This is a genomic window from Bacteroides sp. AF39-16AC, assembly GCF_003602735.1.
In the GTDB taxonomy this organism is placed as follows: domain Bacteria; phylum Bacteroidota; class Bacteroidia; order Bacteroidales; family Bacteroidaceae; genus Bacteroides; species Bacteroides uniformis.
This window is the reverse complement of the sequence record NZ_QTLN01000002.1, coordinates 173015-230685: the sequence shown is the minus strand read 5'-3', so window position 1 is coordinate 230685 and position 57671 is coordinate 173015. Positions and strand designations below refer to the sequence as shown.

The following is a 57671-nucleotide window of genomic DNA, read 5'->3' as shown; positions in this document are numbered from 1 at the left end:
CGTGCATTCTGGGCTATTTCTTTAAAAGAGCGTCCATGAAAGACGGCATAAATGGCACTGTCCGTCACTTGCACATCGCTGAATCCCATGATACCCGTAGGAATGCCATAACCTTCTGACAATTTGAATTCCGGCTCGCCATGAGGCCCGATGCGTACCACGTGCGTGCTGTCTTTCAAATTAAAGACTTCAAGCACTTCGCCCAGTTGGGTGACCGCCGCCAGCACTCCGTTTCGGGGATTGTAATCGATGAAGCTGCGCCATGCCTGCGCCAATGCAGGACGAGCATGCTTCATGGCATCCTCATTGGAAGAAGGGATTGCCCCCATTTTATACAACAGTCCGCCTTGCCTGTTCACCCAGCAAAAACGGTTGTCTCCCGAATAATCGGGAATAATAAAGGTAGAATCATCCATCATCACAAAGTCCAAAGCACGGAGAATGTCTTTATCCAGGTTCACTGCTTCTTGACGAAACAGTGAATCACCGGATAAATCACAACCAAACCGAGTTAATTCAGACTTGTTGGCATCAAGAGACCACAAAGATTCCCCATACCACCGGATATTTTCGACAGAAATCTGCTCATCGGGAGATTCTCCCCGCTTGCCGAAAGAGGATATGTAGTGAAATTCCGGATAACTAAAAGCATGACAGAAACAGTCTGTCCCATGCAAATCCATCACCACAGCCATATCTCCCTGCACCCGAATACGGAAAGGATAACGGAACAAAGCAGTATCCAGCGGAATAACTGTTCCTTTCAGTTCCCGCGTTTGCGGGAAATCAGCACAAAACATCCCGTTACTGTGTGGAGTAGAGGTACAAGCTACTAAAATAATGAACAAGAACAATATGTTAATAAAGTTCTTCAAGGCTACCTACTCATTACAGCCCAAACCTTAACATGATTAATCGGACAATCCACAGATCCGGTACCACGACAGTAGATATTTGTACCCGTTTCACCGGATGCCAAAGCATCTATATTCTCCAACATTAGACTTCCTAAATCATTTTTTCCTGCATTCAATTGAAAAGAGATTGTAACTACTGCAACCAAAAACAAGCTGATAAATAAAATTTTCTTTTTCATCCTTTTACTATTCTTTATATTAATAGTTTTGTTTCTAAACGATGGTGCGAAGTACCGAAAAAGAAAAGAAACTACCAAATTTCAAGTCTGACAAAGTCTGACAAGCACTTATTTTAGGCTTTGTCAGGCCTTGTCAGATGAAAGATTCCATCATTCATTCAAGGATTTTTCCGATGAAATGGGGCTTTTTAGTTGATAACAAAGATTTTTATTTTCTATCCGCCAATCAGAAACTTCGGACAGGGCTTTTCGTAATCTTGTTATTACAGTATGTACATTTCCCGGTGTTACTGAACCGTCCAGCCACAATAGTTCCATAATTCCATTGACTGACAACCTATAATCTTCCGCATCCAAGAAGGCTTGCAGTAGTCTTGCAAGAGTTGCCGTCAACTTCACCCTATGGTCTACTCTATACAACACACCGGAATCGGCATCAAAAAACAAATCATCTTCCAACCGATAAACAAGCGCCTCACTCCTATCTACTACAATCATTGGTATTTCTTTCTCCACAAATATCGGGACTGGGGTTTCTACCGTCACCTCTTTGACAAAGAAACGACAATAAATCTTTACAATGTATTCTTGCAGAAAAAACAGCAGAAAGCAACAAAGAGCAAGAGCGCACAAAAGAATCTTATCCTTAACTGTAAAAACGTTCAACCAAGAATAATACAAATATCCCGTCACACCAATTTCGCACCTATAGCCCAAATAACAAGACATAAGACTATCCGGTTTTAACATATAAAGGGAATCATCCGAAAAAGTATAAGTTTCACGTTCATCCCAATCAGCCACAGATATACGTACTACCGTTTTACCAAAATAGTTCATTTCTTCCAGTAAGCGATACCATATCCTATTCAACGAATCAGCCTGCAAAGGACTCTTATACAACACATAAGAATATGACGCTCGCATATCTGAAGAGCGTTCTATATTATGGGAATGCTTTTCATAAGGGATAAAAAAGTCTTTTACCCCATATTCACTTTCTATACGTACTTTTATCGGTTCCTTCTTAATATCAATGGAATTATCTGGTAATCTAATATTTCCTGACGAACTGAAATACACGTCAACTTCATTCCTTTTCTGCAACTCTTCTCCCAAAGCCATACGAAAAGCACTCCGTGCCTGCGTTTCCCAGAACTCCATTCGGTTTTGATACAAGAACCATCCAGTAATTACTGCTACAATAACCCCTATAGCAACGTATATCAATAGCATTTGTCGTCTCTCCCTTTTCTCGTCCATGTGGTGTGTCTAATATTAATCCGCCTCAAAGTTAAGCATTTTTTTACAAGGGACACCAATCTTAATCATCTTCTTACCATGCTCGCCTGATAAGAAATGGTAAGATACCATTGCGCAGCAGATAAAATACTTGAAGAAAAACGAGAAAACCATAAAAATATGGCATAAGCATACTTACAAGAGTTTCTAATCAGCTTTAGCTATTTTCCACCCACCAATCGTCCGCGTGGCACTGTCAAAATTCACACCAATCTTGACCACACGCCTGCCGTCCGCCCGGTAAGGGATGGCATACTGCTTGCTGTCAATCTGAGCCAACGCCTCTTCCGGGGTACCGTCGTATTTGAACTCGAAGACATAAACGACATCCTGCAACTGCACCACCACATCCGCACGGCCTACGGAACTCTTCACTTCCGACTCCACATATTGCCCCATCAACCGGAACAGCAAATAGAAAATGGTCTGATAATGCTTTTCGGTCTTGTTCTCCAAATCATTGGGAATGGAGGCAAAGAAGGAACGGGTACGCTCCAGGCAGCTCTCCACATCACCCTTCATCAAGTCGCGAAGGAAAGAGACGACGTAGAAGGTGTTGTTCTGGGCAGGCAAGTGCACGTAAGAGGGAAGCAGGGATTCAATGAACCCTTTACGGACCTCACCGTTGGGATAGGCCAAACGATAGATTTGGAAATTACGGTCATAGCCCTTAATGGTCAGATAACCGCTCTGGTAGAGCACCGGGATGGGACTCGTTATCTGTTCCGTAGGCGCATCAAACTGCTCATCGGTAGCCTCAACACCTTCCAGCGCACGCACATCGAAGTCTGCATGGCGCAGAATATCTATCAGGAAAGTAGGCGTGCCCGTGGAGAACCAATAGTTCTTGTATTCTTTGGAATTGAAAGCATTGAACAGGCTGAACGGGTTGTAAATATCCGCACAAGCCTTACTGAAATGATAACCGTCATATTGCCGCTTCAAATGCAAGCATGCCTCCTCGTAAGTCTCATCATTAGCCTCGGCCATCCGCTCAATATCGGGTTTCAACTGCGTCAGCAGTTCCTCCTCGGTGATGCCGCAGAGGGCACTGAAGTCATCGCGCATACTGATATTTTGCAAATTGTTCAGTTCGCTGAAGATGCTCAGCTGGCTGAACTTGCTGATACCCGTGATAAAAAGAAAACGGAGATATTGCCCCAGCCCCTTGAGAGGACTGAAGAACTTGCGCATCTCGTTGCGAAGCTGTTGTTGCAAAAGGGCATCGGAATTACTGTCAAGCAGAGGAGCATCGTACTCGTCAATCAGCACTACAACCGGCTTTCCGGTCTTGGCGTAGGCACGCAGGATGATGCCTTGCAGACGCTCTGCCGCCCCCTCTTCCTCTTCCTTTTTTCCGTAAATTTCTTCCCAACGAGATAAAAACAAATTCAATTGCCCCGTCAAGTCACGCAGCTCAGTATATTTCGTCAAGCTGAAATCAACGTGCAGCACCGGGCAAACCTCCCATTCCTGCTCCAGACGTTCCATAGCCAGCCCTTCGAAAAGTTCCTTTTTCCCCTGGAAATAGGCCTCCAGCGTAGACACGAGCAAGCTTTTGCCAAACCGACGGGGGCGGCTGAAGAAATAAATTTGGTCTGTATTCACCAATTTGTACACCAGCTCCGTCTTATCCACATACACACAATTCCGCGTACGCAGTTGCTCAAAATTCTGTATCCCTATCGGATAGCGTCTGCCACTCAATTCCATAGCTGCTACTGTTTAAATTACAAGTATGACAAAGATAGCACATATTCCGCAAAAAAGAAAGCACGCCCATGGCTTTTTCATCACAAGCCCTCACTGCAAACCTACTGCACATCTTTTGCAGTAACACTGCAAAGGCGTTGCAGTAGCACTGCAAAACAGTTGCAGTGGCACTGCATCTATGTTGCAGCGGCACTGCAAAAACGATGCACTGGTTTTGCAGTGAGTATTTGGTATCTTTAACATTGGCACCCAAAGCCTTACAGCGGAGCAGAGCCCGTTTTCATCACATAACGCCCTGTCCTGAAAACAGTCAACCAAAATCAGGAGAACAAAAAGGGTGAGGGCAAAATTTGCCCTCACCCTTTTAAATTGCTCTCACTCACCCCTGAAACACCGATGAACAAGCAGATGCAGACAAGCGGTGAGGGTGGTGAGGGTGGAATTGCAAAACTTTTATTAGTTTGCTTATTTCAGCAAGCTTTCCGCATCCAGGTGCTCTGCCTCAATATCCTTGAAGTAGCGGTAAGTACCCACCTTCAATTCTTCGGTGGCCGCATCGTCACAAACGATGATACCCTTTTCGTGCATCTGCAAGGCGCTGATAGTCCACATCTGCATCACGGGACCCTCGACTGCATGATAGAGGGCACGTGCCTTGTTGTGTCCGTTTACGATAATCATTACCTCGCGGGCGCTAAGCACAGTACCGACACCGACGGTCAGGGCAGTCTTGGGCACCTTGTTCACGTCGTTGTCAAAGAAACGGGAGTTGGCAATGATGGTATCGGTAGTCAATGTCTTCTGGCGGGTGCGTGACGAAAGGGAAGAACCCGGCTCGTTGAAAGCGATATGTCCGTCGGGACCGATACCGCCCATGAAGAGGTCGATGCCGCCGTAGGACTTGATTTTTTCTTCATAGCGTGCACACTCGGCATCCAGGTCGGCAGCGTTGCCGTTCAGGATATTGGTGTTCTCCGGCTTGATGTCTATATGGCTGAAGAAGTTGTTCCACATAAAGGAATAGTAGCTTTCGGGATGTTCCTTGGGCAAACCTACATACTCGTCCATATTGAAAGTCACTACGTTCTGGAAAGACACGATGCCTTTCTTGTTCAGGTCGATAAGTTCCTTGTACATGCCCAACGGAGAAGAACCGGTGGGGCATCCCAATACAAACGGTTTTTCAGGTGTCGGATGAGCGGCCTTGATTTTGGCAGCCACATAATGTGCCGCCCACTTTGATACGGATTGATAATCCGGTTGAATGATTAGTCTCATTGTGATTGTTTTATTAGGTTAATAAATTAGGGGTAATTTTCAACTTCAATTCTTAATTTTTTAATTCTTAATTTTCAACTACTTCCTATCCTTCTTCAAACGCTCTGCCATGGCACGTGCCAGGTTTTCGCATTGTTCGTAAGTAATGTCCTTCATGGCCTGCTTCATCTCTACCGGGTCGCCCACAATCTCGAACTTGCTCTTTTCGGCAAACTCGCCCATGCGCTTCACGGCGGCACCCGCCCAGCAGAAGGAGCCGAAGTATCCCAGATAGCGTCCCTTCACTTCGCGTACCAGAATCTTGGAGAGCAAGGATTCTATCTCAGGATAAATCTGGTTGCTGTAGGTGGGGCTGCCGATGATAAGTCCGCGATACTTGAATATGTCGGCAATGATATAAGAAGGATTGCTCTTGCTCACATTGTGCATCACGATGTTCTTGATGCCTTGTGCAGAAAGTTCCGCCGCAATGGCTTCCGCCATCTGCTCCGTGTTGCCGTACATGGAACCATAGGCAATGACCACACCTTCGTCAGCGGCGTAGCGGCTCAACTTGTCGTAGATGCCGATAACCTTGGCTATATTCTCCGTCCACACCGGCCCGTGCGTGGAGCAGATGGTGGAAATGGGCAGACCGCCCAGCTTGGCAAGTGCCTTCTGCACCGGAGAGCCGTACTTGCCCACGATGTTGGAATAGTAACGCACCATCTCGTCCCAGTATCTGTCCAGATTGATGCGCGTATCCAGGAACCCGCCGTCCAACGTACCGAAACAGCCGAAGCCGTCACCGGCGAAAAGGACTCCTTCCGTTTCGTCAAAAGTCATCATCGTCTCGGGCCAGTGCACCATCGGGGTCATATAGAAACGGAGCTTATGATGCCCCAAAGCCAGAAAATCCTCGTCCTTCACCATGTACTGTTCGCCCGTCACGCCATAAAAGCCCTCTATCATGCCGAAAGTCTGCTTGTTGCCCACAATGATGATGTCGGGGTAATGCTGCTTTATCAGGCGGATAGAGCCCGAATGGTCCGGCTCCATATGGTTGATGATGAGATACTGGATGGGGCGCTCGCCGATAATGCTCTTTATCTTGCGCAGATACACCTCGAAGTAGCAGATGTCCACCGTATCGACCAAAGCGACCGTCTCATCATCTATCAGGTAAGAGTTGTAGGAAACCCCATACGGCAACGGCCACATACCTTCAAACAAATGCTTATTGCGGTCATTCACTCCCACGTAGTGGATTTTTCCTTTTATCACTGTTTTTGGGTTCATAATTATTCTTTATTTAGATTGATTCCATATTTAAAGTTGCGGCAAAAATAATTCTTTTTTCTCACATTTCATACTTCTTTCCCTGATATGCACCGAGTTCTTTCATTCTTTTTTGAACCCGATGATTAAATTCATAATTTTTCAGTCCCCAGTCAGGTGCAATGAGCAGTTCCTTAGGAGACTGGGAGACAAAACGCTCCAGCACCAAATCCGGCCGCAGATGCTCGATATAGTCTATCACGAGGCCGATATATTCCTCCACATCAAACAGATGAAAATCTTCAGGATGCTGCCGGTACTCCAGAGCCATGCGGGTACCCCTTATCAGTTGCAACTGGTGCATCTTCAAGGTAGTGAGTGGCAGGCGGGACAATACACCGGCTTGTGCCACGATGCTTTCGTGCGTCTCGCCCGGCAGTCCGAGTATGACATGCCCACCGGTCAGGATTCCGCGTGAAGCGGTTCTTTCCACCGCATCGGCGGCGGCATGAAAAGTATGCCCGCGGTTGATGCGGCAAAGTGTCTTGTCGTCGGTACTCTCTATGCCGTACTCCACTAAGAGGAATGTATGCCGGTTCATCTCCTCCAAATAGTCCAGCAGGCTGTCGGGCATACAGTCAGGACGGGTGCCGATGACCAGGCCCACCACCCCGTCTGCCGACAAGGCTTCCTCGTATTTCCGCTTCAGGTCTTCCAGTTCGCCATACGTATTGGTATAGGCCTGGAAATAGGCGAGATACTTCATCTCCGGATATTTGTGTGCAAAGAACTGCTTGCCCTCTTCCAGCTGGCGGGTAATGGATTTCTCCGTACGGCAATAATCGGGGTTGAAGGTCTGGTTGTTACAATAGGTGCAACCGCCGACTCCTTTGTTTCCATCCCGGTTGGGGCACGTAAAACCGGCATTCAGCGATATTTTCTGTACCTTATAGGAAAAATATCGCTTCAGAAAAAGAGGGAACTCATTATAGAGCGTAGATTTGGTTTCCATACATATTCCTTATGTAAGTGGCAAATATAGGATTTTTCCGTGGGATGAACCTGCAAAAACAAGAATACTTTCCACCCGATTTGTTAACGAACATAAAACAAAGAATTTCCACCTGCACTAAAAAATGTTTCATCCACTGATATATAACTAATTAATTGAGAAAGAGTACATCCAAGCGCAATTACATTAAACACAATTTAGTGATTAGACACTCTTTTTACACACAATTTCCTCAGTTTATACACCTCAAGAATGAAATAAATTCATAGCTTTGCATACAACCTTAATGAATCAACCTATAAATACTATAACACCATGGCAACAATCGCATTGGACATAGGCGGCACAAAAATAGCCAGCGCCATTTTCTTTCCGGACGGAAGCATGATGTTTAACCGCAAACGGCTCCTGAAAGGAAGAACCGGACACGAAGTGGGCAAGCTCGCCGCGGATATCCTCGCCAAACTTCTTACCGTAGCACGCAGAAGCCGTATACACGTCGACGGAATAGGTGTCTGCATCCCCGGTATCGTTTACTCCCAAACCAACCGGGTATGGGCCCCCAACATACCGGGCTGGGACAACTACCCCCTCTATGAGGAGCTGCGCAGTGTAACGCCTCCGGGCATCGAGATATACATCGACAGCGACCGTACCTGCTATATGTATGGAGAGATGTGGCAAGGTGCCGCCAAAGAATGTCACAGTGCCATATTCATTGCCGTGGGAACCGGTATCGGTGCCGGCATCATCATCGACGGGCACGTGTTGCACGGAGCCAACGACATTATCGGCGCCACCGGCTGGATGGCCCTGCAACCTCCCTACCGGGAAGAGTATGACGCATGCGGATGTTTCGAATATTACGCTTCCGGCAATGGTATCGGGGCACGGGTACGCGATGCCGTACGCGCCAACAAGGCATACAAAGGAAAACTGCGCCAGAAACCCATCTGCCGCATATCGGCCTATGATGTGTTCAGTGCCTATAATGAAAAAGACCCTATCGCAATCTCCGTATTGCACAAAGCCGTCGAGATGTGGGGCATGGCTTCCGCAAATCTGGTCAGCCTGCTCAACCCGCAGAAGATAATTTGGGGCGGAGGCGTATTCGGCCCTGCCGGTATCTTTATAGATGACATTTACAAGGAAGCCTGCAAATGGGCGCAGCCGCTCAGCATCAAGCAGGTGGAATTTGTACCTTCTCAGTTGTCCGGTAATGCCGGACTGATAGGAGCAGCGTTTCTTGCCATCAAAAATCACTTGTATGAGTAACAGTTATCACAAGAATCTCGTATTCACGGCAGCGTGCATCGGGATGTGTTTCTTCGGAGTCTCCATGATTACATTGGGAGCAGTGTTGCCATCCCTCATAGCCAAGCTGAATCTGAGCGGGTTGCAGACAACCTCACTGGTCACTTTCCTGCCTCTGGGCATGCTGGCCGGTTCCCTGATTTTCGGTCCCATCGTAGACCGGTTCGGACATAAAGCCCTGCTGGTGCCCAGCTGCATCATCGTACTGCTGGGGATGGAAGGGCTTGCCTTCTTTGAAAGCGTGCCACTGCTGCAAGCTTCCATCGTCGGCATCGGCCTGGGCGGAGGCATCCTCAACGGAGAAACCAATGCATTGGTATCCGACATCTCAGGAGAATCCGAAAAAGGCTCACGCCTCAGTTTTCTGGGCATGTTCTACGGACTGGGCGCATTGGGCATACCGATGTTGTTGGGCTCTCTTTCCAGGCATTATTCATTCGAAACCATCTTGCTGGGAATTGGCGTAGTGATGCTTGCGGGCATTATATTCTGCATCCCCGTACGCTTCCCCGCCCCTAAGCAGGCGCAAGGTTTCCCGGTAAAAGAGGGATTGGGACTGCTGAAAGAAAGCAGCTTACTGCTACTCAGCTTCATTCTTTTTTTCCAAAGCGGCATCGAGGGTGTCTGCAACAACTGGTCCACGAGTTACTTTGGGCAGATGACGGATATTCCGGCCAATCAGGCATTGATTGCACTGACCTGCATGGTAACGGGACTGACCGTAGCACGTATGATGCAAGTTGCGATATTCAAGAAGATAAAACCGGAAACCGTGCTGCCCTACAGCCTTACGCTCACTGCCATAGGATTCTGTTTCCTTATGTTCTCGCCGAGTTTTGCACGCGCGGCAGTCGGCATGGTGCTGGTAGGTATGGGGCTGTCGGCCACGTATCCCGTGATACTCAGCATTCTTGGAAGCCGGTACCCGTCCTTATCGGGAACAGCATTCAGCGTGGCGCTTGCCATAGCCCTCATTGGCCAGACTGCAATGAACGGCCTGATGGGAATGGTTTCCCAATACACCAATGGCATCGGGCTTTATCCTTATCTGATGATTGCCTCACTTGCCGTCATGCTCCTTTTGTATAAACGCTCACTCAAATAAATTTATTAACTTCTTAAAAAACAAAAAAGTTATGTTAGCACTCGAATGGTTAAAGAATGCCCATGGCATTATGGAAAAACTGGAGGCTACCCAGTTGGAAAACATCAAAAAAGCAGCCACTGTTATGGCAGACTCCATCGAAGCCGGTCGTTGGGTCCACACGTTTGGTTGCGGCCACGCAACAATTCCCGTAGAAGAAATGTATCCGCGTATCGGCAGCTTTGTAGGATTCCACCCACTTTGCGAATTGCCTCTGACATTCTTCACACAGATTATCGGCCAGATGGGTATTCATCAGTTCCTCTTCCTGGAACGGGCAGAAGGCTACGGCCAGGAAATCATGAAGAATTATGATTTTGATTCCAAAGACTGTATGTGGATTTTCTCACATACCGGTATCAATGCCGTCAATATAGACATGGCATTGGAAGCCAAGAAGCGCGGCATGAAAGTTATCGTATACGGTTCGGCCAGCGAAACGGGCGACAAGGCCAGCCGCCACTCCAGCGGAAAGAACCTCTTCCAGTTGGCAGATATCGTAGTGGATTCCTGCGTTCCCCTGGTAGACGCCTCCGTACCTTTGAAGAACCACTTCGACAAGGTAGGTCCGTTGTCTACATTGAGTTTCGTCACCATGGTATGGATGACCATCACTACCGTTGCCGAAATCCTTGCCGACCGTGGCGTACACTTGTACATCCATCCGTCGCACAACGTTCCGGGTGACACAACCGCCCACGAACGACTGGATGCAGCCATTGCAGAATATCAAAGAAAAGTCAAGTGCTTGTAACGAAAGATATTCCAATCATCATCTCATCCAATCATCATCTATGAGTGACGGAGGCCCGTTCCTGCTTCGCCCCCAAGAAGCAGGACGGGCTTTTTCTGTTCAAAAAGAATAAAATCGGCCCACTGCTTCGATAAATCTTCCCTTTGTTGTATATTTGTTCCCCAGAAAAAATAGGGAAACAGATAAGCATAAAAGATAGATATGAAACAGATAAGCATCGCACTTCTCCTCTGCCTCTGTACGCTGGCAGGTTTCGCCCAAAGTGGCAAGGCACTCGATTTGAAAGAAATCGTATCGGGCAAGTTCACTCCGAAGAATATTTCCGGCGTTATCCCCATCCCGGGAGACGGGGAACATTATTCGCAGATGAATGCGGACAGGACACAAATCATCAAGTACTCCTTCAAAACGGGAAAACCCGTGGAAGTGCTGTTTGATGCCGCTACCGCACGCGAATGCACGTTCAAGACATTCGACAGCTACAGCTTTGCTCCGGACGGCAGTAAGCTGCTCATTGCCACCGAAACAACTCCCATCTACCGTCATTCCTATACGGCTGTGCATTACATCTACAGCCTAAAGCGCAACCTGGACGGTAAAATCAACAACATTGTGGAAAAGCTTTCGGACGGCGGCCCGCAACAGGTGCCCGTATTTTCACCGGACGGCAACCAGGTGGCCTTCGTACGCGACAACAACATCTTCCTTGTAAAACTGCTCTACGGCAACAGCGAAAGCCAGGTGACGGAAGACGGGAAACAGAACGAGGTGCTGAACGGCATCCCCGACTGGGTTTACGAAGAGGAGTTCTCCTTCAACCGTGCGCTGGAATTCAGTGCCGACAGCCAGATGCTGGCTTTCATCCGCTTCGACGAGAAAGATGTTCCCTCCTACTCTTTCCCTCTTTTTGCCGGACAAGCCCCCCACTTCACCCCTTTCGAGAAGTATCCGGGAGAGTATACTTACAAATATCCTAAAACGGGAGAAGTAAATTCCAAAGTGTCCGTACACACCTTCGACATCAAGTCGAAAGTGACCCGCAAGATAAACGTGCCGGTAGATGCAGACGGCTATATTCCCCGCATCCGCTTTACCCAAGACCCCAACAAGCTTGCCGTCATGACACTGAACCGCCATCAGAACCGGTTCGACCTATACTTTGCCGACCCTCGCAGCACGGTAGCCAAACTGGCTCTGCGTGATGAAAGCGATACCTATATCCGCGAGAATGTATTCGACAACATCGTCTTCTATCCGGAAAATTTCAGTTTTGTCAGCGAAAAGAGCGGATACAACCATCTGTACTGGTATAGCATAGGCGGCAATCTGCTGAAACAAGTGACAGCCGGACAATATGAAGTGCAGGAGTTCCTGGGTTACGACCCCGAAGAAGGAAGCTTCTACTTCAGCAGCAACGAGGAAAGCCCCATGCGCAGTGCCATCTACAAGATTGACCGGAAAGGTAAAAAGACCAGACTATCGTCACAAGCCGGAACAAACAGTGCGCAGTTCAGTGCGAACATGAAGTACTATATGAACCGTTATTCCAATCTGGACACTCCGACCGTCATTACGCTGAACGACAATACCGGCAAGACTCTTGCCACCCTGATGGACAATGCGGCATTGAAGCAGGAAATCAGCGGCTATGACATGCCACGGAAGGAATTCTTCACTTTCCAGACTTCCGACGGAACCACATTGAATGGCTGGATGATGAAACCTGCCGACTTCTCTGCCGGCAAGAAATACCCGGTACTGATGTACCAGTACAGCGGCCCCGGTTCACAGCAAGTGCTTGACAAGTTCAGTGTAAGCTGGGAAACCTACATGGCATCACAAGGCTATATCGTGGTTTGCGTAGACGGGCGTGGCACCGGAGGACGGGGTGCCGAATTCGCCAAATGCACCTATCTGAACCTGGGTATCAAGGAAGCCAAAGACCAGGTGGAAACCGCCCTCTACATGGGCAACCAGCCTTATGTGGACAAAAACCGCATCGGAATCTGGGGATGGAGTTACGGTGGATACATGACCATTATGAGTATGAGTGAAGGAACACCGGTATTCAAGGCCGGAGTAGCCGTAGCTGCCGTTACCGACTGGAACTACTACGACACCGTTTATGGCGAACGCTTTATGCGCACACCGAAAGAAAACGCCGAAGGCTATAAGGCCAGTTCCACCTTTACCCGTGCCGACAAGCTTCACGGCAACCTGCTGCTGGTACACGGCATGGCAGACGACAATGTACACTTCCAGAACTGTGCCGAATATGCCGAACAACTGGTACAACTCGGCAAACAGTTCGATATGCAGGTTTACACCAACCGCAACCACAGTATCTACGGAGGAAATACCCGGTTACACCTATACACGCGGTTGACCAACTTCTTCAACAAAGAATTGAAATAATGCCCGAAAGAGTACGTAAGCCTGAGTGGCTCAAAATAAGCATCGGTGCCAACGAGCGCTATACCGAGACCAAACGCATTGTCGAATCGCATTGCCTACATACCATCTGTAGCAGCGGCCGTTGCCCCAATATGGGGGAATGTTGGGGGAAAGGCACCGCAACCTTCATGATTGGGGGAAATATCTGCACCCGGTGCTGTAAGTTCTGCAACACGGCAAGCGGGAAGCCCTTGCCACTGGATGCCGATGAGCCTACACATGTGGCAGAGTCCATTGCCTTGATGAAACTCTCCCATGCAGTCGTCACCTCCGTAGACCGTGACGACCTGCCCGACTTAGGCGCGTCACACTGGGTACGTACCATCCGGGAAATCAAGCGGCTCAACCCTGACACCACCGTCGAAGTGCTGATTCCCGACTTCCAGGGAAGAAAGGAACTCGTGGCACAAGTCATCGATGCACAACCGGAAATCATTTCGCACAACATGGAGACTGTCCGTCGCATCAGCCCCCTCGTACGCAGTGCCGCCAAGTATGAAACAAGCCTGGAAGTGTTGCGGCAAATTGCAGAAAGCAATACTACCACCAAGTCCGGCATTATGGTGGGATTGGGCGAGACTCCGGAAGAAGTGGAAGAACTGATGGACGACCTCCGCCGGGTGGACTGCCACATACTGACTATAGGCCAATACCTTCAACCCACACACAAGCATTATCCGGTAGCAGCATATATTACTCCCGAACAATTTGCACTCTACAGAGAGAAAGGATTGAAAAAAGGGTTTCAGCAAGTGGAAAGCGCTCCATTGGTACGCTCCTCTTATCATGCGGAAAAACAGATCCATTTTATACAAAAAAGAAGTAAAATAGGAAACATTTAAATTTCCCAGTTGTTATGATGTAAACGACAAAATCATAATACGGATAATGAGCCATCAAAGAATTTTATCATCAAGATTCAATATGTCGCTGGGATTCATCCCCGTTATAATATCCATCATATTATGCGAGTTTATAACGCAGGACATGTCCATCTACATCGGTGCAGGTGTAGGACTCTTGTTTAGCATCTATTCGGTGAGGCATAGAGGAACGCATGTTCCGCAAATCATACTTTACTGTACTACCGGAATGTTACTGCTGTTATCGGTAACAACCCTATTCCTCGTAAACTACTGTCCCCGTTTCATGCTTCCGTTCACGCTGGAAATCAGTGCCATCATTCCCCCATTCGTCATCTACCTCAATAGGAGAAAATTTCTGGACTACCACATGTCTCAGACACAGAAATGCTGCAAGCAGCTTTTTGCACAAGGGGCAGAAGCCGCCATCGTATCCTCACGCGTAATCCTTATCATAAGCCTGCTGCATTTTCTGATTATCTTCTTGGCGGTTCTGGTCAGTTACCCTTTGGGAGACACTACCCGCCACATTCTGTTTTATGTGGCGCCTCCCCTCGTCTTTATATCAGGCATTCTGTTCAATCAGTTCGGCATTTTCTATTTCAATATAGTGATGAACCACACGGTTTTCGTACCGATAGTCAATACCAAAGGAGATGTCATGGGGAAAGCCATCGCCTCAGAAGCCATCAACCGGAAAAACGACTATATCAATCCGGTCATCCGGATTGCCGTTGCCTCACACGGCATGCTGTTTCTCCTCCCCCGCCCCAAATGCAACGTTTTCGAGAAAGATAAAATCGACTTGCTGATGGAGGGTTACCTGATATATGGAGAAACATTGGAACAAGGCGCACACAGAATTTTACGACAAACGCTTCCCACCGCCCCATTAGACCATTTGCACTTCAACTTCATGTATCATTTTGAGAATGAAGCCACCAACCGCCTGGTCTATCTCTTCACACTAGACCTGGACGATGACTCCATCCTATGCAATAAGAATTTCAAGGGGGGAAAGCTATGGACATTCCAGCAAATGGAACACAACCTGGGACGGAACTTCTTCAGCAGTTGCCTGGAATATGAATTCGAGCACCTGGAAGCTATTATTTATACAAGAGAAAAATACAAGGAATCTTAGAAAGGTCGGGAGTCTTGCCCTGCCACTCCCTCACGGTCTTGGTTTTGATATACTCCCCTTCACAAGTAATGTTCGCCGCAATGCAGAGCTTGGTCTGCGGACGGCAGTTATGAAGAATATCCTCTATCATCTTATTATTGCGATAAGGCGTTTCAATGAAAAGCTGAGTCTGATGTTCATTATAGACGCGTTGTTCCAGCATTTTCAGCTTTTTGGCACGCTCTGCCGGTTCAATGGGAAGATAACCATGGAAGGCAAAGCTCTGACCGTTGAAGCCGGAACCCATGACGGAGAGGATAATGGAAGAGGGCCCCACCAAGGGGACCACTCTCAAGTTTTTCCGTTGTGCAATAGCCACTACGTCCGCTCCCGGGTCGGCCACAGCCGGACAACCGGCTTCGGAGATCACGCCCATCGGATGCCCCTCCACCAGCGGCTTCAGATAGCCGGAGATGTCTTCGGGCGACGTATGCTTGTTCAACGTATAGAATGTCAGCGCATCAATATCTATTCCCTTGTCCACCTTTTTCAAAAAACGGCGTGCCGAGCGCACATCCTCCACGATGAAATAGCGGATTCCCAGTATTATCTCCTTATTATAAGGAGGCAACACCGTTTCAATAGGCGTATCGCCCAGCGTGACTGGCAAAAGATAAAGTGCGAGTTCCATTAGCCGTAAATGATATTTCCGTTTTCGTCCTTATACTCATCCAGTCCCTTCTCGTAAGTAGCCATGGCGCGAAGGCTCATACCTACGCTGGAGAAACCTCCATCGTGGAACAAGTTCTGCATAGTGACCTTGCGGGTGAGGTCGGAAAACATCACGATACAGTAGTCCGCACACTCATCGGCAGAAGCATTACCCAGAGGAGACATGCGGTTGGCGAAGTCGAACAGTTTGTCCATACCCTTCACACCGGAACCGGCAGTGGTCATCGTGGGAGACTGGGAAATGGTGTTGACACGTACATGGTGTTCACGTCCGTAGATGTAACCGAAGCTGCGGGCAATGGATTCCAGCAGTGCCTTGGCATCTGCCATATCGTTGTAACCGTAGAACGTACGTTGCGCAGCCACATAACTCAAAGCCAGAATTGAACCGTAGTCGGCAATGGCGTTGAGTTTCTTGGCAGCTTGTATCATCTTGTGGAAAGAGACAGCGGAGATGTCCAGCGTCTTTTCCAACATATCGTAATCCAAATCATCATATGTACGTTTCTTACGCACATTGGGAGACATACCAATGGAGTGCAGCACGAAGTCAACCGGGCCACCCAATACTTCCATAGAGCGTTTGAATACATTTTCCAAATCTTCTACACTTGTAGCATCTGCGGGAATCACCTCGCAGTTCAGTTTCTCCGAAAGAGCGGACACTTCGCCCATACGGACAGCAACCGGTGTATTCGATAAAGTGATGGTTGCACCTTCTTTTACTGCTTTTTCTGCTACTTTCCAGGCAATGGACTGCTCATTCAGAGCACCGAAAATAATGCCTCTTTTTCCTTTCAACAAATTGTAACTCATACCTATTTTTAGTAAAATTCGGCTGCAAAGATAGGAAGTTTTTGCATAAAAAGCCCGAAAGTGTGCAAAGAAAAGGGAAGAACGGCAAAAAATATACCGATCACCCACTGCAAAACTACTGCAACGCTTGTGCAGTACCACTGCAATACAGTTGCAGTATCACTGCAAACATATTTGCAGTAACGCTGCACTCCATCTGCAGTACTACTGCAAAACGCATGCAGCAGGAATGCAGTAATAACGCACTGATTATCAGCCCAGGGCTTCCTATTCTGCAAATACCTGATGAAACCCGAGACAGCATTTGAACATGAGCGCAAAAAGCCCTATATTTGCAGCAAACTAAAAAATAGAGAAGGCAATGAAGAAGTTGATTATATTTGACCTGGACGGAACTTTACTGAATACAATAGCCGATTTGGCACAAAGTACAAACCATGCCCTGCAAGCGCTTGGCTATCCCACTCACCCGGAATCGGCCTATAACTTCATGGTTGGCAACGGAATCAACAAACTGTTCGAGCGCGCCCTCCCGGAAGGGGAAAAGAGCGAAGAAAACGTCCTGCGCGTCCGCAAGGAGTTTGTGCCTTATTATGACGTGCACAATGCTGATAAAAGCCGCCCTTACCCCGGCATCCCCGAACTACTGGAACAGTTGCAGGAGAAAGGGATGATATTGGCAGTGGCTTCCAACAAATATCAATCGGCTACCGTGAAACTGATTTCACATTATTTCCCCAACATACGTTTTACCGCCGTCTTCGGACAACGGGAAGGGGTCAACGTGAAGCCCGACCCAACAGTGGTGCATGACATTCTGGACATCACCCGGATATCCCGTGAAGACGTGCTATATGTGGGAGACTCCGGAGTGGATATGCAGACGGCCGCCAATGCCGGAGTCACTGCCTGCGGAGTCACCTGGGGATTCCGTCCCCGCACAGAACTGGAAGAGTTTCATCCGGCACATATCGTAGACAATGCTACGGACATTGCCGTTATCGCCGCTCTTTGAGAAGGCACTCCCTCCCCCCCAGCTATCCGAGAGTGCATATTTACATTATGATATTTTTTAGGCGCGGATTACGCGAAAAACACGGAGTTTTTCTTTGTCTCTCCGTGAAATCCACGTACTTCCACGCCTAAAAAATAATCAGAAAGAGAACAGCCTCAGAACAATTTTCGCATCGCTCCTTTATCTCCTACCACAAGATAGGTATTCCCGTCAATCAGTAAAGCGCGCCCACGTTTCTTCTTTCGGTTTTCCTCGTTATCCACATTCACTCCAATCACCCGTCCATCATAGAAAGTGGAAATATCCTTAAAGATAGTATGCCCCACAATGATATGTTCGACGTCATAACGTTTCAACATCAGTTGCAGGGAGTCTTGTGCCAATGGATGGTATTTTGCATCCGTCCGTACCAATCCACGATACCAGATAGGTCCGCTATTACCATATAGGAAAGCCGTGAGAGGCGATAAGGCCTTACGTTCCTTCTTGCTCATGAACAATGCACGGCTCATTTCCTCATTCACTGTGGGAATATTCAAGTCACGGTCATAAAACTCCTTTCCCAAACCTGCATGCACATACAGATTAGGTCCGATGGTCTGCATCGTATTACGGGTACCAAGCCATTTGCCAAGTTCTGTGTCCGGACCGAACAATGCCGGATAATCCATACCCAGTTTTCGGGCCAATGTCTTGTACTTTTCTTTGGTATAACGCAAATCATTTGCCGTCACAAGTGGTTCATGGTTACCCAACAGAAACGAAACATGACCACCTGCATCTGCCGCCTCCTTCTCCAATTTATAGAACAGCCAAAATATCTGCGGCACATCTTTGCCACGGTCAAATATATCACCGATAACCACCAGATGGTTGGTTCCAAAACTCCAATGGTAGTCTTTATCAATGACATTGTTGCCTCGCAGCAAGCTCATCACGCAATTCAACTTGCCATGGGGGTCAGACATCACAAACACTTTATCCGGTTGTCTGTATTGCCATTCCGGACGTTTGACCGGATGCAGCTTCACATCAAACGGATAACGCCCTTTGTGGTCCGTGACATGAAGGGTGAAATCCTGAGGAAGCACCGTATAAGTCGTATCTTCTATCTGCCCTTGGGCTGTAACACTTATGACGCACACCTTGCCGTCCGGTTCATAAATCACATAAGGTCCGTCTGCCGACAATTCCTCCTTCTTCTCCTTATCCTTCTTCTTACCGTCTAAACCAAGAGTTCCGGCACTTAGGCCGGAACTGATGAAGGTTAGAATAAATACAGTAAAAAAAGACTTTATAATAGTAGTCTGATACTTCATATTCTCGCTTTTTTGGAATTAATCACCATAAGTCGGATTCTGCTGCATATTCGGATTGGAATTCATCTCCGCCTTAGGAATGGGCAATACTACACGATAATAGTTCCAATCAAAAGATACGCTCTCATCCACCATCTTCAGATGTGAAGTCTCGGCTATTTCCGGGAATTCCTTGGTCGACTCCTTGCGCACGATAGTCTGATGATTACGAAGGGCGTCGAAGAAACGGTGTCCTTCACCGAACAACTCTTTACGGCGTTCCAACAGAACATCATCCAACGTCACCGTCTTACCCTGCACGGTCTTTTCCGGATTGGCACGGCTGACAATAGCATCTAGATACTTTACAGCCTTGTCATTGTTATTGAGCTTTACAGCCGCTTCGGCAGCAATCAGATAAAGTTCGGACAGACGAAGTACTGGAATATTGGAATCTTCCACAGCCTTGCCGCTCTGCGGCTGATACTTGGCTATGTAAGCTCTCTTTGTCTTAGGAACAACCGTATATGCCTGATTTCTGACATCATCCGGATCTTCCTGCATCAGTTCATAGAAAGAACTGGTCAGGCAATAATCATCATAACCCGCCTGCCAGCAAAGGTAAGCCACACTTTCTTTGCCAACGCCGTCCACTGTCAGATTCACCAACTCAAACAAGACTTCTCCCGGATCGGAAGAGGCAAAATCAGTTCCCCATATCGTGCCATACTCATCATTGGTCCACAAACGGTACTTATTCTTTTCCGCTCCCGCAATGGCAGCTTCAGCCGTAATCAAGGCATTCTGATTATCTTCCATATACAAATAGGCTCTACTCAGCAACAGCATTGCCGCCCACTTATTAATCTTACCCTTGTTGAATTCTTCATCCAGCAGGTCAGCACCTTCCTTCAAATCCTTGATGATTGCCTCATAACACTGGGCAACGGTATTGCGCGACGGCTTGTTTTCCGTATTGGATACTTCGGTCACAATAGGCACTCCCAAAGAAGCTCCTCCATCCTTGGCATACGGATAGCCGAAGAAACGGGTCAGGTCGAACAAGGCAAATCCACGGAGAGCCAAGGTCTGGCCTTTCAGGTCGTTGAAGTATTCCGTATCATCCTCACTGACATCCAATCCGTCTATTTGAGACAAAATGATATTACAATTCTGGATAATCTTATAGGCATAAGACCAGTGGGAAGACGGACCGGAATCCTTTGTATAGTCCAGCATATAGTAGCTGGTGGTACGCTTTCCGGTCTTTATGGACTGCGTATCGTCACCCGTCACGTCTCCGTAATAAATCATACGGCCCGAGTAATAGTTGGTACTGCGCATCACGTCGTAGATACCGTTCAAGCTATATTCCACATCATCCAGATTCTGTATGGCGGTTTCAGTCGGAATCTTTGTACTGGATTCAACATCAAGCCAGTCATTGCCACAGGAGGCGGTCAGGCTGACCAACATCCCCATCATCATATATTTTAATGCTTTCATTGTGTTTCTTTATTATGAGGTTAGAAATTCAAATTAAGACCGAAAGTTACTGTTTTCAAAGGAGGTGTTCCCCAGCCGGCTGTACCTGCACTGACTGATTCCGGATCATAGAAATCGTAAGCGGCCCAAGTCCACAAGTTGTTGGCAGATGCGTAAAGGCGCAGGCTGTTTACGCCGATTTTCCGGGTCCATGTTTTAGGAACGGTCACACCGAAAGTCAACGTTTTCAGACGGATAAAGTCCGTGCTGTGCAAGCGGCGGGTAGTGGTAACGCCATTCATGGCTACCGCCGGCTTCTCTATAAACACTTCATATTTACTGATATCTCCCGGTTGCTTCCAATTGTCACGATAATAGGCCGGAATATTAAGAGTAAAGTCCTTGCCGCCATGTTCTGTTTTCTGTGCCCAGTTATCATATCCATAAGCACCGAACTGATAAGAGAACATGAAGCTCAAATCGAACCACTTGTAACGCAAAGTATTAGAGAGACCACCGGTCACATTGGGCTCGGCATGTTTCTTCAGAGGAATGGCTTTGGCATCCTTGTTATTCTCTGTGATTTCCTTGATATAGTTTCCATTCTCGTCCACGTCGTTGGTATAGAACTGAGGTGCACCGGTCTCGGGGTTGATTCCAGCAAATTCTATCATGTAGAATGTACGGTAGGACTTGCCAATCATGTGAATCTGCGAGCCGCTGATAATCTGGGTCTGTTCGCCGTCCAGTTTCACAATCTTATTCTTGTTGTGCGAAAGGGTGAAAGAGGTAGACCAGTCAAAGTCTTTGGACACAATGTTCTTGGAATTGATTTCCAATTCCACACCCTGGTTCTTCACCTCACCGATATTCATCAGATAGGAACTGAAACCGGTAGTCATAGATACGGGACAGTCCATCAAAAGGTTCTTAGTAGTACGGGTATAGTACTCCAAAGTGAAGTTCAAACGGTTGAAGAAGCCGAAGTCCAGACCGATATTCAAGTTGTAATTCGTTTCCCATTCCAAATCCCTATTTTCAATCTGCGACTGAATCAATGCAGGATTCTCCATATAGCCGCCACTAAGGCTCGTCAAGCCCATATAGCCGTATAAGTCGGAGGGCAACGTACCATTCACACCGTAGGATGCACGGAGTTTCAAATCGGTCAGCCATTTGGACGTGGGTTTCATGAAATCCTCTTCGATAATACGCCATGCTCCTGAAACAGACCAGAAACTTCCCCAGCGATTATCTCTGTGCAAGCGTGAACTGCCATCCATACGATAGCTCCCACCCAGATAATACTTGTTCTTGTAGTCATAGTTGAGACGGGTGATGTAAGAAACCATTCTTGACCTCTTGGAAGAACCATCTATGCTCTCCAAAGTCTGCCCGTTGGCAATGTCATTCTTTATCGGAGTCAGGAAGTTAGTAGCATATCCCGACAAGAAATCATTGTACTTGGAATCGATTTCATATCCGACAAGGGCATCTAAATTGTGGTCCTTTTGGATAGTAGTCTTGTAAGTCAACTGGTTTGACCACACCAACTTGTTATATTCACTATATGCCTTTTCGGCTCCACCATTATTCTTCTCACCGTCGGAGGTACGGGAGTCTTTCCATTCCTTACCCTTACTGATGTTATAGTCATAGCTCAAAATAGACTTTAACTTCAAGTCCTTGATAAATTCATATTCGGCATTAATCGTATTGAACATACGGGTAACATACTCACGCTGGTAATTGTACTCCTGGGCAAGAACGGGATTTCTTCTTGACAACGAAATCAAGTCCTGGTTATAGCTTCCATCTTCATTGTAAACCGGATCTGAAGGCGTCAATTTGCTTACGCTGGAGTAGAAAGGAGCAGTATAACCGGTTCCTTCACTATATACATCCTGATTCAGATTGGTAAACATGATGTTGGCACCGAATTTCAATTTATCCGTAGCCTGAAAATCAACATTCAAACGTCCGGTAATTCTTTCCAGACCCGATGTTTTTACAATGCCCTCTTGGTTGAGATAGGACAATGAAGAATAGTATTTGAATTTGTCGGTTCCTCCGGATATGGAAGCCTCATAACTGGAATGGTTTCCTTTCTTGAACAGATAATCTCCCCAATCCGTATAGCCGCACCAGGGAACCGGAGCATATTTGTCGATATTCTTATCAGCATAAGCTATGGCATCCGCATCCGATTTGCCGCTGCGCTGTTGTCCAAGCACCATACCATTGTATATGTATTCGCGACGTTCTGCTCCGCTCAAAGTAGGACGATAATCCATAGCAAAGTCACTGAATCCCCAATCGGCTTTCAAACTGATAGAAGCCTTACCGGTTTTACCTTTCTTCGTCGTAATCAGAACCACACCATTCGCAGCGCGCGAACCGTAGAGTGATGCAGCAGCGGCATCCTTGATAATCGTAATATTCTCAATATCCGAAGTGTTGACGGTTGACATGGCATCCAGACCACCATCCGAACTGATGGAGTTTATCGAACCGGAAGTAACGGGCACTCCATCAATAACATACAGCGGAGAGTTGGAGGCATTGAAAGAGCCCATACCACGAATACTCAAAGAAGCTGAAGAACCCGGCTGGCCGGAAGCAGAAGTAAACTGTACACCCGTAGCATTTCCCTGCAACAAATCCTGGAAAGAAACGGAAGGCACATCGGCAATCTTTTCATTCTTCACACTGGCAGCCGAACCCGCATAAGCAGATTTCTTGAATGTACCGTAACCGGTTACAACCACCTCTTCCATCATATTTGCATCCGGCACCAATACAATCTTCAATATCTTACCCGAAGTAGCTTTCACTTCCTGACGAACATAGCCAACATAAGAGACAAGCAAGGTAGCCGATGCATGCTCCACCTTGATAGAGAAACCTCCATTCAAATCGGTAATCTGGCCGTTTGTAGTACCTTTGACCAAAACATTGGCTCCAATGACGGGCTCACCGGTCTCATCCACCACTGTTCCGGAAATAACATTAGCTTGTTCTACTGCCTTCACAGCATTCACTTCATTGGCTGGACGGATAGCAATGGCCCCGTCTTTTACGACATAAGCCAATCCGCTATTCTTAAGACATTCATCCAGCACTGCTGCGATTTTTCCATTCGTGACCCTCAAATTACGTACCTTGACATTCTTTACGTCATTTGTACTATAAATGAAAGTAAAATCCGTCTGGCGTTGAATTTCCCATAACACGTCACTTAAAGTGGCGTCCTGCACATTTACAGTAACTGTTGTCTGGGCAAACGCCGTATTGGCGGCCTGCACAAAGCCAATCATAATAAAACTGAAAAACAGGAATGTAATCCACATACGTTTACTACCTTCCCAAAACCTGGTGTAGCTCTGTTCCTTAGTCATAATTAAATTATTAAATGGTTATTTATAGAATATAATAGTTTTACCGTTGATTTTGACATGTATGTTTTCCGTCGCTTCCAGTAGCTCAAGGAAAGGAGCTATTTCCTCATAACGGTTCACATAGCAACCGAAACGCAGGTTCTTTAACGCTTCGTCTGAATAGTCCACTTCAATATTATACCACCTTGAAAGGATTCTCATAATATCTTCCAGCCGTTGATCTTTAAAATTGATTTTTCCCTTCACCCATGATGTATAGAAGGCAGTATCTACTGTACGCACTTGTATATTCCCGCTCCCGGGAATTAATGATGCCTGCTGTGAAGGTTTTAAGACAAGACTCTGTCCCTCCCCGGTGTCCACCTTAACAGAACCACTGACAAGAGTCGCCTGATATTCTTCACCCGGATAGGCCGAAATATTGAAAGTTGTTCCCAACACCTCAATCTGCATACCTTGAGTCGATACAATGAAGGGATGACCGGTCTTATTTACTTCAAAATAAGCTTCTCCCGCCAATTCCACTTCCCGCTTCCCTGCTTCGAAAGTAAGCGGAAAACGTAGACTGCTCATTGAATTCAGATGTACTTTTGTACCATCATTCAGAACAAGTGTATACTCACCGCCTCGAGGCACTTCAACTTTATTATATGCCAAAGCTGACTGCACAACCTGCCCGTCTGCAGCGCTGTAGTTCAAGGTCGTCGAATCTATCTGTATTTGTTTACCAGCCAACTGCAACTGCCGCCCATCGGCATTCTCATCCAGATAAACCGTTTCCCCATTATCCAATGTAAGAATAGCTTTGGCTCCACCCGGCAGTATTTGCTGGGCAGCCAATAATTGATTGCCATCCATGACATGGGGTACAGAAATATCCTGAAGTGCAAAAACCAATATCAGCACCGGTGCAATAAAAAGAGCAACGTACCGTAACAGTTTCAAATGTCTCCTTCTGAGCTCCATCCTCTTGATACGTGCTTCGACACCTTTCCATCCAGCCTGCGAATCAAACTCCATTTTACGAATTTCGTGCTGTGCATAATGTTCATCACTACAAATCTTTTGGAAAAGCTGCTCATGGCTTTTGCTCTCTTTGCGCCATTTATCCAAAAAACGGTTTTCTTCCGGTGTTACTTCACCGGATAGGTGCCTGGAAATAAGATGAGCTATATGAAAGTACTCTTTTATCATAATTTGGCATGTTTTAGTCTATCTTTAATGATAATACAAGCCAAAATAAAAACATGGTGAATCGATAAAGACTTTTTTTTGAAAAAATAGAAAAAAATGTGCTTTTAGATAAATAACAGAAGGCAATAATAATAATCGGTAAGGAATGCACGAAGCTTTTTATAAGCCACTTTTTTAAGAGTATGTACCGTTTCGGGAGAGACATTGAGACGCTCTGCTATTTCTGCATTCTTTTTACCTTCCAAAGCCAACTGCATGATGGCTCTCATTTGGGTAGGAAGTTTCTCTATAGCTTCTGACAGAATCCGGAAAGTCTCTTCTTCCACAATCGCATCACGAAAAAAAGCATCTGCTTTTTTGGCTATAATCTTTTGCTCGTATTCATGAGCTACCTTCGAATGCTCAAGTTCGTTCAAGGCATGGTTACGTACGGCCGTATAAAGAAAAGCTTTCACCTGATGAAGATAAAAGAAATCGTCTCTTATCTGCCACAACTTGGCAAATACGTCTTGTACTATATCTGCTGACATATCCGCATCCTCCATGTATTGGAACGCGAAAGAACAAAGCGCCGCATAATATTCCTTAAAAATATTATGAAACTCTTGCTCATCCAGCTTAATGCTTACAACAGAGTGGGATTTATCCTTTTTTATCAGATTTAGCGCCATATTTATGCTTTTCGGGCGCTAATATAGTTAAATTTTCAGAATATAACCAATATAACTATCAATCCTCTAAATCTTTTCCCCATAAATCAATATCGGATGGAGCTTTCCATAAGCTCCATCCGACCAATAGTCCTATTGCCAATAAAAAAATCAAATATATCATTATAGTCCGGTTTGTTTCAATGTCTTATAATAACACAGTAAACTGTATTAAAGTTCACTCCACCCAAAATTGTTGTTTTTCCTATGTATACTTTTCAATGCAGAGAGTGTATTATTGAGGTTTCGTGTACGAAAACGAGCAATTTTGTGCACGATAACGACCAATTTCGTCCAAAATTGTCCCATTTACTAAATAATTATGCTTTTCGAGTTTGATTAATTGAGAAAAGGTCTTATTTTTGACCCGGTTTTTAATTCATACTATTGCAAAAACAAACTCAATTACCTAATTAAATCACAAGAGAATGGAACAAGTTTTCGGCTATATCATCGGCTTAGGAGCAGCAGTGATGATGCCTATAATCTTTACAATTTTGGGAGTATGCATCGGCATCAAATTCAGTAAGGCGCTAAAGAGCGGTCTGCTGGTAGGTGTCGGTTTCGTAGGTCTGTCAGTTGTCACTGCGCTGTTGACCAGCAGCCTCGGTCCTGCTCTGAGCCAAGTCGTTGAAATTTACGGTCTTCAGTTGAAAGTATTCGATATGGGATGGCCTGCAGCTGCGGCTGTAGCCTATAACACATCGGTGGGTGCATTCATCATTCCGGTATGTTTGGGAGTAAATCTTCTGATGTTATTAACGAAAACGACCCGTACGGTCAATATCGACCTTTGGAACTACTGGCATTTCGCATTTATCGGCGCAGTCGTTTATTTTGCCAGCGACAATATCTGGTGGGGTTTCTTCGCCGCTATTATCTGCTACATCATTACCCTGATTATGGCCGACTATACCGCCGACAAATTCCAGGGATTCTACGACAAGATGGAGGGTATCTCCATTCCCCAGCCTTTCTGCGCAGGTTTCGTTCCATTTGCCGTAGTCATCAATAAAGCATTGGACAAAATCCCCGGTTTTGACAAATTGAACATTGATGCGGAAGGCATGAAGAAGAAATTCGGTTTGCTGGGTGAGCCTCTGTTCCTGGGTATTCTGGTCGGTTGCGGTATCGGTGCTTTGTCTTGCAAGAACGGTCAGGAACTGGTAGACAAGATACCTTATATATTAGGTTTGGGTATCAAGATGGGCGCCGTAATGGAGCTGATTCCGCGTATCACCGCTTTGTTCATCGAAGGCTTGAAGCCCATTTCCGATGCTACCCGCGAGCTGATTGCCAAAAAATTCAAAGGTGCTGTCGGCCTGAACATCGGTATGAGCCCCGCATTGGTTATCGGCCATCCTGCAACGCTGGTGGTTTCCCTGCTGCTGATTCCCGTAACCATACTGCTGGCTGTCATCCTGCCGGGTAACCAGTTCCTGCCTCTGGCGTCGCTGGCCGGAATGTTCTACCTCTTCCCGCTGGTACTGCCCATCACGAAAGGAAATGTAGTAAAGACGTTCATCATCGGACTCGTTGTACTGACCATCGGTCTTTATTTCGTAACAGACCTCGCCCCCTATTTCACACAAGCAGCCCACGATGTATACGAGAAGACACAAGATGCTGCCGTGAATATCCCCGCCGGCTTTGAAGGCGGTGCACTGGACTTTGCATCCAGCCCCTTTGCTTGGGTCATTTTCCACCTGACCTACTCGTTGAAATGGATAGGCTCCGGTATCCTTGTATTATGCACATTGTTCCTGATGATTATGAACCGTCGTGCCATTATCAAATACCAGAAATCAATCAAAAATTAAAAGTTAAAAATTAAATAGTAACAAATTATGAAAAAGTTAGTACTTGCATTTATGATGGGAGCAGTTGCCATGGCAGCCAATGCCCAAGTGAATTACAAAGTGCAGACCGCCTGCCATCCGCAGGACGTGAAGCATTATGACACGGAACTTCTACGCAGCAGATTCATGATGGACAAAGTCATGGCTCCGGATGAAATCAACGTAACCTACACCCTCTACGACCGATTGATTTACGGTGGCGCCATGCCGGTGAACAAGACATTGAAGTTGGAAGTGTTCCGTGAACTGGGTCCGGAAATCACTTACTTCCTCGAACGCCGCGAACTGGGTGTCATCAATACCGGCGGTGACGGAGTGGTTACTGTAGACGGTAAGGAATACCCCATGAAGTATAAGGAAGCCCTTTACGTAGGCTGCGGAAATAAGGAAGTAACTTTCAAGAGCAACGACGCAACCAATCCCGCCAAGTTCTACATCAACTCGGCTCCGGCCTACAAGCCCTATGTTACTCAGCTGATTACCACCGATGCCAAGCTTCAGAAAGCCAACCCCAAGAAATATGCACTGGGCATCTCCGACCATTATGGAAAAATGGAAGACAGCAACGACCGTATCGTAAACCAGCTGATTGTGAAAGATGTACTGGAAAGAGTGAAAGACGGCGGTACCAACCAGTTGCAGATGGGACTCACGGAACTGGCTCCCGGCTCTGTATGGAATACCATGCCTGCCCACACGCACACTCGCCGCATGGAAGCTTACTACTACTTCAACCTGAAACCCGGCAACGCTATCTGTCACCTGATGGGCGAACCGCAGGAAGAACGTTTGATATGGCTGCACAACGAACAAGCCATCACTTCTCCCGAATGGTCCATCCACGCTGCTGCCGGAACCAGCAACTATACTTTCATCTGGGGTATGGGCGGTGAAAACCTGAAATACAGCGACAAAGACGAAATCAAATACATCGATATGAAATAAAGTTGCCCTGCAACGTCCGATAGGCATGGACTTAAATAATCCATGCCTATTTTTGTCATTTTCTACATCCTTTTTACTCAATATTACACCTCGAACAACACACAAACCCCTACATTTGCATCAAAATATAAATCTATTATCATGAGTACATTTCAAAACACCGCAGGGCGGATGACCAATTACCGTTGGATTATCTGCGCCATGCTATTCTTCGCGACAACCGTCAACTACCTCGACCGCCAGGTTCTTTCATTGACCTGGAAAGATTTCATCTCCCCCGAATTCCACTGGACCGATACACACTACGGCTACATCACAGCTATCTTTTCCATTGTCTATGCCTTAGGCAATCTGTTTGCCGGACGTTTCATCGACTGGATGGGAACGAAAAAAGGGTATTTATGGGCCATTGCCGTATGGTCTATCGGCGCTTGTATGCACGCCCTCTGCGGACTTGCCACAGAAATGACCCTCGGCATTGAAAATGCCGCCAACATGATTAGCGCTACCGGTGCATTGGCCTCTACCATAGCCATCACCAGCGTTTACTACTTCATTGCCGCCCGTATCATACTGGGCATCGGTGAAGCAGGAAACTTTCCTGCCGCCATCAAGGTGACTGCCGAATATTTTCCAAAGAAAGACCGTGCCTTCTCCACTTCCATATTCAATGCCGGCTCTACCATCGGAGCACTGATAGCCCCATTGTGTATCCCTACCCTGGCCCGCTACTTCCAACGCATGGGCGTGGGTAACGGCTGGGAAATGGCTTTTATCGTTATCGGCGGATTGGGTTTCATCTGGATGGGACTGTGGATATTCATGTACAAGAAACCTGATGAAAATCCACACGTAAACGCAGCTGAGCTGGCATATATAGAACAAGACAAAGACAATGAGGAGGATAAAAAGGCGACTACTCCGACAACCAAGGATGAAAAGAGCATTTCTTTCCTGCAATGTTTCAAATATCCGCAAACCTGGGCTGTATTTTTCGGCAAATTCATGACTGACGGTGTATGGTGGTTCTTCCTCTTCTGGGCACCCGCATACATTTCGGACGTTTACGGATTCTCCTCAGATACTCCCACGGCACAGATGCTTATCTTTGTGCTCTATGCCATCACGATGTTGTCCGTCTATGGCGGGAAATTGCCCACCATCATTATCAACAAAACCGGTAAGAACCCCTACGCCGCACGCATGCAGGCCATGTTCATCTTTGCACTGTTCCCGCTATTGGCATTGTTTGCACAGCCATTGGGCAACAAGGAAGTATTTGGCGAACAAGCCTATTGGTTCCCGATTATCATCATAGGTATTGCAGGCGCTGCCCATCAGTCCTGGTCGGCCAACATCTATTCTGTGGTAGGTGATATGTTTCCCAAGAGCACCATTGCCACCATTGTGGGAATCGGAGGTATGGCGGGCGGTATCAGCTCATTCCTTATCAACATGAGTTCCGGTTTGCTGTTCGACTATGCCGACAAGACACAAATGGTATTTCTTGGATTCCAGGGCAAGCCTGCCGGATATTTCATCATCTTCTGTGTATGTGCAGTGTCCTACCTGATAGGCTGGTGCATCATGAAGGCACTGGTTCCGAAGTACAAACCGATTATAGTGGACTAATCAGAAGTCTCTATATAGATATTCAGAATCATGCGGAGTTTGCAAACTGCATTACATGCCTTGCAAACTCCGCACAAAAAAAGCCTTTTCTCACGAAATGGCTTTTCTTCGTTCAATTACAGTCAAAAACAAAAAACTGTAAATGGAACACAATTTAAGATGAAAAAAAGGGAAGTCTCACGACTTCCACAATTCTTCTAACCTTAAATCTAAATCTCTATGAAAAAAACGTGATGCAAAGATAATGGTTTATCTCACACAGCGTTATTAATAAACTCTATAAAGAAGCAGAAAATATTTAAGATTTACTAAATAAGACGGTTACGAATGGCAAACTACAGACAAGAGCTCGGCATAAATAGGATTAAGTTTCAATAGTTGCGGCACTCCTGTCATAAACATCTGCCTGCGGGCACGAGTAAGGGCAACATTCAATTTCCGGTCAATCCGAGTACCGTTTTCCTCTGTCATATTTGCCAGAAACTTCAACTGATAAGCCCGGTTCACACAGAAAGAGTAGATAATAACATCCCGTTCGCTACCTTGGAAGCGTTCCACGGTGTCTACCAATATATCCTCCAAAGGAGCAATACCCAAAGCAGCAATCTCTTTCTTAATCAAGGCTATCTGACTGCGATAAGGAGTGATGACACCTAAAGTGACAGCCGGGTTGAAACCGGAAACAGCTGCATACTGCCGATAGATAGCCGCTGCCAACCGTGCCACAATCCGCGCCTCCGAATGGTTCATCTTGGCCGACTGTGCCGGCGGTTCGACTGCGGCAGGCAGAAAAGCGACACGACGAGTCAGCAAGCCGGCAAACTCACAATCACACAGCTCAGGAGCAAGAGTCAGCTCTCCCTGCTGGTGCGGCAGACCAACCGGTTCCAACAGACCACCGTAAAAAGCCCGGTTAGGAAACAAAGCTACCTCGATATTCATACGACCCTGACGGCAGAGCATGTCGTAGGAGGGATGAGGGATAAAAGATGAAGAATGAGAGGTTGATGCCTGGCGATTGGCACTTTCCTTGGAGAGATTCCTATAAAGGCGTTCGAAAAGGGAATCTTTCAAATTATACAATCCGATGGCCTGCAAAGCTTCGTCACACACTTCCGACTGCTCGGACGACTGCAAGACCACTGCGGGTAGCTGCTTATGGTCACCTATCAAAATAAATTTACCGATGGCATCCGCGCCTGCGGGATTGCGGGTACAGAGTAACCCCAGCAGTTGTGGTTCCAAAATTTGGGTAGCCTCATCCACAATCGCTACATCAAAAGTCTTCAACCGGAAAAGTTCGGTCTTGGAAGAAAGCGTGGCAACCGTACCGACAAAAACACGGCAACGGGCAATGCGCTCCTGCACCTGCCGCCGAGTGGCACAAGGTTCCAACACATTCTCAATCAGATACGGGCGGAATGAGTCATCGCAAGACAACTCACTGCCTAAACGGATAAAGTCTATTTCAGGCTCAATGGAAGCCAGCGCCTTACTGATTTCATCTACAGCACGATTGGTATACGAAAGCAGTAGAATCTGTTTCCCCTCCCGGTAAAAGGCTTCTACCATGCCCCGCAGCGCGCGAGAGGTCTTGCCAGTACCCGGCGGACCTATTAAAAGGAAATAGTCGCGAGCAGCCTGCGCTTTCAGAATAATCCGCGAAAAATCATCCGGAGCGGTCGCAATAGCGGCATCCAAAGAAGTATCGAATTCGGGAGAGCGCTGCCCCAACAACAAGTCACGCCGTCTTTGGGTGGCAGAAAGGAAAGCGGAAAGTCCCAGATACATGCTACGAAAGGAGGTGTCCATATAGTCGTGCTCTATGGCATAGAGGCTAGCAACAGGCAATACACCCGCATTCTGCTGGGTGGCACGAAGACGGATACAAACCTCGTCATCGGATATGCACTCTATATTACCTTTAAACACCATCTTGTTGGTAACGTTATCGGTATCCGTATTCCGTTCGTAAAGAACCACCGCATCACCCTGGCGGAAATTGGGCAGAACCCGCTCCTGCCGGGAAGCAACCATTTGCTTCGTTCTGAGGGACAAATACGGTTTATGCGTATCTGCCGCATGATTCTCGCAAATAGCCAAATCGTACAGAATTTCACCTGCCTCACATTTCTCAGCCAGTGTGGAAAGCCAGAGGGCGGCAGCACCGGTACGTCCTTCATAATCCACATCTCCAGATTTGGAGGTATAGAGTTCCTTGGTTATAAAGTTATAGAGCGTATAAAAATAGCTTTGTTCCAACGACGAAAGCGAACGGATGCGTTGCGCTACGGCATCGATGGAGGGGCAAAGGAAGCGTTTCCACAAGGTATTGTCCAAACCGCGCTCATTCAAGGTATCCGGATGGATGTCTTTCAAGCGCTCTGCCGTATACTGTGGGCTATTCCGTAACTGGATGCCATATTCATTGGCTACAATCCGGTTACGCACATCCATCACACGGCGCACCATTGCCCACGAAGGACGTGCCGGATAAAGCAACGGATAACGGGTATAGAGCAGGTAGGCCTTTACACGTCGATGGTCCATTCCCATAGAATACTCCAACACAGCCTGATAGAGCAACATCTGTACCTTATTGTTTTCTTTAGGCTCCACCTTACCACGGATGGAATACTCGTCCGCCTTACCGGACTTCATTTCAATGAACGAGGTCATATCCCGCTGCATGTAGTCCAGACGCCCTTGCAAACCCAATGCTTCACAGATGTAAGAGGGTTCCAGCACGGCATCAGTCCTATCGAGTTCATAGCCGGATGCACGGAATGTTTCTGTCACCGTCCGGTGGATATTGTCGAAATGGCGCTTGCAATCGGAAAAGAATTCGGCTTCCTTCTCCCGGTCGCGCAGGTCGGCACATGCTGCCAGCTCGATGGGATAAGAACGGAAGGCCTTCTTCATGCATGCCAAATAATCGGGTGCCTCCTTGGCATGAATCCATTCGTCCAGAAAGAGGTTGGCAATATTACCCAACAGTAACGGACGGGTATTGTCTGGCGACTGGAGCCGTGCCAGAATATAGTTGGCAGGATGATGCCCGTAATCCTTGAAGCATTCGGCAAGCGAACTGATGTCTATCAAGTAATCGGGCTCAAGTATAATAAAGGAAGGGGTGAGTATACCGACTTCGTCCACCGTAACATCCAGCAGATTGACCTGGGCATGCCGCCACAGAATCCGGCAGGTTTCTGCAAACTCTTCATTAATCTGAGGTACATTATAACGGACACGCAACGGCTCATCGGCCACAGTGTCTACGGGCAGTACATATAAATAAGTATCATCGGCATACTGAAAACAGACGCGCATGCGCTTTATCCGCTCTTTGACAGGCGGTGCCACTATATAGGTGGCATCCGCACGGGGTAGCAGGCGATAAAGTTCGGCAGGTATCTCCTCCCCCGTCAAGCGCTTGACAAAGAATGCCAGTGTCTTGGCATCACGCAACAACTGTTCACGTTGCGGTTCCGCCTGGCGGTTCAGAATAGCATTGGAGGTCAGCCGGAAGGTATGCAGACGGTTCTGTTCCACGGTGGAAAGTCCGACCTTCGAAGCCACGAAACTGATACGTGCAGAAAGGTCTGTCATCTGCAAGCTGCCGTCGGACATCTGTGTACGGCACAAACGCTCCAGCAACTCGCGCAATTGCCGATAGGCCACGTCCAAGGAGATTTCCTCAACGTGGCAGGCTTCCAGCAATATACTAAAATATTCCTTTACTTCACAATCCATCATTCCTCTGTCTCCACTTCTTCCGCTTCATCATCAGTCTTTTTATCCTTTATCATCAGGATACTCAACTCATAGAGCAGATAAAGCGGCACCGCCACTACTGTCAAGGTAAACGGGTCACCGGTCGGAGTAATGATGGCCGAGGCAATAACAATGATGACAACAGCATGACGGCGGTATTTCCGCAAAAAGGTCTTGTGCACCAGTCCCAGCAGGGAAAGCAGCCATGTCACCAGCGGCAGTTCGAATGCCAGTCCCATGCAAAGCACCAACATCATGAAATTGTCGATGTACGAGTTCAGGGAAATTTGATTCTCGATGGCTGCGCTCAATTGATAAGTGGAAAGGAAACGCAATGTCAGCGGATAGACCATAAAATACCCCAGCAACACACCGATGAAGAACATCACCGTACCTATACCCAGCGCTTTCCTCACCCCTTTACGCTCGTTTGGATAGAGTGCAGGGCTTACAAAGCGCCAGATTTCATAGAAAATATAAGGAGCAGCCGTTACCACCGACATCCAGAAAGCGGTAGACATGTGGACAAAGAACGGTGCGGCAAGATTGATATTGACGAGCTTCACATGAAACTCCTGGGTAAAGAATTCATCCTGCAAGTCCAGTCTCTGCCCTATCCAGCGCAGCAAGTCATAGAAAATGAAGTCGTTATGGCAAGGAGCCAATATCACATTGTCAAACAGATAAGGCATGGCAATAAAATAACCGATAGCCAATACAAACCACACACCGAGTACACGAAACAACACTCGGCGCAACTCGTCCAAGTGGTCCCAAAAGGTTAGTTCTTTTTCTGACATAAAGGGATTTACTATTTGACAATTTACTATTTACTATTTGGGCTGCGCTGTGGGGATTTACTATTTGACAATTTACTATTTGGGCTGCGCTGTGGAAAAGGCAACAAGCCTACCCATACTCCTGAACTTCTCAGAGTATCAAATAGTAAATAGTAAATTGTCAAATAGTAAATACCCTTGTTCCTTTATTTCTTTTCAGCCGGTTTATCCAAATCTTCCTGAGCCTTGTTTATCTCTTCTTTGGCTTCATTCACGCCATCCTTGAAGCTCTTCACTCCTTTGCCCAAACCACGCATCAATTCGGGAATTTTCTTACCACCAAACAACAGTAAGATGACCAATGCAATAATTATCCATTCGGAACCGCTGGGCAGAAAGCCTAATAAAAGTAAGTTTGTCATAGTTATATCTGATTAATTATAGTGCAAAGATAGGAAAATTAAGGATTAGGGATTAAGGATTAAGGATTAATTTTATCGCAATCCCTAATCCCTAATCCCTGCCCCCTATCTTCAGTCTTGATAATAAATACGTTTTACCCGCGTAGAAACGCTTGTCAACACCTCATAAGGAATAGTTTCGAGTACATCGGAAAGAACGGTTATAGGCAGATGGTCACCAAAAATTTCCACACTGTCACCCTCCTTGCAATCAATGTCCGTCACGTCAATCATACAGACATCCATGCAGATATTCCCTACATAGGCTGCCCGTTGGCCGTTTACAAGACAATAGGCATGTCCATTTCCAAGATGGCGGTTCAGGCCGTCGGCGTAACCGATGGGAAGAGCCGCTATACGCGACGGACGGGTGAGATGCCCTTTCCGGCTATACCCCACCGTATCCTCTTCGGGAACATCACGTATCTGGAGGATGGTAGTCTTCAACGTGCTCACATTATTCATAATGGAATTGTCTATGGGATTGACACCATAGAGGCCGATACCCAGGCGCACCATATCGAATTGCGCCCCCGGGAAACGCTCGATACCTGCGGAATTGCAGATATGGCGAAGTATCTTATGCGGAAAAGCCTCCTGCAATTCCATGGACGCTTTCTCGAACATTTCTATCTGCCGGCGTGTAAAACTGTCGAATTGTTGCGAATCGCTCCCTACCAAATGCGAGAAGACGGAACGGGCAATCACGGCATTCTGTCCCTTCAGCCGTTCTATCAGCCGGGGCATATCCTCCGGAGCAAACCCCAGGCGGTGCATACCGGTATCCAGCTTTATGTGGATGGGGAAGTTTGTGATACCTTCCTTTTCCGCTTCTTTAATCAAAGCGTCCAGCAGATGGAAGCTATATACTTCGGGCTCCAGCTTGTAATCGAACATGGTCTTGAAAGCAGTCATCTCAGGATTCATGATAATGATGTTCGCAGTGATGCCCGCTTTGCGGAGTTCGGAGCCTTCGTCGGCAACCGCCACGGCAAGATAATCGACATGATGTTCCTGCAAAGTCTTGGCTATCTCGTAAGAACCTGCACCGTAAGCGGAGGCTTTCACCATGCAGACCATCTTTGTTTCCGGCTTCAGCTTGCCACGATAATAGTTCAGATTGGCAATCATCGCTCCAAGATTAACCTCCAGAATGGTTTCGTGCACCTTCTTCTCCAATACTTCCGTCAAGGAGTCAAAACCGAACTTACGTGCACCCTTAATCAGAATTATTTCGTTTTCAAGGCGAAGTTCCCCACGCTGAATGGCACGTATCAAGGCCGCTGTATCCGGATAAAAGGTCTTCTCTATATTAAAGCGTGCAGCGCAGGAAGATATTTCATTTCCTACACCTATGATGCGTTCAATGCCACGGCTGTTTACCAGCTGTGCCACTTGTCGGTAAAGTGTCGGCGTGTTCTGACCGGTCTCCAATATATCCGAAAGAACCAAAGTCCGCCTCAATCCCTTACTTTGCGAACGGCGGTAAAGAAAATCGAGTGCAATATCCAATGAGCCAAGGTCAGAATTATAACTGTCGTTAATCAACAGACAGTTGTTTTTTCCCTCCTTGACTTCCAGCCGCATGGCGATGGGTTCCAGCCTTGCCATACGTTCTGTAATCTGTTCGGCAGGAAGCATCAGATAGAGGCATGCGGCCAGGCAGTTCAGCGAATTCTCGATGGAAGCATCATCTATGAACGGTAGAGTAAACGTATTGTCCATATCCAGATAGCGATAGGAAATGACAGTACAGTCATCCCGTTTCTCCACTTTACTTATATATAGAGGACGTTCCATATCTTTCCGGCTCCACGCAATCTCACGTGCAGACAGCATGGACTTCGCCACACAGTTGCTGACGAACTCATCGTCACCATTATAAATCACTACATCACAATTCTTGAAAAGCGTCAGCTTCTCCATGCATTTCTCCTGCAACGAGAAGAAATTTTCCTGGTGAGCCCCTCCTATATTGGTCAGGATGCCTATGGTAGGCTTGATGATGTTCTGCAAAGCGCGCATTTCCCCCGGCTCGGAAATACCGGCTTCAAAAATAGCAAGTTCGGACTGTTCGTTCATCTGCCACACAGACAAAGGCACTCCAATCTGGGAGTTATAACTGCGGGGAGAACGGATAATGGCACGTTCCGGACTGAGCAACTGGTGCAGCCATTCCTTCACAACAGTCTTACCGTTGCTTCCCGTAATACCGATGACCGGTATCTGGAACCGGTTCCGATGCTGTTCCGCCAGTTTTTGCAAGGCTTTCAGCGGGTTGGGAACAATGAGATAATTGACAATTGACTGCGCATCATCACGCTGCATAGCATTGTCAATTGTCAATTGTCCATTGTCCATTAATCTAAAGCTTTCTTCGCTAAGCACAAAATTACGTACTCCACGGGCATATAAATCTGCAATATAGCGCGCACCGTCATTCCTCTTGGTGGTCAAGGCAAAGAATAATGTTTCCTCAGGAAAATTCAGGGAACGGCTGTCAGTGAGCAGCCAGTCTATGGTAGCCGGCGCGTTTCCCATACGCCGTGCGCCAATACTTTCGGTTATGCTTTCAATCGAATACGACATATTTCTCTCTCTTTTTGGAAATCTAAGTACGGGTATTTTCCGTTAAGTTGGTCTATTTTTAACACAATTTGTCCTAAAAAACGCTTATACTCTTCTGAAGCGGGATAAAATGGCTTATGCAACAACATCTTACGGATATTTTCACTTTCTTCCATAATCCGTAACGCATCGGCAGAGATGCACGACTGGGTAAACCGTTCCCAGACATAGCGAATGGCCGTTTCGGAAGGATGCACCATGTCTTCTGCATAGAAGCGATAGTCACGAAGCTCGTCGAGCAGCAACTCATAAGCCGGAAAATAGAAAACATGTTCTGGGAAAGTGGCTTGCAACTGGTTCACGGCAAGCAGCAAGGTAGCTTTACTGAGCTGGTTGGCATGCATTCCGTCACGCACGTGGCGGATGGGGCTGACGGTGAACAACACTTTCAACCGGGGAATCCGCGCCAGCAAGCCGGAAAGCAAAGAGGTGTAGTCAGATACTATTTCACTGACAGAAAGCATACGGCGGGTAAAGCAGGACTCAGGTTGCTTATGACAGTTGGCAACTACAGTTCCCGTCTTTTTATTTTCATAAACCCAGGCAGAGCCGAAAGTCAGCAGCAGACAATCCAACCGGTCCAGCCTTTCATGGGCGCTTTTCAAACGCCCGTTAATGCCTGCCAATGTTTCCTCTGCAGAGACTGAGGAAAAGCTACCATGATGCATGGCACTGTGCCAAAGTTCATGAAAGAGGAAAATATCGTTTTCATTGTAGCATCTGCCCGCAATGATTTCACGCAATGCCGCAGAAATGGAAAACGGATTATAAAGCACACCATAAGGATTGACGTCACAACGGAACTTGGCATCCGCCAGCCTTTGCCCCATCTCGGACGCAAAACAAGAACCCATCAGCAACAGATTATTCTCTTGCGAAAGAAGGGGCATACTGGAAACTACTTCTACAGGCGTATAAAGATTCATAAGCTCGGAATAAATAAACCATTCACTTTCTCGAAAAAAATGATGTACCAACTGCTTGCTACGCCACAAAGATAGTAAATTTCAATATATAACGGTCGAAACATAAAAAGGCAGATGATATAACCTTTCATTATATCATCTGCCTTAAATAAAAATACTATATATTCTATTAATACCAATTAGCCGTAGGATCAGCCACCCAATCTGCAAAACCTGGATATTTATCATTAATATCCTGACGTTCAGCAGTCCATTCATATCTTGTCTCTACACGTATCTTCTGCGGCGCTTTGCCTATCTCCGCTTTCAGTGTATATACTTCAGCATTTTGACCTTCCACTTTGATATTTACGGCACCGGTACCGTCAACTCTGTACATCACCGGAGCCTTAGTTGCCCCAGCACCTGTATTTACCATTGTAGTATTAGAAACGCCAAAGAGTCCATGAACTTCACGGCTATCACCGCCTACCTCAATATACAAAGGCAAAGTACCACCCGCAGCCTGCAGGGTAATGATAGTTGCTCCTCCATTGGTCGCTACATCAAACACGACATCGTTGAAGTCAAAATCATCACTGTCTCCAAGGTCTTCTGCTATGATTCTGTACGCATTCGTATATACGGCCGGAGAGATCTTCACAATCCAATCACTATAATATCCATCTGCAGCCACTTGTTGATTTGGGTTCTGTCCGGTAGCTTCAAAGTCAAATCCCACATAATAAGCACCCTCAATATATTGTATAGTATAATTATAGTGCATTTTACCATCCAGAGAAGCCCTATAGCCAAAAGAAGACGTTCCACTATTCTGCATTAGCATTATAGCCCCCTCAGTAGCATTAAAATTATTGATATGGTCATCTGATGCCGCAACCAAAAAATCCATATTAGAGTGTGAGCCACTTACATGTTGAACAAAAAAGTCGGTCCAATCCCCCCCAATGGATTGTGGATTCCGATATGTTTTAAACCATTCCGTAACCACTTCTTTTTCTGTAGCCGTAACACTCCCCGGTACTTCCGTAAAATCTTTCCATTGATTGCTATTAGTGTTAGCAACACGCGTTGTCGGTGTTACCCCAAATCCCCAATCCTGATCAACTGCAATTTCTCCATACCTCTGCACAAAAGCCGATGCATACTGTGCCTCTTTCTTAGCTGCCGCCTTTTCCGGGTTGAACAGATCGCTATCAGAACCGCAAGCGGAAAAAACCACTACGCCCATAATAGCCAAAACTTTAAAGTCAAGCTTTTTCTTCATATCATTCATTGTTTATTCATTTAACAATTCGTGATTACACCCCATTCCGACACATATTACAACCAAGAATACCATCACATACAATTCAGAATTGTATAACATATTGATAAACAGGACATATTCCACTTCGCAATATACATAATATTATATCAACAACAACCAAAGCTTCTAAAAAGTTGCAATAAATAATTTATAAAATTGCATTTTTCAACAAACATCAAGTGTAGAGCAGCTCTTATCACAGACGGTCACGTGCGAGAATAAAAGTCAATCTTTGGAAGGATTAATATCCTTGTCTACTAACACCAAATCATTCCTATATGGAGAAAAAATCGTTCCACCATGGTGGAACGATTTTTCCCCCAGGATGGAACAATATTTTCTCCATGGAGGAACGATTTACTATCAGGCATCTTTTCCCTTAACCATAGGCAGGCTGAACGAGAAATGTGGCGTATGCAAAGAGAAAGCAAAAACAGAAGTGAACAAAAGAGGCTTTTTTTCCTTCTAAAACTTCCCGCCATCCGTTTTCTTTTGCTATTTTTGCATTTTGTAATCTTCAGATTAGAAATGAGAACAGAACCAACAACATATAACTTGCTTAACACCATTACATTTCCCGAGGATTTACGCCAACTCAGCGTAGAAGAGCTTCCTGAAGTCTGTAAAGAATTGAGGCAAGACATTATAAAGGAGGTTTCGTGTAACCCCGGACATTTCGCTGCCAGCCTGGGCACGGTAGAGCTGACCGTTGCCTTGCACTATGTATTCAATACTCCGTACGACCGCATAGTCTGGGATGTAGGCCATCAGGCGTACGGGCACAAGATACTGACCGGACGCCGTGAAGCATTCTCCACCAACCGTAAATTCAAGGGAGTTCGTCCTTTTCCCTCACCAGAGGAAAGCGATTATGACACATTCACCTGCGGACATGCGTCAAATTCAATCTCCGCCGCCCTTGGCATGGCTGTTGCCGCTGCCGAAAAAGGCGAAAAGGACCGCCATGTAGTGGCCATCATCGGCGACGGAAGCATGAGCGGCGGCCTAGCTTTCGAAGGACTGAACAACGCTTCGTCTACCCCTAACAACCTTCTTATCATTCTCAACGACAATGATATGTCGATAGACAGAAGTGTAGGCGGCATGAAGCAGTACCTTTTCAACCTGACTACCAGCAACCGCTATAACCAGCTGCGCTTCAAGACATCCAGACTGCTGTTCAAAATGGGACTTTTGAACGAGGACCGCCGCAAAGCGCTGATTCGCTTCGCCAACAGTCTGAAATCAATGGCCGCCCAACAGCAGAATATCTTTGAAGGGATGAACATCCGCTACTTCGGCCCTATCAACGGACACGATGTGAAAAACATAGCCCGTGTCCTACGGGACATCAAAGATATGCAGGGACCGAAAATACTGCATCTGCACACTGTAAAAGGAAAAGGATTCGAACCTGCTGAGAAGAATCCCGATATCTGGCATGCACCGGGCAAGTTCGATCCGGAAACCGGAGAACGCCTCAAGGCGGACACCAGCAATTTGCCTCCGCTTTTCCAGGACGTGTTTGGGGAAACGCTGGTAGAACTGGCAAAGGAAAATCCGAAAATCGTCGGAGTAACCCCCGCCATGCCCACCGGCTGCTCCATGAACAAGCTGATGGACACCATGCCCGACCGTGCCTTCGATGTGGGTATTGCCGAAGGGCATGCAGCCACTTTCTCGGGCGGTATGGCTAAAGAAGGAATGCAGCCTTTCTGCAACATCTACTCCTCCTTCATGCAGCGGGCATACGATAATGTCATCCATGACATCGCCCTGCTCCGCCTCCCCGTCGTACTTTGCCTGGACCGCGCCGGACTGGTAGGAGAAGACGGACCGACACACCACGGAGTTTTCGACCTGGCCTATTTCCGTCCGATTCCCAACCTGACCATATCTTCACCGATGGACGAACATGAATTGCGCCGTCTGATGTACACGGCACAGTTACCGGACCAAGGTCCGTTCGTCATCCGCTATCCCCGCGGACGCGGCGTATTGCTGGATTGGAAATGTCCGCTGGAAGAAATCCCCGTAGGCAAAGGGCGTAAACTGAAAGAAGGCAAAGACCTGGCAGTCATCAGCCTCGGTCCCATAGGCAACGTAGCCGCACGTGCCATAGAGCGTGCGGAGAAGGACAAAGGAATCTCCATAGCCCACTACGACCTGCGTTTTCTCAAGCCGCTCGACGAAGCGCTACTGCACGAGGTAGGACTCAACTTCCAGCATGTTGTCACTATAGAAGACGGTGTCAAAAAAGGAGGAATGGGCAGTGCCGTACTGGAGTTCATGGCAGACAATGACTATATTCCCCATATCAAGCGTATCGGTGTACCCGATGCCTTCATAGAACACGGCACCATACAAGAGTTGTATCATCTTTGCGAAATGGACGAAGAAGGAATTTATACATTATTAATTAAGAATGAGGAATGAGGAATGAAGAATTCAGCTACGCGATGCAAGCACGCCGCATGGCAAATTCTTCATTCTTCATTCCTCATTCTTCATTTCCATAAAGAAAGTGAAAATAATTATTGCAGGTGCCGGCGCAGTAGGCACACACTTGGCCAAATTGCTGTCCCGCGAGAAGCAGGACATCATTCTGATGGACGACAACGAAGACAAGTTGAGCACACTGAACTCCAACTTTGACTTGATGACGGCTACGGCCTCCCCTACCTCCATAAAAGGCTTGAAAGAAGTGGGAGTGGGAGAGGCAGACTTGTTCATAGCCGTCACCCCCGATGAAAGCCGGAACATGACCGCATGCATGCTGGCAAACAATCTGGGAGCACAGAAGACCGTAGCCCGTATTGACAACTACGAATACCTGCTGCCCAAAAACAAGGAATTTTTCCAGAAGCTGGGCGTCGATTCACTCATCTACCCGGAAATGCTTGCCGCCAAAGAAATCGTGTCCTCCATCCGCATGAGCTGGGTACGCCAATGGTGGGAGTTCTGCGGAGGAGCCTTGATACTGATAGGCACCAAGATGCGCGAAAAAGCCGAGATACTGGACATCCCCCTCCACCAGTTGGGCGGACCGGAGCTGCCCTATCACGTGGTAGCCATCAAACGGGGAAGCGAGACACTGATTCCCCGTGGTGACGATACCATCAAGCTACATGACATCGTATACTTTACCACCACAAGGAAATACGTCCCCTACATCCGCAAGATAGCCGGCAAGGAAGATTATGCCGATGTACGCAACGTGATGATTATGGGTGGAAGCCGGATTGCCGTACGCACCGCCCAATACGTCCCGGACTACATGCAGGTGAAAATCGTGGACAACGACCTGAACCGCTGCAACCGCCTGACCGAGCTGCTTGACGACCGCACCATGATTATCAACGGCGACGGGCGGGATATGGACTTACTTGTGGAAGAGGGGCTGAAGAATACGGAAGCCTTCGTTGCCTTGACCGGCAACTCGGAAACCAATATTCTGGCCTGCCTTGCCGCCAAACGCATGGGAGTCAGCAAAACCGTAGCGGAAGTGGAGAACATCGACTACATAGGCATGGCCGAAAGCCTTGACATCGGCACCGTCATCAACAAAAAGATGATTGCTGCCAGCCACATTTACCAGATGATGCTGGATGCGGACGTCAGCAACGTGAAATGCCTGACCTTTGCCAATGCCGATGTAGCGGAATTTACCGTTAAGGCCGGCTCGAAGATTACCAGACATCCGGTAAAAGACCTCGGCCTCCCGAAAGGAGCCACCATCGGCGGACTTATCCGCCAGGGGGAAGGCGTTGTGGTTATGGGTAACACCCTGATACAGCCGGGTGACCATGTAGTGGTATTCTGCCTGAACATGATGATTAAGAAAATCGAAAAATACTTTAACTAATTGAGAATGAGTAGTTGGTAAATGATTAACTTCAAGACAATCATACGGATTATCGGTATTCTGCTATTGCTGGAAACAGTCATGTTTCTGGTCTGTTCGGGCGTGTCCTTCTACTACAGAGAAAGCGATATGCTCGATTTCTGGAAAGCAGGAGGCATCACAGCAGGGGTAGGCTTATTGCTGGCAGCTCTCGGCAAGGGAGGCGAACGGCAACTGACGCGCCGTGACGGATATGTACTGGTCAGCTTTGCCTGGGTGGCATTCTCTCTTTTCGGAATGCTGCCTTTCTATATAGGCGGATACATACCCGACATTGCCAATGCATTCTTCGAAACCATGTCCGGTTTCAGCAGTACGGGTGCCACCATCTTGGACGACATCGAGTCACTTCCTCATGGAATACTGTTCTGGCGCAGTATGACACAGTGGATTGGCGGCTTGGGAATCATCATGTTCACCATTGCAGTGCTTCCCATCTTCGGAGTCAGTGGCCTGCAGGTGTTCGCCGCCGAGGCAAGCGGCCCTACACATGACAAGGTTCATCCCCGTATCGGTATCACCGCCAAATGGATTTGGAGTATCTATGCCGGCATAACCGCTCTGCTTGTCGGCCTGCTGATGCTTGGAGGTATGGACTGGTTCGACAGCATCTGTCATGCTTTTGCCACTACCGGCACCGGCGGCTTTTCCACCAAGCAGGCAAGCGTCGCCCACTATAGTTCCCCTTACATAGAATATGTCATCTCCATCTTCATGTTCATCTCCGGCATCAACTTCACCTTATTATTATTGTTCGTCAACCGGAAATTCAAGAAGTTCATCAGCAATGCCGAACTGAAATTCTATTTCGGTTCAGTCATACTCTTTACCGCCATCATAGCGCTCGTACTCTATTATACCAGTCGCATGGGAATGGAAGAATCCTTCCGTAAATCCCTGTTCCAGGTGATTTCCCTCCAGACATCCACCGGCTTTGCAACAGACGACTACATGAAATGGACACCCGTACTTTGGGGACTGTTTACCATTATCATGCTGATGGGAGCTTGCGCAGGCAGTACCACCGGCGGCCTGAAATGCATACGCATGGTGATTCTTACCAAAGTATCGCGAAATGAGTTCAAGCATATCCTACATCCCAATGCAGTTCTTCCGATTCGGATAAACAAGCAGGTCATACCTCCCTCCATAGTCTCCACCGTACTGGCTTTTTGTTTCATCTACCTGATTATCATCATCGTCAGTACATTGCTGATGATGGCTATGGGAGTAGGAACTGCGGAATCGTTGGGTTGCGTTATTTCCAGTATCGGTAATATGGGACCCGGATTGGGTGAAACCGGACCTGCCTATTCGTGGAATGCCCTGCCCGATGCAGCTAAATGGCTGTTATCCTTTTTAATGCTTCTGGGTCGTCTTGAGTTATTTACCGTACTGCTGCTTTTCACACCGGATTTCTGGAAACGGAATTGATTTAGGATAAAAAGTGTAAAAATAATCATTTTTTGTTATGCGGGGATAGCAAATTGAACAATACTTATTATATCTTTGCGTCCTTGAAAGAGAGAATTGTGGTATGAAGCAATGCATTAAATACTGTTTAATCATAATCTTTGCAGCCCTATTGCACGACAGTGCAACCGGAGCTGCAGATATTTTGTGCGTTCCTGCCACCCGACAAGCAGAATGCTGTACGCTGTCACAAGCTCCTACCACCCAACAAGCAGTCCAGAAGTTCTACGACTTGTTTTCACCAAACTCCCTCTGCATAGAACATGTGGACCATACGCAAGTACCAACCAACAAAAGCGTACTCCTGCGCATGTACATCTACAAGATGCAGCAGCATGCCTATGCACCGGAATGCGACCGTTTGTTGAATCTGTCTCCTCATCCCGTACCCGACGCGAATTATTACGTGTTCGGGCTAAGAAAGATTATCATTTAGAAGGCCTGCAAGCGCAGACGCTTGCCCCTGACCTCGCCGGACAACAAATCAGAGGTTTTGTCCTCCGGTGCGATGTATCTATTATTATATATCTAAAATCTTATCAGGTTTATGAACTTTACTTTGTTAGTGGTCGTCTTATTGACGGCAATCGCTTTCGTGGGTATCGTCATCGCGCTCTCCAATGCGATAGCACCCCGTTCGTACAATGCACAGAAGATGGAGCCGTACGAGTGTGGTATCCCTACCCGCGGTAAATCGTGGATGCAATTCCGGGTAGGTTACTATCTGTTTGCCATCTTGTTCCTGATGTTCGAAGTGGAAACGGTATTTCTGTTCCCTTGGGCAGTCATCACCCGCGAACTTGGCGTGGCAGGACTTTTCAGTGTTTTATTTTTCCTGATTATATTGATTCTGGGCCTTGCTTATGCCTGGAGGAAAGGAGCTTTGGAATGGAAGTAACAAAGAAGCCGAAAATTAAATCTATCCCTTATGAGGAGTTTACAGACAACGAAACGTTGGAGAAACTGGTTCGGGAACTTAATGCCGGAGGCGCCAATGTCGCCCTTGGCGTACTGGACGATTTCGTCAACTGGGGACGCAGCAACTCACTGTGGCCTCTTACGTTTGCAACCAGCTGTTGCGGTATCGAATTCATGGCCCTCGGCGCAGCCCGCTACGATATGGCGCGCTTCGGGTTCGAGGTAGCCCGTGCCAGTCCGCGCCAGGCAGACATGATTATGGTTTGCGGAACAATAACCAACAAGATGGCTCCCGTTCTGAAACGTCTTTACGACCAGATGGCCGATCCGAAATATGTAGTAGCCGTAGGCGGCTGTGCCGTCAGCGGAGGCCCGTTCAAGAAATCCTATCACGTGGTGAACGGTGTGGACAAGATTCTGCCGGTGGATGTCTACATTCCCGGTTGCCCTCCGCGTCCGGAAGCATTCTACTACGGCATGATGCAATTGCAGCGTAAAGTGAAAATAGAGAAATACTTCGGTGGAGTAAACAGAAAAGAAGAGAACCACTAATCAGTACTTAAAAATATGGAAATAAAATACATAGAGCCCTCAGTCCTGCACGACGAAATGCTGCGTCTGCGGAAAGAGAAACAAATGGACTTCCTGGAATGCCTCAGCGGTATGGATTGGGGAATACCCGACGAGAAAGACGCACCGGACACCCCCCGCGGACTCGGTGTAGTCTATCTGTTGGAATCTATTGTTACCGGCGAACGGATAGCGGTACGCACCGCCACTCTAAACCGGGAACATCCCGAACTTCCTTCCGTCAGCGATATCTGGAAAGCTGCGGATTTCAACGAGCGCGAAGTCTACGACTTTTACGGCATCGTTTTCATCGGTCATCCGGATATGCGCCGACTCTATCTGCGCAATGACTGGGTAGGCTATCCCATGCGTAAAGACAATGAGCCGGAAAAAGATAATCCGTTGCGTATGGACAACGAAGAAACGGTGGACACTACCATGGAATTGGAGCTGAATCCCGACGGTAGCATCAAGAATAAGGAGATGCAACTTTTCGGTGATGAGGAATATGTGGTGAACATCGGTCCCCAACATCCGGCCACCCACGGCGTAATGCGCTTCCGTGTATCATTGGAGGGTGAAATCATCGACAAGATTGATGCCAACTGCGGCTACATCCACCGGGGTATCGAGAAGATGTGCGAAAGCCTGACCTATCCGCAGACCTTGGCTCTGACCGACCGTCTGGACTACCTGGGCGCACACCAGAACCGCCATGCCTTGTGCATGTGTATCGAAAAGGCAATGGGCGTGGAAGTAAGCGAACGCGTGCAGTACATACGTACCATCATGGACGAGTTGCAGCGAATAGACTCTCACCTGCTGTTCTATTCTTGTCTTGCTATGGACCTGGGTGCATTAACGGCCTTCTTCTACGGTTTCCGCGACCGCGAAAAGATACTCGACATCTTTGAGGAAACTTGCGGTGGACGCCTCATCATGAACTACAACACCATCGGTGGCGTGCAGGCAGACATTGCTCCCGGCTTCGTAAAGAAAGTGAAGGAGTTTATCCCCTACCTCCGCGGTATCCTACACGAATATCACGACGTATTCACCGGGAACATCATTGCCCAGCAACGTCTGAAAGGTGTGGGTATACTCTCACGGGAAGATGCCATCGCCTTTGGAGCTACCGGAGGCACCGGACGCGCCAGCGGATGGGCCTGCGACGTGCGTAAGCGTATGCCATATGCCGTATATGACAAGGTGGACTTTAAAGAAGTCATCCGCACCGAAGGCGATTCATGGGCACGCTACCTTATCCGTATGGATGAAATTCTGGAGAGCCTGAAAATTATCGAGCAACTGATAGACAACATCCCGGAAGGAGCCTACCAGGAAAAGATGAAACCTATTATCCGCGTACCGGAAGGCACTTATTATGCAGCCGTAGAAGGTAGCCGCGGTGAATTCGGCGTCTTCCTCGAAAGCCACGGCGACAAGACGCCTTACCGCCTGCACTTCCGCAGTACGGGCTTGCCATTGGTATCGACCGTAAATACGATTTGCCGCGGAGCTAAAATCGCCGACCTTATTGCCATTGGCGGAACATTGGATTATGTAGTACCAGATATTGACAGGTAAAGGGATGTACGATTTGACAATTTACAATTTACCATGCGGAATTACAGCGCAGCCAAATTGTAAATTGTACATTGTGAATTGTAAATCAAAAAGCGCCTCGTAAATTGTAAATAGTAAATTGTAAATAGTAAATGAACAACGTGTTTGACTTTAGTATAGTAACCAACTGGATACACCAGATGCTGACTTCCCTGATGCCGGAAGGTCTGGCAATATTCCTCGAATGCGTGGTGATTGGCGTATGCATCATCTTGATGTATGCCGTGCTTGCCATCATCCTGATTTACATGGAGCGTAAGATATGCGCCTTCTTCCAATGCCGCCTCGGTCCGATGCGCGTGGGGAAATGGGGATTGCTCCAAGTGCCCTGCGACGTCATCAAGATGTTGACAAAGGAAATCATTGATTTGAAATTCTCTGACCGGTTCCTCTACAATCTGGCACCGTTCATGGTAATCATCGCTTCTTTCCTGACATTTGCCTGCCTGCCCATCAACAAGGGATTGGAGGTATTGGACTTCAATGTAGGAGTGTTCTTCCTGCTGGCTGCATCGAGTATCGGCGTAGTGGGTATCCTGCTGGCAGGCTGGAGTTCCAACAATAAATTCTCGCTGATTGGAGCCATGCGAAGCGGTGCGCAGATTATCAGCTACGAGTTGTCCTGCGGATTGAGCATACTGACAATGGTAGTGTTGATGGGAACCATGCAGTTCTCCGAAATAGTAGAAGGACAAGCTGACGGCTGGTTCATCTTCAAGGGACATATCCCTGCATTGATAGCCTTCATCATCTACCTCATTGCCGGAAATGCGGAAACCAACCGCGGTCCCTTCGACTTGCCCGAAGCCGAAAGCGAGTTGACTGCCGGATACCATACGGAATACAGCGGTATGGGCTTCGGATTCTTCTATCTGGCAGAATATTTGAATCTGTTTATCGTAGCCTCCGTGGCAGCCACCATCTTCCTGGGAGGCTGGATGCCGCTACACATCGTAGGCCTGGACGGCTTCAACGCAGTGATGGATTACATTCCGGGATTTGTATGGTTCTTCGGAAAGACCTTCTTCGTAGTCTTCCTGCTGATGTGGATAAAGTGGACCTTCCCCCGCCTGCGTATTGACCAGATTCTGAATCTGGAGTGGAAGTACCTGGTACCCATCTCTATGGTGAACTTGATTTTGATGGTATTAATTGTAGTATTTAAATTGCATTTCTAACCGGCGTAGCGCCGGAGCAAGATTTCCTTGCGGATAATTTTAATAAAGGCAAAAGTAATGAAAGAAAAGAACTCTTATATCGGCGGACTCATACACGGCGTCACTTCTCTGCTGACGGGTATGAAGACAACCATGACCGTATTCTGCCGACGAAAGACTACCGAACAATATCCGGAAAACCGTTCGACATTGAAACTCTCCGACCGTTTCCGTGGCACGCTGACCATGCCCCATAATGATAAAAATGAACATCGGTGTGTAGCTTGCGGCTTGTGCCAGATGGCTTGTCCCAACGACACTATCAAGGTGACCGGCGAGATGGTTGAAACGGAAGACGGCAAGAAAAAGAAGATATTGGTTAAGTACGAATACGACCTCGGTTCGTGCATGTTCTGCCAACTCTGTGTGAATGCCTGCCCTCACGATGCCATCACGTTCGACCAGGATTTTGAGCATGCAGTGTTCGACCGCACGAAACTGGTCATGACGCTGAACCGTCCGGGCAGCCATGTAGAAGAAAAAAAGAAACCCGCTGCTCCCAAAGAAGAGACAACAAAGTAATTCGTTAATAGTAACTTGTAATTAAACAACATGGAAATAACTCTTGAAACAGTAGTATTCTACTTCCTTGCGGCCTTTATCACCGTATTTTCCATCTTGACGGTAACGACCCACCGCATGGTGCGCTCGGCCACCTACCTGCTGTTCGTACTTTTCGGTACGGCAGGCATCTACTTTCTGCTGGGTTACACCTTCCTCGGTTCCGTGCAGATTATGGTCTATGCCGGCGGTATCGTAGTGCTCTACGTCTTCTCCATACTGCTTACCAGTGGCGAAGGCGATGTCATCGAGAAGTTAAAGCGTAGCAGGTTCCTTGCCGGACTGGGTGCCACCGTGGGCGGTGCCATCATCGTAGTATTCATCACTTTGAAGCATAAGTTCATTGCCACCACCGACGTGGAACCTTTGGAGGTCAACATCAAGACCATCGGTCACCACATGCTGAGCGGTGACAAGTATGGTTATCTGCTTCCCTTCGAAGCTGTCAGCATCTTGTTATTGGCATGTATCGTAGGTGGATTATTAATAGCACGTAAAAGATAAGAATTATGATACACATGGAATATTATCTGATAGTTTCGGCTATCATGTTTTTCGCAGGCATCTATGGGTTCTTTACCCGCCGCAACACGCTGGCGATACTTATCAGCATCGAGCTGATTCTGAATGCCACGGACATCAACTTTGCGGTGTTCAACCGTTTCCTATTCCCCGGAGGACTGGAAGGATATTTCTTCTCTTTATTCTCCATCGCCATCTCGGCGGCCGAAACGGCTGTAGCCATTGCCATCATGATTAACATCTACCGCAACATCCGCAGTATCCAGGTGAACAAACTGGATGAGATGAAGTGGTAAGAGCAAGAATCGCCAAGCGATGTTTCTTGAATAGTAATAATTGATAAACATAGTATATATGGAATATACAATATTAATCCTTCTACTCCCTTTCCTCTCTTTCCTCGCTCTGGGACTTGGAGGTAAATGGATGTCACACCGCACTGCCGGCCTTATCGGAACTGCGGCACTGGGTGTGGTCGCAGTGCTTTCCTATCTCACCGCAGGAATGTACTTCAGCGCTCCCCGCCTTGCCGATGGTACGTACGAGGCGCTGATGCCCTATAACTTCAAATGGCTGCCTTTCACAGAAAGCCTCAGTATCGACATGGGTATCCTACTCGACCCGATTTCGGTTATGATGCTCGTGGTCATCAGTACCGTTTCGCTGCTGGTACACATATACTCTTTCGGCTACATGAAGGGCGAACGCGGTTTCCAGCGTTACTACGCCTTCCTGTCGCTCTTCACCATGTCCATGCTCGGACTGGTAGTAGCAACGAATATCTTCCAGATGTATCTGTTCTGGGAGTTGGTGGGCGTGTCCTCCTATCTGCTGATTGGTTTCTATTATACGAAGCCGGCGGCTATTGCCGCTTCGAAGAAGGCTTTTATCGTGACCCGTTTTGCTGACCTGGGATTCCTTATAGGTATCCTCGTCTATGGGTATTATGCCGGTACATACACCTTCAGCCCTAATGAGATGGCGCTGGCAAAGGGCGGTGCGGCAATGATTCCGCTTGCCTTGGGACTGATGTTCATCGGTGGTGCCGGAAAGAGTGCCATGTTCCCGTTGCACATCTGGCTGCCCGATGCCATGGAAGGTCCTACGCCGGTCAGTGCACTGATTCATGCCGCCACAATGGTGGTTGCAGGTGTCTATCTGGTGGCACGCATGTTCCCGTTGTTCATAGAATATGCTCCCAGCGTGCTGCACATCGTAGCATACGTAGGAGCCTTCACGGCATTCTATGCCGCCAGTGTGGCATGTGTGCAGAGCGACATCAAGCGTGTACTGGCATTCTCCACTATCTCCCAAATCGGTTTCATGATGGTGGCGCTGGGTGTATGTACATCAGCCGACCCACACGAAGGGGGACTGGGCTACATGGCAGGCATGTTCCACTTGTTCACACACGCCATGTTCAAGGCATTGCTGTTCCTCGGAGCGGGTAGCATCATCCATGCCGTACACAGCAACGAGATGTCTGCCATGGGTGGACTGCGGAAGTATATGCCCATTACGCATATCACGTTCCTCATCGCTTGCCTTGCCATTGCAGGTATTCCTCCGTTCTCCGGATTCTTCTCCAAAGATGAAATCCTGACGGCATGCTTCCAGTTCAGCCCCATCATGGGATGGATTATGACAGTGATTGCAGGTATGACAGCATTCTATATGTTCCGTCTTTATTATGGTATCTTTTGGGCCGGCTCAGAGCCGGGGCAAAAGTCGGCAAGCGATGGGGGCGACAGCCACATGCCTCACCCCCACGAGAGTCCTCTGGCGATGACCCTGCCCCTGATGCTCCTTGCTGTGGTTACGATAGTTGCCGGTTTCATTCCTTTCGGACACTTCATCAGTTCCAACGGTGAAGCATATAACATCCATCTGGACTGGAGTGTGGCAGGTACAAGTATCGCCGTAGCGGTGGTTTCCATAGCCATTGCCACCTACATCTATGCAGGTAGCCGACAGCCCGTTGCCGATACATTGGCACACCGTTTCAAAGGCTTGTGGACAGCAGCTTACCACCGCTTCTATCTGGACGAGGTCTACCAGTTCATCACCCACCGCATCATCTTCGGCTGCATCTGCCGCCCCATCGCCTGGTGGGACCGCCATGTAGTGGACGGCTTCTTCGACTTCCTTGCTTGGGGCGCCGATGCCACCAGTGACGAGATACGCGGTCTGCAGAGCGGACGCATCCAGCAATATACATTTGTATTCCTGCTGGGCACGCTGGCACTGATACTGCTACTATTGCTATAACCCGAGATTTTTCAATCGTAAATCGTAAATCGTTAAATCGTAAATATAAAGATGAACTTTTTATCATTATTCGTACTCATCCCCTTGCTGATGTTGCTGGGTCTTTGGCTCAGCCGCAACATCGCACAAATACGCGCGGTGATGGTGACCGGTGCATCGGCTCTGCTGGTTCTTTCTGCAGCATTGACCGTGATGTACCTCAATGCACGCCACGCTGGTGCCACGGATGAAATGCTGTTCCGTGCTGACATGGTCTGGTATCCTGCACTCAACATCCACTATTCGGTAGGAGTAGACGGTATTTCGGTAGCCATGCTGCTGCTTTCGGCCATCATTGTCTTTACCGGAACATTCGCCTCCTGGAGGCTGCAACCGCTGACTAAAGAATATTTCCTTTGGTTCACCTTCCTCTCCATCGGTGTGTTCGGGTTCTTCATCTCGATAGACCTGTTCACCATGTTCATGTTCTACGAAGTTGCCCTCATTCCCATGTACCTGCTTATCGGTGTATGGGGGTCGGGACGCAAGGAGTACTCTGCCATGAAGCTGACACTGATGCTGATGGGCGGCTCCGCCTTCCTGCTTATCGGTATCCTGGGTATCTACTACGGTGCCGGAGCCACCTCTATGAACCTATTGGAAATAGCACAGATGCACAATATTCCCATCGAACAGCAACGTATCTGGTTCCCGCTCACCTTCCTCGGTTTCGGTGTGCTGGGCGCTCTGTTCCCGTTCCACACATGGAGCCCCGACGGTCACGCCTCCGCACCGACTGCCGTATCCATGCTCCATGCCGGTGTATTGATGAAACTGGGAGGTTACGGATGTTTCCGCATAGCCATGTACCTGATGCCCGAAGCTGCACAGGAACTGGGATGGATATTCCTGATTCTTACCGGAATCTCCGTGGTATACGGCGCATTCTCCGCTTGTGTACAAACCGACTTGAAGTATATCAACGCCTACTCTTCCGTCAGCCATTGCGGTCTGGTGTTGTTCGCCATTCTGATGATGAACCAGACAGCTTGCACGGGTGCTGTTCTGCAGATGCTCTCTCACGGACTGATGACAGCCTTGTTCTTCGCCCTTATCGGTATGATATACGGACGTACCCATACGCGTGACGTCCGCGAACTCTCCGGTCTGATGAAGATTATGCCTTTTCTGGCTGTCTGCTATGTAATCGCCGGTCTTGCCAATCTGGGACTGCCCGGACTCAGCGGTTTCATTGCCGAAATGACCATCTTCACCGGTTCGTTCCAGCATCCCGATACGTTCCACCGCGTGTGGACGGTCATTGCATGCAGCTCCATCGTGATTACGGCAGTCTATATCCTGCGACTGGTAGGAAAGATTCTTTATAGCACCTGCACTAACAAGCATCACCTCACCTTGAGCGATGCAACCTGGGACGAACGTACAGCGGTCATTATCCTCATCGCATGCGTTGCCGCCCTCGGTATGGCACCATGGTGGATTAGCGGCATGATTGGAGACAGCGTGCTGCCAATAACTGATTTATTTACGATTTGACGATTTACGATTGATAAATGACTTGTAAATCCCAAGAGTAACCTCAATCGTAAATCATAAAATCGTAAATCCCAAGAGTAATTTCAATCGTAAATCGTAAATCGTAAAATCGTAAATAGATATGGATTATTCCCAATTCCTCCTGCTCAAAGAAGAGCTTTCGCTGATATTGGTCATCGTCATCCTTTTTGTCGCCGACCTCTTCATGAGTCCGGATGCACACAAGAATGACGGCAAACCGGTGCTGAACACAATGCTGCCCGTTGCTCTGCTGACCATACACACACTTATCACCATCGTTCCCGGTCCTGTGGCAGATGCTTTCGGCGGCATGTATCACAATCAGCCGATACAGAGCATCGTGAAATCCATCCTCAGTATAGGTACACTGATTGTATTCCTGATGGCGCACGAATGGATGCGCCGTCCAGACACTGCCATCAAACAAGGTGAGTTCTACATTCTGACACTTTCCACCCTGCTGGGTATGTACTTCATGATTTCTGCCGGACACTTCCTGATGTTCTTCATCGGACTGGAGACGGCAAGCATCCCGATGGCAGCCCTGGTTGCCTTCGACAAATACCGCCACCATTCTGCCGAGGCAGGTGCCAAATATATTCTCACGGCACTGTTCTCCAGCGGATTGCTGCTATACGGATTATCTTTGATTTACGGTACGGTAGGCACTCTCTACTTTGCCGACATACCGGCACGCCTCACCGGCGACCCGTTGCAGATTATGGCATTCGTATTCTTCTTCTCCGGCATGGGATTCAAAATATCACTGGTGCCTTTCCATCTTTGGACAGCAGACGTTTACGAAGGTGCTCCAAGCACGGTGACAGCCTATCTGAGTGTCATCTCTAAAGGCTCTGCCGCTTTCGTGCTGATGGCTATTCTCATCAAGGTATTCGCTCCGATGGTGGAACAATGGCAGGAAGTGCTGTACTGGGTTATCATCGCCTCCATCACAATTGCCAACCTCTTCGCCCTACGCCAGCAGAACCTGAAGCGGTTGATGGCTTTCTCCAGTATCTCGCAAGCAGGTTACATCATGCTGGGTGTCATCAGCGGAAGCGCACAAGGTATGACGTCGCTGGTATACTACGTGCTGATATATATGTTTGCCAATCTTGCCGTATTTACCGTTATCACGATTGTGGCACTGCGAGCAGGCAAGTTCACACTTGAAGACTATAACGGGCTGTATACCACTAATCCGAAGTTGGCGTTCCTGATGACACTGGCACTGTTCTCTCTGGCAGGCATCCCGCCGTTTGCGGGCTTCTTCTCGAAGTTCTTCATCTTTGCGGCAGCTTTCGAAGGCGGCTTCCATCTGCTGGTATTCATTGCCCTTATCAATACAATCATCTCGCTTTATTACTATCTGAAGATTGTAAAGGCAATGTACATCAACAAGAGCGACGAGCCGATTGCAGCATTCCGCAGTGACAACTATACACGTGCCAGCCTGTCCATTTGCACGCTGGGTATTGTGGTACTGAGTATTGCAAGTGTGGTATATCAATCCATCGATAAGTTCTCATTCGGATTATAACCGGAGGGTATCATCACTTACCACAAATTACACAGATTGGCACAAATTATCTTTAGAAGTTCTGATAATCAAGAGCTTTGACTTGTGTTAATCTGCATAATTTGTGGTGAGTGTGTATTTTAGCACATTTCCATACTATACAATCGGCAGCACAAACCAAAAGCATGAGCCTTTCCCCGGTTCACTGTCCACACCGATTGTGCCACCCAACTGCTCTATAATGCTCTTGCTGATAGAAAGCCCCAGGCCGGTGCCATGCACAAACGTATTCAGCTTTATAAAACGGTCGAATATCTGAGCCTGCATTTCCGGCTCAATGCCAAGGCCCGTATCGGCCACATAAAAACGCAAATGAGTTTCATCCACCTTATTATATCCTACACGTATACTTCCCGCAGTGGTGAACTTGATGGCATTGTTGACAAAGTTGGCTATGACCTGATTCAAACGGTTACGGTCACTGACAATCCGGCATTCCGGCAGATGACGGTCGAAGAGAACTTCCACACCCGGTTTAGCCTTCATCTTCATGAAGCGCACGATGTCCTCACACAGCATGTTCACGTCCAGCTCTTTTTCCACAAAGTCAAATGTCCCGGCCTCTATCTTGGACAAATCCAGTATGTCGGAAATCAGCTGCAACAGCAGGTCATTGTTTTCTTCAATAATCGCCATATACTGCCTTTTTTCCTCCATGTCCCCGGTCTCTCCCATCAGACTGGAGAAACCGACAATCGCATTCAGGGGCGTACGTATCTCATGGCTCATATTGGCAAGGAAGGCACTCTTCAGACGGTCGGCGGTTTCTGCCTTCTCCTTGGCTTCAATCAGCATAGCCTCCGTCTCCTTCAATTCCGTAATGTCATAGTTGACGCCTATCAGCTCTATTTGTCCGTTCTCCGGTTCAAACAGATTGACAACCACATTGGTACGTACCCAGTTCCATTTTCCCTTTTCGCCCGGACGCTCAATGCGCATCTCTCCCTGGAAATGTTTGGCTTCGCCCACACGGGCCTTACTGAAGAAATCAAGCATCCTCCTGCGGTCACTGGGGTACATCTTGCTGTATATTCCCACGACATCTGCCAATTGGGTATTCTCGTCCTCTCCCATATTCTTATACCATTGCTTGATGGCATAGCCTTTCCGGTCGAGCAGGTTCAGCTTGGCATAACCTACCTTCGCATAATCCGATATAAGCAGGAAGAAATTCTCGAAATCACAGATACGGCTCATGGCATCAA

The 57671-nt window shown here is 47.5% G+C and carries 45 protein-coding genes (2 of these 45 running past the window's edge); 24 read left to right on the top strand and 21 right to left on the bottom strand.

The window, feature by feature from the left end; all coding sequences use genetic code 11:
• The 7 genes from DW039_RS03115 to DW039_RS03085 form a co-directional block, all read right to left on the bottom strand.
• Nucleotides 1–848 carry the 5' portion of a BF3164 family lipoprotein gene (locus DW039_RS03115; protein ID WP_057256538.1) on the bottom strand. 181 nt of this gene lie to the left of the window's left edge, so only the first 848 of its 1029 coding nucleotides appear in the window; the start codon lies at nt 846–848; its stop codon lies off the left edge, out of view.
• A 29-nt stretch (nt 849–877) separates the two neighbouring features.
• Complete coding sequence (locus DW039_RS03110; RefSeq protein WP_057256539.1) at nt 878–1096, bottom strand: NVEALA domain-containing protein; 219 nt, start codon at nt 1094–1096, stop codon at nt 878–880.
• 150 nt (nt 1097–1246) lie between these two features.
• Nucleotides 1247–2359: a helix-turn-helix domain-containing protein gene (locus DW039_RS03105; RefSeq protein WP_243635006.1), complete on the bottom strand. Its 1113-nt coding sequence runs from the start codon at nt 2357–2359 to the stop codon at nt 1247–1249.
• A gap of 186 nt (nt 2360–2545) precedes the next feature.
• On the bottom strand, nt 2546–4111 hold the full coding sequence (locus DW039_RS03100; RefSeq protein ID WP_008665600.1) for an ATP-binding protein: 1566 nt from the start codon (nt 4109–4111) through the stop codon (nt 2546–2548).
• 465 nt (nt 4112–4576) lie between these two features.
• Nucleotides 4577–5389, bottom strand: coding sequence for a glucosamine-6-phosphate deaminase (nagB, locus tag DW039_RS03095; RefSeq protein ID WP_005823882.1), 813 nt, complete (start codon nt 5387–5389; stop codon nt 4577–4579).
• A 78-nt stretch (nt 5390–5467) separates the two neighbouring features.
• Nucleotides 5468–6667, bottom strand: coding sequence for an FprA family A-type flavoprotein (locus DW039_RS03090; protein ID WP_005835258.1), 1200 nt, complete (start codon nt 6665–6667; stop codon nt 5468–5470).
• Between the two features lie 61 nt (nt 6668–6728).
• Nucleotides 6729–7658 carry a TIGR01212 family radical SAM protein gene (locus tag DW039_RS03085; RefSeq protein WP_005823884.1) on the bottom strand — a complete coding sequence of 310 codons (930 nt, stop codon included), beginning with the start codon at nt 7656–7658 and terminating at the stop codon, nt 6729–6731.
• Nucleotides 7659–7973: 315 nt separating this feature from the next.
• Between DW039_RS03085 and DW039_RS03080 the strand changes: the two genes are divergently transcribed.
• From DW039_RS03080 to DW039_RS03055, 6 genes are all read left to right on the top strand, one after another.
• Entirely contained in the window at nt 7974–8933 is a 960-nt protein-coding gene (locus DW039_RS03080) for an ROK family protein (RefSeq protein WP_005823887.1), read from the top strand.
• Nucleotides 8926–10077 (top strand): sugar MFS transporter, encoded by a 1152-nt coding sequence (locus DW039_RS03075; RefSeq protein WP_119958087.1) that lies wholly within the window; start codon nt 8926–8928, stop codon nt 10075–10077. The genes DW039_RS03080 and DW039_RS03075 overlap by 8 nt, the downstream gene beginning before the upstream one ends.
• Nucleotides 10078–10108: 31 nt before the next feature.
• The gene (locus tag DW039_RS03070; RefSeq protein WP_005823892.1) at nt 10109–10870 is read left to right on the top strand and encodes a sugar isomerase domain-containing protein; all 762 of its coding nucleotides are present in this window, start codon (nt 10109–10111) and stop codon (nt 10868–10870) included.
• 201 nt (nt 10871–11071) lie between these two features.
• Nucleotides 11072–13285 carry a S9 family peptidase gene (locus DW039_RS03065; protein ID WP_009037143.1) on the top strand — a complete coding sequence of 738 codons (2214 nt, stop codon included), beginning with the start codon at nt 11072–11074 and terminating at the stop codon, nt 13283–13285.
• A complete protein-coding gene (gene lipA, locus DW039_RS03060; protein WP_005823900.1) occupies nt 13285–14166 on the top strand; it encodes a lipoyl synthase in 882 nt (293 codons plus the stop codon). The genes DW039_RS03065 and lipA overlap by 1 nt, the downstream gene beginning before the upstream one ends.
• Before the next feature lie 46 nt (nt 14167–14212).
• Entirely contained in the window at nt 14213–15331 is a 1119-nt protein-coding gene (locus DW039_RS03055) for a hypothetical protein (protein ID WP_008665606.1), read from the top strand.
• Here the strand turns inward: DW039_RS03055 and DW039_RS03050 are convergent.
• Both DW039_RS03050 and DW039_RS03045 read right to left on the bottom strand, forming a co-directional pair.
• A complete protein-coding gene (locus DW039_RS03050) occupies nt 15297–16001 on the bottom strand; it encodes an SAM-dependent methyltransferase (RefSeq protein ID WP_005823906.1) in 705 nt (234 codons plus the stop codon). The genes DW039_RS03055 and DW039_RS03050 overlap by 35 nt on opposite strands.
• Nucleotides 16001–16858 carry an enoyl-ACP reductase gene (locus tag DW039_RS03045; protein WP_005823911.1) on the bottom strand — a complete coding sequence of 286 codons (858 nt, stop codon included), beginning with the start codon at nt 16856–16858 and terminating at the stop codon, nt 16001–16003. The genes DW039_RS03050 and DW039_RS03045 overlap by 1 nt, the downstream gene beginning before the upstream one ends.
• Nucleotides 16859–17219: 361 nt before the next feature.
• On the opposite strand from DW039_RS03045, the gene DW039_RS03035 reads away from it, so the two are divergent.
• Complete coding sequence (locus DW039_RS03035) at nt 17220–17873, top strand: HAD family hydrolase (RefSeq protein WP_005823917.1); 654 nt, start codon at nt 17220–17222, stop codon at nt 17871–17873.
• A 155-nt stretch (nt 17874–18028) separates the two neighbouring features.
• Here DW039_RS03035 and DW039_RS03030 read toward each other — a convergent pair whose 3' ends face one another.
• The 5 genes from DW039_RS03030 to DW039_RS03010 all read right to left on the bottom strand — a co-directional run bounded on the left by DW039_RS03030 (nt 18029) and on the right by DW039_RS03010 (nt 25919).
• Nucleotides 18029–19192: a metallophosphoesterase gene (locus DW039_RS03030; protein WP_117703471.1), complete on the bottom strand. Its 1164-nt coding sequence runs from the start codon at nt 19190–19192 to the stop codon at nt 18029–18031.
• Nucleotides 19193–19210: 18 nt separating this feature from the next.
• Entirely contained in the window at nt 19211–20677 is a 1467-nt protein-coding gene (locus tag DW039_RS03025) for a RagB/SusD family nutrient uptake outer membrane protein (protein WP_005835238.1), read from the bottom strand.
• 20 nt (nt 20678–20697) lie between these two features.
• The gene (locus tag DW039_RS03020; RefSeq protein WP_009037145.1) at nt 20698–24054 is read right to left on the bottom strand and encodes a TonB-dependent receptor; all 3357 of its coding nucleotides are present in this window, start codon (nt 24052–24054) and stop codon (nt 20698–20700) included.
• Nucleotides 24055–24072: 18 nt separating this feature from the next.
• Nucleotides 24073–25248 (bottom strand): FecR family protein, encoded by a 1176-nt coding sequence (locus tag DW039_RS03015; protein ID WP_117703472.1) that lies wholly within the window; start codon nt 25246–25248, stop codon nt 24073–24075.
• Nucleotides 25249–25352: 104 nt separating this feature from the next.
• On the bottom strand, nt 25353–25919 hold the full coding sequence (locus DW039_RS03010) for an RNA polymerase sigma-70 factor (protein WP_005823929.1): 567 nt from the start codon (nt 25917–25919) through the stop codon (nt 25353–25355).
• 467 nt (nt 25920–26386) lie between these two features.
• Here DW039_RS03010 and DW039_RS03005 point away from each other — a divergent pair, with 467 nt between their 5' ends.
• The 3 genes from DW039_RS03005 to DW039_RS02995 all read left to right on the top strand — a co-directional run bounded on the left by DW039_RS03005 (nt 26387) and on the right by DW039_RS02995 (nt 30394).
• Entirely contained in the window at nt 26387–27778 is a 1392-nt protein-coding gene (locus tag DW039_RS03005) for a PTS galactitol transporter subunit IIC (protein ID WP_005823931.1), read from the top strand.
• A gap of 27 nt (nt 27779–27805) precedes the next feature.
• A complete protein-coding gene (gene kduI, locus DW039_RS03000; RefSeq protein ID WP_005835232.1) occupies nt 27806–28762 on the top strand; it encodes a 5-dehydro-4-deoxy-D-glucuronate isomerase in 957 nt (318 codons plus the stop codon).
• A 141-nt stretch (nt 28763–28903) separates the two neighbouring features.
• A complete protein-coding gene (locus DW039_RS02995) occupies nt 28904–30394 on the top strand; it encodes an MFS transporter (protein ID WP_034523103.1) in 1491 nt (496 codons plus the stop codon).
• 321 nt (nt 30395–30715) lie between these two features.
• On the opposite strand, the gene DW039_RS02990 is transcribed toward DW039_RS02995, so the two are convergent.
• The 6 genes from DW039_RS02990 to DW039_RS02960 all read right to left on the bottom strand — a co-directional run bounded on the left by DW039_RS02990 (nt 30716) and on the right by DW039_RS02960 (nt 40229).
• The gene (locus tag DW039_RS02990; protein ID WP_165853098.1) at nt 30716–34147 is read right to left on the bottom strand and encodes an AAA domain-containing protein; all 3432 of its coding nucleotides are present in this window, start codon (nt 34145–34147) and stop codon (nt 30716–30718) included.
• Nucleotides 34147–34968, bottom strand: a complete 822-nt coding sequence (tatC, locus tag DW039_RS02985; RefSeq protein ID WP_005835227.1) for a twin-arginine translocase subunit TatC — start codon at nt 34966–34968, stop codon at nt 34147–34149. The genes DW039_RS02990 and tatC overlap by 1 nt, the downstream gene beginning before the upstream one ends.
• 185 nt (nt 34969–35153) lie before the next feature.
• The gene (locus DW039_RS02980; RefSeq protein ID WP_005823939.1) at nt 35154–35369 is read right to left on the bottom strand and encodes a twin-arginine translocase TatA/TatE family subunit; all 216 of its coding nucleotides are present in this window, start codon (nt 35367–35369) and stop codon (nt 35154–35156) included.
• A 111-nt stretch (nt 35370–35480) separates the two neighbouring features.
• The gene (locus tag DW039_RS02975) at nt 35481–37997 is read right to left on the bottom strand and encodes a bifunctional UDP-N-acetylmuramoyl-tripeptide:D-alanyl-D-alanine ligase/alanine racemase (protein WP_005835226.1); all 2517 of its coding nucleotides are present in this window, start codon (nt 37995–37997) and stop codon (nt 35481–35483) included.
• Nucleotides 37973–38962, bottom strand: a complete 990-nt coding sequence (locus tag DW039_RS02970) for a GSCFA domain-containing protein (protein WP_044468470.1) — start codon at nt 38960–38962, stop codon at nt 37973–37975. The genes DW039_RS02975 and DW039_RS02970 overlap by 25 nt, the downstream gene beginning before the upstream one ends.
• Nucleotides 38963–39131: 169 nt before the next feature.
• Entirely contained in the window at nt 39132–40229 is a 1098-nt protein-coding gene (locus DW039_RS02960; protein WP_005835223.1) for a hypothetical protein, read from the bottom strand.
• A gap of 570 nt (nt 40230–40799) precedes the next feature.
• Here DW039_RS02960 and dxs point away from each other — a divergent pair.
• The 14 genes from dxs to DW039_RS02890 all read left to right on the top strand — a co-directional run bounded on the left by dxs (nt 40800) and on the right by DW039_RS02890 (nt 56427).
• Nucleotides 40800–42707 (top strand): 1-deoxy-D-xylulose-5-phosphate synthase, encoded by a 1908-nt coding sequence (dxs, locus tag DW039_RS02955; RefSeq protein WP_120381690.1) that lies wholly within the window; start codon nt 40800–40802, stop codon nt 42705–42707.
• Between the two features lie 88 nt (nt 42708–42795).
• Complete coding sequence (gene trkA, locus DW039_RS02950; RefSeq protein ID WP_120381689.1) at nt 42796–44136, top strand: Trk system potassium transporter TrkA; 1341 nt, start codon at nt 42796–42798, stop codon at nt 44134–44136.
• Nucleotides 44137–44157: 21 nt separating this feature from the next.
• A complete protein-coding gene (locus DW039_RS02945) occupies nt 44158–45609 on the top strand; it encodes a TrkH family potassium uptake protein (RefSeq protein ID WP_119958599.1) in 1452 nt (483 codons plus the stop codon).
• 103 nt (nt 45610–45712) lie between these two features.
• On the top strand, nt 45713–46084 hold the full coding sequence (locus DW039_RS02940; protein ID WP_005823953.1) for a hypothetical protein: 372 nt from the start codon (nt 45713–45715) through the stop codon (nt 46082–46084).
• A 111-nt stretch (nt 46085–46195) separates the two neighbouring features.
• Complete coding sequence (locus DW039_RS02935) at nt 46196–46546, top strand: NADH-quinone oxidoreductase subunit A (protein ID WP_005823956.1); 351 nt, start codon at nt 46196–46198, stop codon at nt 46544–46546.
• Nucleotides 46537–47118, top strand: a complete 582-nt coding sequence (locus DW039_RS02930) for an NADH-quinone oxidoreductase subunit B (protein ID WP_005823959.1) — start codon at nt 46537–46539, stop codon at nt 47116–47118. Before DW039_RS02935 ends, DW039_RS02930 begins: the two co-directional genes overlap by 10 nt.
• Nucleotides 47119–47133: 15 nt before the next feature.
• A complete protein-coding gene (locus tag DW039_RS02925; protein ID WP_057282156.1) occupies nt 47134–48723 on the top strand; it encodes an NADH-quinone oxidoreductase subunit D in 1590 nt (529 codons plus the stop codon).
• Between the two features lie 140 nt (nt 48724–48863).
• Complete coding sequence (gene nuoH, locus DW039_RS02920; RefSeq protein ID WP_120381722.1) at nt 48864–49940, top strand: NADH-quinone oxidoreductase subunit NuoH; 1077 nt, start codon at nt 48864–48866, stop codon at nt 49938–49940.
• 57 nt (nt 49941–49997) lie between these two features.
• Nucleotides 49998–50501: a 4Fe-4S binding protein gene (locus tag DW039_RS02915; protein WP_005835213.1), complete on the top strand. Its 504-nt coding sequence runs from the start codon at nt 49998–50000 to the stop codon at nt 50499–50501.
• Between the two features lie 30 nt (nt 50502–50531).
• Nucleotides 50532–51044, top strand: a complete 513-nt coding sequence (locus DW039_RS02910; RefSeq protein WP_005823970.1) for an NADH-quinone oxidoreductase subunit J — start codon at nt 50532–50534, stop codon at nt 51042–51044.
• Between the two features lie 5 nt (nt 51045–51049).
• Complete coding sequence (nuoK, locus tag DW039_RS02905) at nt 51050–51358, top strand: NADH-quinone oxidoreductase subunit NuoK (protein WP_005823972.1); 309 nt, start codon at nt 51050–51052, stop codon at nt 51356–51358.
• 58 nt (nt 51359–51416) lie between these two features.
• On the top strand, nt 51417–53330 hold the full coding sequence (gene nuoL, locus DW039_RS02900) for an NADH-quinone oxidoreductase subunit L (RefSeq protein ID WP_016274122.1): 1914 nt from the start codon (nt 51417–51419) through the stop codon (nt 53328–53330).
• A 51-nt stretch (nt 53331–53381) separates the two neighbouring features.
• Nucleotides 53382–54866, top strand: a complete 1485-nt coding sequence (locus DW039_RS02895) for a NuoM family protein (protein ID WP_117588657.1) — start codon at nt 53382–53384, stop codon at nt 54864–54866.
• 121 nt (nt 54867–54987) lie between these two features.
• On the top strand, nt 54988–56427 hold the full coding sequence (locus tag DW039_RS02890) for an NADH-quinone oxidoreductase subunit N (RefSeq protein WP_120381688.1): 1440 nt from the start codon (nt 54988–54990) through the stop codon (nt 56425–56427).
• Between the two features lie 135 nt (nt 56428–56562).
• On the opposite strand, the gene DW039_RS02885 is transcribed toward DW039_RS02890, so the two are convergent.
• On the bottom strand, nt 56563–57671 hold the final stretch of the coding sequence (locus tag DW039_RS02885) for an ATP-binding protein (protein WP_120381687.1). Its footprint extends 1675 nt past the window's final position; only the last 1109 of its 2784 coding nucleotides appear in the window; its start codon lies beyond the right edge, outside the window — the gene reads right to left on this strand; it ends in the stop codon at nt 56563–56565.

Coding starts and splice junctions, on each gene's coding strand:
- DW039_RS03090 (WP_005835258.1), bottom strand. CDS start 6,667: ATGAACCCAAAAACAGTGATAAAAGGAAAAATCCACTACGTGGGAGTG.
- DW039_RS03020 (WP_009037145.1), bottom strand. CDS start 24,054: ATGACTAAGGAACAGAGCTACACCAGGTTTTGGGAAGGTAGTAAACGT.
- DW039_RS03015 (WP_117703472.1), bottom strand. CDS start 25,248: ATGATAAAAGAGTACTTTCATATAGCTCATCTTATTTCCAGGCACCTA.
- DW039_RS02995 (WP_034523103.1), top strand. CDS start 28,904: ATGAGTACATTTCAAAACACCGCAGGGCGGATGACCAATTACCGTTGG.
- tatC (WP_005835227.1), bottom strand. CDS start 34,968: ATGTCAGAAAAAGAACTAACCTTTTGGGACCACTTGGACGAGTTGCGC.
- DW039_RS03050 (WP_005823906.1), bottom strand. CDS start 16,001: ATGGAACTCGCACTTTATCTTTTGCCAGTCACGCTGGGCGATACGCCT.
- DW039_RS02960 (WP_005835223.1), bottom strand. CDS start 40,229: ATGAAGAAAAAGCTTGACTTTAAAGTTTTGGCTATTATGGGCGTAGTG.
- DW039_RS02935 (WP_005823956.1), top strand. CDS start 46,196: ATGAACTTTACTTTGTTAGTGGTCGTCTTATTGACGGCAATCGCTTTC.
- nuoL (WP_016274122.1), top strand. CDS start 51,417: ATGGAATATACAATATTAATCCTTCTACTCCCTTTCCTCTCTTTCCTC.
- DW039_RS03085 (WP_005823884.1), bottom strand. CDS start 7,658: ATGGAAACCAAATCTACGCTCTATAATGAGTTCCCTCTTTTTCTGAAG.
- DW039_RS02940 (WP_005823953.1), top strand. CDS start 45,713: ATGAAGCAATGCATTAAATACTGTTTAATCATAATCTTTGCAGCCCTA.
- DW039_RS02975 (WP_005835226.1), bottom strand. CDS start 37,997: ATGTCGTATTCGATTGAAAGCATAACCGAAAGTATTGGCGCACGGCGT.
- dxs (WP_120381690.1), top strand. CDS start 40,800: ATGAGAACAGAACCAACAACATATAACTTGCTTAACACCATTACATTT.
- DW039_RS02890 (WP_120381688.1), top strand. CDS start 54,988: ATGGATTATTCCCAATTCCTCCTGCTCAAAGAAGAGCTTTCGCTGATA.
- DW039_RS03065 (WP_009037143.1), top strand. CDS start 11,072: ATGAAACAGATAAGCATCGCACTTCTCCTCTGCCTCTGTACGCTGGCA.
- DW039_RS02980 (WP_005823939.1), bottom strand. CDS start 35,369: ATGACAAACTTACTTTTATTAGGCTTTCTGCCCAGCGGTTCCGAATGG.
- nuoK (WP_005823972.1), top strand. CDS start 51,050: ATGATACACATGGAATATTATCTGATAGTTTCGGCTATCATGTTTTTC.
- DW039_RS03035 (WP_005823917.1), top strand. CDS start 17,220: ATGAAGAAGTTGATTATATTTGACCTGGACGGAACTTTACTGAATACA.
- DW039_RS02930 (WP_005823959.1), top strand. CDS start 46,537: ATGGAAGTAACAAAGAAGCCGAAAATTAAATCTATCCCTTATGAGGAG.
- DW039_RS03005 (WP_005823931.1), top strand. CDS start 26,387: ATGGAACAAGTTTTCGGCTATATCATCGGCTTAGGAGCAGCAGTGATG.
- DW039_RS02970 (WP_044468470.1), bottom strand. CDS start 38,962: ATGAATCTTTATACGCCTGTAGAAGTAGTTTCCAGTATGCCCCTTCTT.
- DW039_RS03080 (WP_005823887.1), top strand. CDS start 7,974: ATGGCAACAATCGCATTGGACATAGGCGGCACAAAAATAGCCAGCGCC.
- DW039_RS03070 (WP_005823892.1), top strand. CDS start 10,109: ATGTTAGCACTCGAATGGTTAAAGAATGCCCATGGCATTATGGAAAAA.
- lipA (WP_005823900.1), top strand. CDS start 13,285: ATGCCCGAAAGAGTACGTAAGCCTGAGTGGCTCAAAATAAGCATCGGT.
- DW039_RS03025 (WP_005835238.1), bottom strand. CDS start 20,677: ATGAAAGCATTAAAATATATGATGATGGGGATGTTGGTCAGCCTGACC.
- DW039_RS03105 (WP_243635006.1), bottom strand. CDS start 2,359: ATGGACGAGAAAAGGGAGAGACGACAAATGCTATTGATATACGTTGCT.
- DW039_RS03010 (WP_005823929.1), bottom strand. CDS start 25,919: ATGGCGCTAAATCTGATAAAAAAGGATAAATCCCACTCTGTTGTAAGC.
- DW039_RS03055 (WP_008665606.1), top strand. CDS start 14,213: ATGAGCCATCAAAGAATTTTATCATCAAGATTCAATATGTCGCTGGGA.
- DW039_RS03030 (WP_117703471.1), bottom strand. CDS start 19,192: ATGAAGTATCAGACTACTATTATAAAGTCTTTTTTTACTGTATTTATT.
- nagB (WP_005823882.1), bottom strand. CDS start 5,389: ATGAGACTAATCATTCAACCGGATTATCAATCCGTATCAAAGTGGGCG.
- DW039_RS02990 (WP_165853098.1), bottom strand. CDS start 34,147: ATGGATTGTGAAGTAAAGGAATATTTTAGTATATTGCTGGAAGCCTGC.
- DW039_RS02910 (WP_005823970.1), top strand. CDS start 50,532: ATGGAAATAACTCTTGAAACAGTAGTATTCTACTTCCTTGCGGCCTTT.
- DW039_RS02915 (WP_005835213.1), top strand. CDS start 49,998: ATGAAAGAAAAGAACTCTTATATCGGCGGACTCATACACGGCGTCACT.
- DW039_RS03100 (WP_008665600.1), bottom strand. CDS start 4,111: ATGGAATTGAGTGGCAGACGCTATCCGATAGGGATACAGAATTTTGAG.
- DW039_RS03110 (WP_057256539.1), bottom strand. CDS start 1,096: ATGAAAAAGAAAATTTTATTTATCAGCTTGTTTTTGGTTGCAGTAGTT.
- kduI (WP_005835232.1), top strand. CDS start 27,806: ATGAAAAAGTTAGTACTTGCATTTATGATGGGAGCAGTTGCCATGGCA.
- DW039_RS03045 (WP_005823911.1), bottom strand. CDS start 16,858: ATGAGTTACAATTTGTTGAAAGGAAAAAGAGGCATTATTTTCGGTGCT.
- DW039_RS02925 (WP_057282156.1), top strand. CDS start 47,134: ATGGAAATAAAATACATAGAGCCCTCAGTCCTGCACGACGAAATGCTG.
- DW039_RS02945 (WP_119958599.1), top strand. CDS start 44,158: ATGATTAACTTCAAGACAATCATACGGATTATCGGTATTCTGCTATTG.
- DW039_RS03075 (WP_119958087.1), top strand. CDS start 8,926: ATGAGTAACAGTTATCACAAGAATCTCGTATTCACGGCAGCGTGCATC.
- DW039_RS02895 (WP_117588657.1), top strand. CDS start 53,382: ATGAACTTTTTATCATTATTCGTACTCATCCCCTTGCTGATGTTGCTG.